General features: G+C 65.3%; 33 protein-coding genes (1 of these 33 running past the window's edge). 23 read left to right on the top strand and 10 right to left on the bottom strand.

Annotated elements, in window-relative coordinates; genetic code table 11:
- Window positions 1–82, top strand: the 3' portion of a protein-coding gene (locus tag QPK31_RS24685) for a hypothetical protein (RefSeq protein WP_290425547.1). Its footprint begins 566 nt before the window's first position; 82 of the gene's 648 nt are visible here — the last part of the coding sequence; its start codon lies off the left edge, out of view; its stop codon occupies window positions 80–82.
- Window positions 83–232: 150 nt separating this feature from the next.
- On the opposite strand, the gene QPK31_RS24680 is transcribed toward QPK31_RS24685, so the two are convergent.
- Window positions 233–589 carry an FKBP-type peptidyl-prolyl cis-trans isomerase gene (locus QPK31_RS24680; protein ID WP_229437851.1) on the bottom strand — a complete coding sequence of 119 codons (357 nt, stop codon included), beginning with the start codon at window positions 587–589 and terminating at the stop codon, window positions 233–235.
- 151 nt (window positions 590–740) lie between these two features.
- Here QPK31_RS24680 and QPK31_RS24675 point away from each other — a divergent pair, with 151 nt between their 5' ends.
- The 4 genes from QPK31_RS24675 to QPK31_RS24660 all read left to right on the top strand — a co-directional run bounded on the left by QPK31_RS24675 (window position 741) and on the right by QPK31_RS24660 (window position 8620).
- Window positions 741–1592: an EI24 domain-containing protein gene (locus tag QPK31_RS24675; RefSeq protein WP_290425546.1), complete on the top strand. Its 852-nt coding sequence runs from the start codon at window positions 741–743 to the stop codon at window positions 1590–1592.
- Between the two features lie 345 nt (window positions 1593–1937).
- The gene (locus QPK31_RS24670) at window positions 1938–5192 is read left to right on the top strand and encodes a transglycosylase domain-containing protein (RefSeq protein WP_290425545.1); all 3255 of its coding nucleotides are present in this window, start codon (window positions 1938–1940) and stop codon (window positions 5190–5192) included.
- Window positions 5189–6601, top strand: a complete 1413-nt coding sequence (locus tag QPK31_RS24665) for a TAXI family TRAP transporter solute-binding subunit (protein WP_290425544.1) — start codon at window positions 5189–5191, stop codon at window positions 6599–6601. Before QPK31_RS24670 ends, QPK31_RS24665 begins: the two co-directional genes overlap by 4 nt.
- Before the next feature lie 57 nt (window positions 6602–6658).
- Window positions 6659–8620 carry a CocE/NonD family hydrolase gene (locus QPK31_RS24660; protein ID WP_290425543.1) on the top strand — a complete coding sequence of 654 codons (1962 nt, stop codon included), beginning with the start codon at window positions 6659–6661 and terminating at the stop codon, window positions 8618–8620.
- A gap of 141 nt (window positions 8621–8761) precedes the next feature.
- On the opposite strand, the gene QPK31_RS24655 is transcribed toward QPK31_RS24660, so the two are convergent.
- On the bottom strand, window positions 8762–9556 hold the full coding sequence (locus tag QPK31_RS24655) for a hypothetical protein (RefSeq protein WP_290425542.1): 795 nt from the start codon (window positions 9554–9556) through the stop codon (window positions 8762–8764).
- Window positions 9553–10011, bottom strand: coding sequence for a rhodanese-like domain-containing protein (locus QPK31_RS24650; protein WP_290425541.1), 459 nt, complete (start codon window positions 10009–10011; stop codon window positions 9553–9555). Before QPK31_RS24650 ends, QPK31_RS24655 begins: the two co-directional genes overlap by 4 nt.
- Window positions 10012–10353: 342 nt before the next feature.
- On the opposite strand from QPK31_RS24650, the gene glnA reads away from it, so the two are divergent.
- The 5 genes from glnA to corA all read left to right on the top strand — a co-directional run bounded on the left by glnA (window position 10354) and on the right by corA (window position 16421).
- Complete coding sequence (gene glnA, locus QPK31_RS24645; RefSeq protein ID WP_290425540.1) at window positions 10354–11769, top strand: type I glutamate--ammonia ligase; 1416 nt, start codon at window positions 10354–10356, stop codon at window positions 11767–11769.
- Window positions 11770–11930: 161 nt separating this feature from the next.
- Window positions 11931–12464, top strand: coding sequence for a DUF4124 domain-containing protein (locus tag QPK31_RS24640; protein ID WP_290425539.1), 534 nt, complete (start codon window positions 11931–11933; stop codon window positions 12462–12464).
- Complete coding sequence (gene glnL, locus QPK31_RS24635; RefSeq protein ID WP_290425538.1) at window positions 12461–13543, top strand: nitrogen regulation protein NR(II); 1083 nt, start codon at window positions 12461–12463, stop codon at window positions 13541–13543. Before QPK31_RS24640 ends, glnL begins: the two co-directional genes overlap by 4 nt.
- Window positions 13544–13604: 61 nt before the next feature.
- On the top strand, window positions 13605–15074 hold the full coding sequence (ntrC, locus tag QPK31_RS24630) for a nitrogen regulation protein NR(I) (RefSeq protein ID WP_290425537.1): 1470 nt from the start codon (window positions 13605–13607) through the stop codon (window positions 15072–15074).
- 378 nt (window positions 15075–15452) lie between these two features.
- The gene (gene corA, locus QPK31_RS24625; RefSeq protein WP_290425536.1) at window positions 15453–16421 is read left to right on the top strand and encodes a magnesium/cobalt transporter CorA; all 969 of its coding nucleotides are present in this window, start codon (window positions 15453–15455) and stop codon (window positions 16419–16421) included.
- A gap of 4 nt (window positions 16422–16425) precedes the next feature.
- Here corA and QPK31_RS24620 read toward each other — a convergent pair whose 3' ends face one another.
- Window positions 16426–17292: a DMT family transporter gene (locus tag QPK31_RS24620; RefSeq protein WP_290425535.1), complete on the bottom strand. Its 867-nt coding sequence runs from the start codon at window positions 17290–17292 to the stop codon at window positions 16426–16428.
- A gap of 5 nt (window positions 17293–17297) precedes the next feature.
- Window positions 17298–18935 (bottom strand): NAD(P)/FAD-dependent oxidoreductase, encoded by a 1638-nt coding sequence (locus tag QPK31_RS24615; RefSeq protein ID WP_290425534.1) that lies wholly within the window; start codon window positions 18933–18935, stop codon window positions 17298–17300.
- 574 nt (window positions 18936–19509) lie between these two features.
- On the opposite strand from QPK31_RS24615, the gene QPK31_RS24610 reads away from it, so the two are divergent.
- Window positions 19510–22389: a TonB-dependent receptor gene (locus QPK31_RS24610; RefSeq protein ID WP_290425533.1), complete on the top strand. Its 2880-nt coding sequence runs from the start codon at window positions 19510–19512 to the stop codon at window positions 22387–22389.
- A gap of 96 nt (window positions 22390–22485) precedes the next feature.
- On the opposite strand, the gene QPK31_RS24605 is transcribed toward QPK31_RS24610, so the two are convergent.
- Window positions 22486–23217 (bottom strand): 16S rRNA (uracil(1498)-N(3))-methyltransferase, encoded by a 732-nt coding sequence (locus QPK31_RS24605; RefSeq protein WP_290425532.1) that lies wholly within the window; start codon window positions 23215–23217, stop codon window positions 22486–22488.
- 129 nt (window positions 23218–23346) lie between these two features.
- On the opposite strand from QPK31_RS24605, the gene tkt reads away from it, so the two are divergent.
- The 4 genes from tkt to QPK31_RS24585 all read left to right on the top strand — a co-directional run bounded on the left by tkt (window position 23347) and on the right by QPK31_RS24585 (window position 32765).
- A complete protein-coding gene (tkt, locus tag QPK31_RS24600; RefSeq protein WP_290425531.1) occupies window positions 23347–25344 on the top strand; it encodes a transketolase in 1998 nt (665 codons plus the stop codon).
- A 90-nt stretch (window positions 25345–25434) separates the two neighbouring features.
- Window positions 25435–26445, top strand: coding sequence for a type I glyceraldehyde-3-phosphate dehydrogenase (gene gap / locus QPK31_RS24595; protein ID WP_290425530.1), 1011 nt, complete (start codon window positions 25435–25437; stop codon window positions 26443–26445).
- A 379-nt stretch (window positions 26446–26824) separates the two neighbouring features.
- Window positions 26825–29740 (top strand): TonB-dependent siderophore receptor, encoded by a 2916-nt coding sequence (locus tag QPK31_RS24590; RefSeq protein WP_290425529.1) that lies wholly within the window; start codon window positions 26825–26827, stop codon window positions 29738–29740.
- Window positions 29741–29960: 220 nt separating this feature from the next.
- Window positions 29961–32765, top strand: coding sequence for a TonB-dependent siderophore receptor (locus QPK31_RS24585; protein ID WP_290425528.1), 2805 nt, complete (start codon window positions 29961–29963; stop codon window positions 32763–32765).
- A 60-nt stretch (window positions 32766–32825) separates the two neighbouring features.
- Here the strand turns inward: QPK31_RS24585 and map are convergent, their stop codons facing one another.
- The gene (gene map, locus QPK31_RS24580) at window positions 32826–33590 is read right to left on the bottom strand and encodes a type I methionyl aminopeptidase (protein WP_290425527.1); all 765 of its coding nucleotides are present in this window, start codon (window positions 33588–33590) and stop codon (window positions 32826–32828) included.
- Window positions 33591–33815: 225 nt separating this feature from the next.
- Here map and QPK31_RS24575 point away from each other — a divergent pair, with 225 nt between their 5' ends.
- The 4 genes from QPK31_RS24575 (at window position 33816) to QPK31_RS24560 (ending at window position 40149) form a co-directional block, all read left to right on the top strand.
- Window positions 33816–34790, top strand: coding sequence for a class I SAM-dependent methyltransferase (locus QPK31_RS24575; RefSeq protein WP_290425526.1), 975 nt, complete (start codon window positions 33816–33818; stop codon window positions 34788–34790).
- A gap of 212 nt (window positions 34791–35002) precedes the next feature.
- On the top strand, window positions 35003–35305 hold the full coding sequence (locus QPK31_RS24570; protein WP_290425525.1) for a hypothetical protein: 303 nt from the start codon (window positions 35003–35005) through the stop codon (window positions 35303–35305).
- Between the two features lie 98 nt (window positions 35306–35403).
- On the top strand, window positions 35404–37959 hold the full coding sequence (locus tag QPK31_RS24565) for a TonB-dependent receptor (RefSeq protein WP_290425524.1): 2556 nt from the start codon (window positions 35404–35406) through the stop codon (window positions 37957–37959).
- Window positions 37960–38106: 147 nt separating this feature from the next.
- Window positions 38107–40149, top strand: coding sequence for a S9 family peptidase (locus QPK31_RS24560; protein ID WP_290425523.1), 2043 nt, complete (start codon window positions 38107–38109; stop codon window positions 40147–40149).
- 44 nt (window positions 40150–40193) lie between these two features.
- Here the strand turns inward: QPK31_RS24560 and glnE are convergent, their stop codons facing one another.
- Window positions 40194–42908 (bottom strand): bifunctional [glutamate--ammonia ligase]-adenylyl-L-tyrosine phosphorylase/[glutamate--ammonia-ligase] adenylyltransferase, encoded by a 2715-nt coding sequence (gene glnE / locus QPK31_RS24555; RefSeq protein ID WP_374045839.1) that lies wholly within the window; start codon window positions 42906–42908, stop codon window positions 40194–40196.
- A gap of 300 nt (window positions 42909–43208) precedes the next feature.
- Here glnE and QPK31_RS24550 point away from each other — a divergent pair, with 300 nt between their 5' ends.
- From QPK31_RS24550 to tldD, 3 genes are all read left to right on the top strand, one after another.
- Complete coding sequence (locus QPK31_RS24550; protein WP_290425521.1) at window positions 43209–47363, top strand: YhdP family protein; 4155 nt, start codon at window positions 43209–43211, stop codon at window positions 47361–47363.
- A 27-nt stretch (window positions 47364–47390) separates the two neighbouring features.
- On the top strand, window positions 47391–48191 hold the full coding sequence (locus QPK31_RS24545) for a carbon-nitrogen hydrolase family protein (RefSeq protein WP_374045838.1): 801 nt from the start codon (window positions 47391–47393) through the stop codon (window positions 48189–48191).
- Between the two features lie 264 nt (window positions 48192–48455).
- Complete coding sequence (gene tldD / locus QPK31_RS24540; protein ID WP_290425519.1) at window positions 48456–49916, top strand: metalloprotease TldD; 1461 nt, start codon at window positions 48456–48458, stop codon at window positions 49914–49916.
- Between the two features lie 196 nt (window positions 49917–50112).
- Here tldD and QPK31_RS24535 read toward each other — a convergent pair whose 3' ends face one another.
- Window positions 50113–52839: a TonB-dependent receptor gene (locus QPK31_RS24535; RefSeq protein ID WP_290425518.1), complete on the bottom strand. Its 2727-nt coding sequence runs from the start codon at window positions 52837–52839 to the stop codon at window positions 50113–50115.
- A gap of 259 nt (window positions 52840–53098) precedes the next feature.
- Entirely contained in the window at window positions 53099–55966 is a 2868-nt protein-coding gene (locus QPK31_RS24530) for a TonB-dependent receptor (RefSeq protein ID WP_290425517.1), read from the bottom strand.
- Window positions 55967–56450: 484 nt separating this feature from the next.
- Here QPK31_RS24530 and aroG point away from each other — a divergent pair, with 484 nt between their 5' ends.
- A complete protein-coding gene (aroG, locus tag QPK31_RS24525) occupies window positions 56451–57512 on the top strand; it encodes a 3-deoxy-7-phosphoheptulonate synthase AroG (protein ID WP_290425516.1) in 1062 nt (353 codons plus the stop codon).
- Window positions 57513–57671 lie beyond the last annotated feature (159 nt).

The following is a 57671-nucleotide window of genomic DNA, read 5'->3' as shown; positions in this document are numbered from 1 at the left end:
GGAAGCGGTGCTCGAAATTGTCGAACCGCAGATGGTGTCGGAAGCATGCATCTTCCGCATTTACGGTAGGGTGGGTTCTTGAACCCACCATCGCCCCGGTTGAATATTCGATCAATTAACCGCAGTAGTGGTGGGCTCGAGAGCCCACCCTACAAAGCTACAAATGCAAGGGCGCGTGTGGCGCCATGCGTAGGGTGGGTCGGTTTGCGTGCGGCTCGAACCCACCAGTGCATTACACAGCCAGCAGCTCGACGTCGAAGATCAGCGTCGCGTTCGGCGGGATCACGCCGCCGGCGCCGCGGGCGCCGTAGCCCAGGCTGGCTGGAATGGTCAGGCGGCGCGCGCCGCCGACCTTCATGCCCTGCACGCCTTCGTCCCAGCCGCGGATCACGTGGCCGGCGCCCAGCGGGAACTGGAACGGGTCGTTGCGGTCCTTGCTCGAATCGAACTTGGCGCCGGTGCTGCCGTCGTCGTTGCGCAGCCAGCCGGTGTAGTGGACGGTGACGTAGGCGCCGGCTTTCGCTTCGGCGCCTTCGCCGACGACGGTGTCTTCGTATTGCAGGCCGGAAGCGGTGGTGGTAGTGGACATGGTTTTCCTTCAGTGTTCAAGTTGAGCGGGGATTGTAGTGCATGACCAGCCGAAGCGCTATCGAGGCCCAAGCGTGCAGCCAGCGGCCTCGCTGCCGGATTCTGTCTACAATACGCATTCCAGAACACGGGAGGCGCACCGCCATGCCAGCATGCTGTCTGAAATCGCAGGGAAACGCCGCGTGAACGGCATCGCCACCGCCTGGGCGCGCGCCCTGCGTGCGCAATTCTCGCGCCGCATGCTGCTGCTGTCGCTGGTACCGCTGCTGCTGTCGCTGCTGGTCTGGGGCGCGGTGCTGTGGTTCGGCCTGCAGCCCTTCCTCGACTGGCTGCAGGGCATCTTTGCCGAATATGGCTGGTTCGGTTCCAGCGGCGGCATGCTGTCCACGCTCGGCCTGGGTACCCTGAAGGTGCTGGTGGTGCCGCTGATGGCCATTATCCTGCTGCTGCCGCTGATGATCGGCAGCGCGCTGCTGTTCATGGGCATCGTCGCGATGCCGGCCATCGAGCGCTACGTGAGCCGGCGCCAGTTCCCGCAACTCGAACAAAAGGAGGGCGGCAGCTTCGCCGGCAGCGTCTGGATGAACCTGACCAGCGTGATCGTGTTCGCCGGCCTGTGGCTGGTGACGGTGCCCCTGTACGCGGTGCCGCCGCTGGCGGTGCTGGTGCAGGCGGCCCTCTGGGGCTGGGTGACCTCGCGCGTGATGAGCTACGACGCGCTCGCGGCCCACGCCAGCCTGGAAGAACGCAAGGCGCTGATGCATGCGCTGCGCTGGCCGCTGCTGGGGATCGGCATGGTCTCGGGCGTGCTCGGCGCCATGCCCGGGATTGCCTGGATGGGCGGTGCGGTGCTGTCGGTGGTGCTGTTCCCCTTCCTGGCGATCGTCTCGGCCTGGCTGTATGTGCTGATCTTCCTGTTCACCGGCTTGTGGTTCCAGTACTACTGCCTGCAGTCGCTGGAAAACCTGCGCGCGGCACAGGGTGCGGCGCGTGCGGCCGTGTAATCGACGAGCCGTATTTTTTCCACAAAAACAAAGTCTTGTAGGAAAGAGATACCAGTGCTTGTAGGCATTAATGCCGTCTCAATAACTCTGCCGTTACTCTGCCGTTGTTTTTTTGCGAAAATAATCTGGGCAGGTCAAAATTGTTGAACAGGGCTACATGGAAGACCTGTTGATGTGGTGGAATGATGGCTGCGGCGTCCCGGATTCGGGTGAGATTCCGACGAAACGGAGGACGCCGGACGCGAACTAACAATGACCCTGTCGACTCGAACAGACCCGCAGCAAGGATGGCGAGCAGGTTGTTGCAGAGTGCAGGGCACAATGATTCAAACCGGTTGAGCCATCATGGAAAGTACACGCCGTTTCAAACGGCCACGTAATGTGTTTCGCGCCGTGCGCATCCTGCGCGGGCGCCCGGATAGCGGCAGCGCCGCGCCTGTCATGGCTGCCGATGCGGCCGAGCAGGATGCGCCGCTGTACGAAAGTTATCCGCACCTGTCGCTGGTGACCGACGCCAAGCAGGACGATATCCCCGACGACCCCAACGAGCCGGAGAGCGAAGGCGAGCCGCCGAAAGGCCGCGGCCATGCCCGGCGCATCCTGCTCGGCCTGGTGCTGGTGGTGGTCGCCGCCGGCGCCGCCTACGCGGTCTACGAAACCCGCACCTCCACGCTGCAGGCGAAGATCTTCGCCGGCATGATGAAGGAAGTCAGCTTCCGCATGGAGAAGGGCGCGAGCGACGCGATCCGCTTCCCGGCCGACAGCCCCTACGACGCACGCCTCGGTTATTCGCACCTGCCGGCTTTCCTGAACAAGCTGCACACGCGCGACTACACCGTCGACGCCCAGGCCCGCATGTCGCCGAAGATGCTGGAACTGGCCGACCACGGCATCTTCGCCACCTACCGCGAAAAGACCCGCGCCGGCCTCGAGATCCTCGATTGCCGCAGCCAGCCGCTGTTCGGCTCGCAGTTCCCCGAGCGCCAGTACGCGCGCTTCGACGATGCGCCGCAGCTGCTGGTGCAAAGCCTGCTGTTCATCGAGAACCGCGAGTTGCTGGACCCGGCCTACCCGAAACGCAACCCGGCCGTCGAATGGGACCGCTTCTCGAAGGCCGTGTTCGACAAGACCCTGCACTCGATCGGCCTGGGCAGCGGCAGCCGTGTCGCCGGCGGCTCCACGCTCGCCACGCAAATCGAAAAATACCGCCATTCGCCGGAAGGCCGCACCGCCTCGCTCGAAGATAAACTCATCCAGATGGCCTCGGCCACGCTGCGCGCCTACCAGGACGGCGAAGACACCACCGGCCACCGGCGCCAGATCGTGCTCGACTACCTGAACACGGTGCCGCTGTCGGCGAAAGTCGGCTACGGCGAAGTGAACGGCATCGGCGACGGCATGTGGGTCTGGTACGGCCGCGATTTCAACAAGGTCACCGCCGCGCTGAAGGGCGGCATGGACAATCCCGATGCGGTGCTGGCCTACAAGGAAGCGCTGTCGCTGATGATCGCGCAGCGCCGCCCGGCCTATTACCTGGGCGCCGGCGAAGCCGACCTCGAGACGCTCACCAACAGCCACCTGCGCGTGCTGGCGCAGGCCGGCGTGATCACGCCGCAGCTGCGCGACGCCGCGCTGAACGTGAAACTGCATCCGGCCCTGGGCTCGGGCGTGGAAGCGCCGCCGGCCAACGCTTTTGTGTCGCGCAAGGCCTCGAACGCGGTGCGCAACCACCTCGGCTACCTGCTGGGCGAGCCGCGCCTGTACAACCTCGATCGCCTCGACCTGTCCGTGGTCTCGACCCTGGACGCCGAGGCCCAGCAAGCCGTCACGGCCGCGCTGCGCCAGCTGACCAGCGCCGAAGCCGCGCAAGCCGCCGGCCTCACCGGCAAGGGCATGCTCGGCAACGGCGACCCGGCGCAAGTGGTGTACAGCTTCACGCTGATGGAACGCGGCGACAACGTGAACTACCTGCGCGTGCAGACCGATAACTACGACCAGCCGCTCGACATCAACGAGCAGGCCAAGCTCGACCTCGGTTCGACCGCCAAGCTGCGCACGCTGGTGACCTACCTCGACATCGTCGACCAGCTGCACCGCCGCTACGAGGCTATGGACCCGAAGGCGCTGCGCGAAACCCGCATCGATCCGAAGGACCGCCTGAGCCAGTGGGCCGTGGATTACTTCCTGGCGCTGCCGGCGAACGCCGACCGCGGCCTGGCGCCGATGCTCGACGCCGCGATGAACCGCACCTATTCGGGCAATCCGGGCGAAGGCTTCTTCACCGGCGGCGGCCTGCATTACTTCGGCAACTTCAGCAAGCTCGATAACAGCAAGATCATGACGGTGCAGCACGCGCTGCAGCAGTCGACCAACCTGGTATTCGTGCGCCTGATGCGCGATGTGGTGCGCTACTACATGTTCCAGCTGCCGGGTTCCTCGGCGGCGCTGCTGGCCGACGCCAACGACCCGCGCCGCGCCGGCTACCTGGCGCGCTTCGCCGACAACGAAGGCAAGACCTTCCTGGCCAAGTTCTGGAACAAGTACAAGGGCAAGACCCCGGACGAAGCCCAGGCGCTGCTGTTCGCCGGCGTGCGTCCATTGGCCTCGAAGCTCTCTGCCGCGCACCGCACCATCGCCCCGAACGCGACCCTGCAGCAGTTCGGCGCCTTCATCAACGACACGCTGCCGAGCAACGAGGTCGACGGGGAGCGCATCGAGAAGCTGTACGACCAGTACGCGCCGCAGAACATGTCGCTGGCCGACCGTGGGTATGTCGCCTCGGTGCACCCGCTGGAACTCTGGCTGGTCGGCTACCTGCGCGACCATCCGAAGGCCGGCTGGAGCGAGGTGGTAGGCGCCAGCACCAAGGAACGCCAGGAAGTCTATTCCTGGCTGTTCAAGACCAGCCGCAAGAACGCCCAGGACAAGCGCATCGCCGGCCTGATCGAGGTCGAGGCCTTCCTGAAGATCCACGCCCAGTGGAAGAAGATGGGCTACCCGTTCGACTCGCTGGTGCCCTCGTATGCGACCACGCTCGGCGCCTCGGCCGACCGTCCGGCCGCGCTGGCCGAGCTGATGGGCATTATCGTGAATGGCGGCGTGCGCAAACCTGTTGAGCGCATCGACTCGCTGCATTTCGCGAAGAACACGCCCTACGAAACGCTGGTCAAGCGCGCCAACAAGGTGGAGCAGGAAGTCGTTCTCGCGCCGGAAGTCGCGCGCGCCGTGGCCGATGCGATCCGCGGCGTGGTGGCCGAAGGCACGGCAAAACGCGCGAAGACCGCCTTTACCACCAGCGACGGCAACATCGTCGCGGTGGGCGGCAAGACCGGCACCGGCGACCAGCGCTTCGACGTGTACGCACGCGGCGGGCGCCTGATCGAATCGCGCTACGTGAACCGTTCGGCCACCTTTGTCTTCAACATCGGCGAGCGCTTCTTCGGCTCCATGACCGCCTACGTGCATGGCCCGCAGTCCGAGAACTACGACTTCACCAGCGCGCTGCCGGTGCAGCTGCTCGTCACGCTGGCGCCGAGCCTGATGCCGATGATCGAACCGCCCCAGGGCAGCGTGGCCGCGCAGAAGCAGTGCGTGCGTTGAAAGGCCGTAGTACCGCAGCGGACAGGGCGCGCCGGGCCAGCCGGCGCGCCGTCTCGACCATCCGCGGCTTTTCCCTGATTTCGCTGCGCGACTTGCTGGTCGCGTCCGGGCCGACGATCGTGCTGGTGGCGCTGGCCTGCTTCATCGCCTGGCTGGTGGTCGATCCGGCGCCGCCGCGTTCCGTGCGCCTGGCCACCGGCCAGGAAAACTCCGCCTACGAAACCTTCGGCAAGCGCTATGCGCAGGAACTGAAGCGCGATGATATCGCGGTGACGGTGCAGCCGTCGCTCGGCTCGAAGGAAAACCTGGAACGGCTGCGGCGCGGCGAAGCCGACATCGCTTTCGTGCAAAGCGGTTCCACCAGCGAGGAAGAAGCGGCCGACCTCGGCCTGGCCTCGCTCGGCAGTCTGTTCACCGAGCCGGTCTGGCTGTTCCTGCGCGAGGACGTCAAGGCGACCAACCTCACCGGCCTGCGCGGGCTGCGCATCAACCTGGGGCCGGAAGGCACCGGCGTGCCGAACCTGTTCCGCCAGATCCTGGCGGTGAACGGCGTCGAGCCGCAGGAGCTGACCATCGGCGCGCTGGAGAACACGCCGGCCACGGTGGAGCTGCTGGCCGGCCGCATCGACGGCCTGGTGTTCAGTTCCGCGCCGGAAGCGCCGCTGATCCAGATGCTGCTGCAAACGCCCGGCATCCGCCTGTTCAACTTCAGCCAGGCCGAGGCCTACACGCGGCGCCTGCCTTTCCTCACCCACGTGACCCTGCCGCGCGGGATCGTCGATTTGGGACGCGACATTCCGGCCCAGGACTACCAGCTGATCGCGCCGACGGCGACGCTGGTGGCGCGGGAGGACCTGCATCCGGCCCTGGTCGATCTGTTCGTGAAGGCGGCGGGCGAGATCCACGGCGGGGCAGGGTGGTTCCAGCAGCAGGGGCAGTTCCCGTCGCCGAAGTACACCGAGATTCCGGTGGCCGACGAAGCGGCGAAGTACTACCGCGACGGTCCGCCGCTGCTGCAGCGCTATATGCGTTTCTGGCTGGCGAACCTGTTCGACCGCCTGTGGGTCGTGGTGGTGGCGCTGGCCGCCCTGGTGATTCCGTTATCAAAAATCGTACCGCCGCTGTACGTGTGGCGGGTGCGCTCGCGCGTCTACCGCTGGTACGGCGAACTGCGCGCGGTCGAGCAGGCGCTGGAAGGGGTGACGACGGGCGTGCCGGAAAGCGGGCGCAAAGACCGCGTCCGTGCAGACCTGGTGCGCCGCCTGGACGACATCGAGACCCGCGTCAACCACATCTCGATTCCACTGGCGTATGCGGACGAGTTGTACCGCTTGCGCAGCCATATCGACTTCGTGCGCGAGCGGGTGCAGACAACGCTGGGCGGCGACACCGGCGCGCTGGCAAAGTAACAAGAAGGCAGCGAATCGGATTACACTGGCGGGCTTCGTTCATCCGCAAAGGTCACCATGCTTCGCCGTCCGCTGTCCGTTCTTTCCATCAGCCTGATGCTGGCCTTCGGCGCCGGCGCCATTCCAGTCCATGCTGCCGACGACGCGGACGCCCCCGCCGTCAAGCGCAGCCTGAAGGACAGCTACACCAAGCACGAATACCGCATCCCGATGCGCGACGGCGTGAAGCTGTTCACGGTCGTCTACGTGCCGAAGGACGGGTCGCAGCGCTACCCCTTCCTGATGCAGCGCACGCCCTACAGCGCCGGCGTGTATGCCCAGGACGCGCTGCGCTACGGCGTCGACTGGATGCCGCAGGCGATCGGCCCGTCGCGCGAATTCGAGGAAGCCGGCTACATCTTCGTGAAGCAGGACGTGCGCGGGCGCTACATGTCGGAAGGGAAGTGGCAGGAAATGACGCCGCACCGCAGTGCAAACGACAGCAAGCGCGCGCCGGGCGAGGGCGTCGAGAGCGAGGACATGCACGACACCGTGGCCTGGCTGCTGAAGCACGTCCCGAACAACAACGGCAAGGTGGGCCTCTACGGCATCAGCTATCCGGGCTTCTACACGGCGGCCAGCATCATCGATTCGCACCCGGCGATCAAGGCCGCCTCGCCGCAGGCGCCGATCGCCGACCTGTACATGGGCGACGACTCCTACCACGGTGGCGCCTTCATGCTGGCCGCGAACTTCGATTTCTACGCCTCCTTCACCGAAGCGCCGAACCCGGCGCCGCCGCCGAAGGCGCGCACCGAATTCGACTACGGCACCACCGACGGCTACGACTTCTTCCTGCAGCGCCTGACGCTGGCCAACATCGCCGCCAGCATGAGCCTTGAACAGCGCACCTACTTCATGCCGAACATCGAGCACGACACTTACGACAGCTTCTGGCAAACGCGCGCGATCACCCCGCACATGAAGAACGTCAAGGCGGCGGTCTTGAGCGTGGGCGGCTGGTTCGATGCCGAAGATCCGCAGGGGCCTTTCTCGATCTATGGCGCCATCAAGCGGCACAATCCGAACGCCAGCAACAGCCTGGTGATCGGCCCCTGGGTCCATGGCGGCTGGGCGCGCGGCGACGGCGCCCGCCTGGGCTACGTCAACTTCGACAGCAAGACGAGCGAGTACTTCCGCAAGAACCTGCAGTTTCCGTTCTTCGAGCAGCACCTGCGCGGCGTGAAGCCGGCGCGTGCGATCGCCGAAGTGACGGCTTTCGAGACCGGCTCCAACGTCTGGCGCCAATACAGCGCCTGGCCGCCGGTGCAGGCGAAACCACGCACGCTGTATTTCGGCGCCAACGGCAAGCTGGACTGGAAACCGCCTGTGGCGACGGGTGCCGGCTACGACGAATACGTGGCCGACCCGAAAAAGCCGGTGCCCTTCATCGGCTACCCGGCCACCGGCGTGCCGCGCGAATACATGGTCTCGGACCAGCGCTTCGCCGCCAAGCGTCCCGACGTGCTGGTCTACCAGAGCGAGGTGCTGGAAGAAGACGTGACGGTTGCCGGGCCGGTGCTGCCGAAGCTGTTCGTCTCGACCACCGGCACCGATGCCGACTGGGTGGTGAAGCTGATCGACGTCTACCCGGCCGACTATCCGCAGCCGGAAGCCGAGGGCAGGGGCAGCGACGTCGTTGCGCCGCCGCTGGCCATGGGCGGCTACCAGCAGCTGGTGCGCGGCAATCCGCTGCGCGCCAAGTTCCGCAACAGCTTTGAGAAGCCGGAGGCGCTGGTGCCGAACAAGGTGGAAGCGCTCAGCTATGAACTCGGCCAGGTGAACCACACCTTCCGCCGCGGCCACCGCATCATGGTGCAGGTGCAGAGTTCGTGGTTCCCGCTGGTCGATTTGAACCCGCAGACGTTTACGCGTATTCCTAATGCGAAGCCGGAAGACTTCGTGAAGGCGACCCAGCGCGTGTACCACCAGCCGGATGCGGCCTCGGGCCTGCAGTTGATGGTGATGCCGGCGAATTGACTGACTGACTGGGCCATAGAGCATGAACCGGTAGGGTGGGCGCCCCGTGCCCACGCGTGAAGCGTGAGCAGTGGAGCGCTAAAGACCAGGCCAGCAATGTTCGAAGTTCACGCGTGGGCACGGGGCGCCCACCCTACGCAATCAACCGCCGCGGGCCGCTTTCGCCAGCTGGCGTCGATGACGAAGCTTTTCCTTCGTCCCGATAGTACGCAAGGACAACGCACTGCGCTCATACCACGGCCTGGCCCCGGGCAGCAGCGCTGCCCGCACCGCACGGCGGATCGTCGTCGCCGGAATCAGGTCCGCCGCCAGCCTCGTGATACGCCGCGCTTCCTCCTGCCGTCCGCAGCCGTCAAGCACGGTCGCGATCCGCTTCACGTCCTTCGCATAGTTGAGGATATCGGACTTGATCCACGGCGCGGCCGTGAAAGCACGCACGCGGCGGTTTGCCACATCCCGGTTCAAACCGGCGCCGGCCCTGCGCACCGACGCTTCCGGGTCGGGCAGGAAACGACCCGCCAGTGCGAAATCGCCGGCATCGATGATCGCGTCCATCGCCCGCCCGCTGCAGGCCTGCGCCAGGTCCGGATCGCGCGCCAGCAGCTCGCGGAACACCGCATAGGTCCGCGCCGCATCGCCGAGACGGGCGTCGATCGCAGCCAGGTCATCGAACGCCTGCCTGTTGCCCGACCCGTCGAGCAGGGCAGCCGCATGCCGGTCGCGCTGCGCCGCAAGCGCGGCACTGGCCGGTGGATACACCCTCGCCAATGCCATCCAGTAGAACAGCCCGTACGAGAGCCGCACGCCGACCAGCGACGGATCCTCGGCCAGCGCATGCTGGTGGAACCAGACGTATTCGTCCAGGGCTTCCTGGTGCCGCCCTTCGCCTGCCATCAGGTAAGCCGCATGCAGCCGATCCAGCGCCCCCGGCTTCATGCGCCCACCCAGGGCAGTCCCGCCTTGCACCAGCCGCCCACCGTCTTGCGGTGGCCTTCCGCATCGCGGTCGCCCTCGAAGCCTTCCAGGATATCGAAGGAATTCGCATAGCCGAGCTCGGTCGCCACGCGCGCGCTGTGGCGCGAGCGCACGCCCGAGCGGCACAGGAACAGCAGCACCTCGTCCTTGCCGGCCACGCTTTCGAGCTGCGCACCGAAGGCGGGATTCGGCTGGCCGCCCGGCCAGGTGGCCCATTCCACGGCGAGGTGCTGGGCCGGCGGCACCGCCACGCGGCCAACCCAGTCGCGCTCGGCGTTGGTGCGCACGTCGACGATCTTGACTGCCGGGTCGGCGCGCAGCAGTTCGAAGGCTTCTTGCGGGGTGACGGCGCCGGCGTAGGGCTGCCCTGCGGCGCGTCCGCGTGCGGCGTGGAGAATGGCTTCGGTCTTGCTCATCGTATTTCCTTGATTAAAGTTGCACGCACTAGCGTAGCGCGCATCTTGCACAATCGTGCCGAAAGAGTGCGCCACGCATCAAAATAGTGCGATGCTATAGTGCTGCACTATTATGGTGCAATGGCCGGGCCGGATTGCACCATGGCGTTTTCCGCTAACGTCGAAGATTTTATGGTTAAACTCACGGCTTTCCAAAGAACGATTGCGCATTTATTCATGACGAGCTGCTGGCATGGTTCCTGCATATGTTTCGCTTGAGTATGTCGCACGTTGGCTGGACTGGTCGCACAGGAACGACCCCGCCGCTTGACGGCACCACCCCTTTTCATTCAGGAGAAACGCATGGCAAAGACCGCCGCAGATGTGATGCAGATGGTGAAGGACAACGAAGTCAAGTTCGTGGATTTCCGCTTTGCGGATACCCGCGGCAAGGAGCAGCACGTCACCGTTCCCGTATCGCACTTCGACCTGGACAAGTTTGAATCCGGCCACGCCTTCGACGGTTCGTCGATCGCCGGCTGGAAGGGTATCGAAGCGTCGGACATGCTCCTGATGCCGGACCCGAACACCGCGAACCTCGACCCGTTCATGGAAGAGACCACCCTGTTCATGCAGTGCGACGTGATCGAACCGTCGGACGGCAAGGGCTACGACCGCGACCCGCGCTCGATCGCCAAGCGCGCCGAAGCCTACCTGAAGTCCTCGGGCGTGGGCGACACCGTCTTCTTCGGACCGGAACCGGAATTCTTCATCTTCGACTCGGTCCGCTGGAAGAGCGACATGTCGGGCAGCTCGGTGCAGATCGCCTCCGAAGAAGCGTCCTGGTCGACCGACAAGGACTTCGAAGGCGGCAACAGCGGCCACCGTCCGACCGTCAAGGGCGGCTACTTCCCGGTCCCGCCGGTCGACAGCTTCCAGGACATGCGCTCGGAAATGTGCCTGATCCTCGAATCGCTGGGCATCCCGGTCGAAGTGCACCACCACGAAGTGGCCGGCGCCGGCCAGAACGAAATCGGCACCAAGTTCTCGACCCTGGTCGAGCGCGCCGACTGGACCCAGAACTTGAAGTACGTGGTCTGGAACGTGGCCCACAGCTACGGCAAGACCGCCACCTTCATGCCGAAGCCGATGAACGGCGACAACGGCTCGGGCATGCACGTGCACCAGTCGATCTGGAAAGACGGCAAGAACCTGTTCGCCGGCGACGGCTATGCCGGCCTGTCGGAAACCGCCCTGTACTACATCGGCGGCATCATCAAGCACGCCAAGGCCCTGAACGCGATCACCAACCCGGGCACCAACTCGTACAAGCGCCTGGTGCCTGGCTACGAAGCCCCGGTCAAGCTGGCCTATTCGGCCCGTAACCGCTCGGCGTCGATCCGCATTCCGCACGTGGCAAACCCGAAAGGCCGCCGCATCGAGGTGCGCTTCCCGGACCCGCTGGCCAACGTCTACCTGTGCTTCGCCGCGCTGCTGATGGCCGGCCTGGACGGTATCCAGAACAAGATCCACCCGGGCGAAGCGGCAACCAAGGACCTGTACCACCTGCCGCCGGAAGAAGACAAGCTGATCCCGACCGTCTGCGCGTCGCTGGAAGAAGCCCTGGAAGCCCTGGACAAGGACCGCGAGTTCCTGACCCGTGGCGGCGTGTTCAGCGACAGCATGATCGACGCTTACCTGGAACTGAAGATGGCCGAAGTGCAGCGCATGCGCATGACCCCGCACCCGGTCGAATTCGACATGTACTACTCGTCGTAATTTGTCTGCAAGCTAGCTGTTGCGCTACGGCATCAAAACCGTAAGCGAATGTAAAGGACGCGGGGCGAGCCGATGGCTTTCCCCGCGTTTTGCATTCCGATGCGGTATATTCGGCTGGACTCTCACCTCGCGCGCCCCGCGTGCCTTCTCTGACGATGCGAATGACAACCAGTGTGACCTGCCGCGGCCTGAAGCTGGCGCTGGCAGCCGGATTGACGATCACGGGCGCGGCCCAGGCCCAGACCCAGGTCTACAAATGCACCGATGCGCAGGGACGGGTCGAATTCACCGACTCGAATAAAAAAGGCTGCAAGGTGCTCGACTTGCCGGGCTATATTCCTGCGCCACCGGCACGTGCCGTGGCGCCTGCGCCTGCACCGGCCGCACGCACTAATAGCCCTGCGGGCAGTGCAGCAGCCGCGGCCCCGAGTCCGTCCGACTTCCCGCGCGTCGACACCAGCCAGCAGCGCGCCCGCGACAACGACCGCCGCGAAATCCTGAACGAGGAACTGCGCGCCGAAGAGCAGAAGCTGGCAGAGCAGCGCCGCGAGTTCAACAACGGCGAACCGCCGCGCAACGGCAACGAGCGCAACTACGCCAAGTACCAGGAACGCGTGGCCCAGATGCGCGAGGACATCGGCCGCACCGAGCGCAACATCGAAGCCCTGCGCCGCGAGATCGGCAACATCCGATGAACGAGCACGAAGCAGCGCCGCAAGCCGCCCGCTTTGCGGGTCTCGAACTGCTGGCATCGAGTGTGCTGCTGGTCGATCCGGACGACCGCGTGCGCTATGCCAACCCGGCGGCCGAGAACATGCTCGACGCCTCGCTGAAATGGCTGTCGCGCCAGACCGTGGCCAGCCTGTTCACCAATGGCGACGAACTGGCCGCCCTGTGCGACCAGACCCGCGCCCATCAATATTCGGACCTGCGGCAGGACCTGGCGCTGGAGCGCCCGGGGCGCGAAACCCTGCACGTGCACAGCATCGCCAGCGCGCTGGAGAACGGCGAAGTGCTGATCGAACTGCGCGAGAACGTGCAGCAACTGAAGCTCGACCGCGAAGAGCGCTTCCTCGACCAGAGCCAGGCCAACAAGGAACTGATTCGCAACCTGGCCCACGAGATCAAGAACCCGCTGGGCGGCATCCGCGGCGCCGCGCAGCTGCTGGAGCTGGAGCTGCCGCCGCTGCACCTGGGCGAACTCAAGGAATACACCCAGGTGATCATCAAGGAAGCCGACCGCCTGCAAACCCTGGTCGACCGCCTGCTGGCGCCGCACCGCAAGCCCCACATCGTGGGCGACGTGAATATCCACGAAGTCTGCGAGCGCGTGCGTTCGCTGGTGCTGGCCGAGTTCCCGAACGGCCTCACGATCCGGCGCGACTACGACGCCTCGATTCCCGAATTCAGGGGCGACAAGGAACAGCTGATCCAGGCGGTGCTGAACATCGTCCACAACGCCGCGCAGGCCCTGGCAAACCGGATTGCGGCGGGCGACGCCGAGATCGTTTTACGCACCCGCGTGGCGCGCCAGGTGACCCTGGCCAAGGTCCGCTACGGCCTGGCATTAGATTTGCATATCATCGACAATGGACCGGGTATCGCACCCGAGATCCGCGACCGGATCTTCTACCCGCTGGTGTCGGGACGGGAGGGCGGCAGCGGCCTCGGGCTGACGCTGGCGCAGACCTTCGTGCAACAGCACCAGGGGATGATCGAGTGCGAAAGCCGGCCAGGACTGACGGATTTCAGGATCCTGCTGCCGCTGCCATAAGCCGCTGCGGCAGGACGCCGCGGTCGCTTATGAATCCACATTGCGGAAAGCCACGAACTACATGAAACCAATCTGGATTGTCGACGACGACGCATCGATCAGGTGGGTGCTGGAAAAAGCCCTGGCGCGCGAAAATCTCGAGACGCGCAGCTTCGCGAATGCCCGCGATGCGATGACCGCTTTCGAAACCGATACGCCGCAGGTGCTGGTGTCGGACATCCGCATGCCCGGCGAATCGGGCATCGACCTGCTGCAGGCCGTCAAGGAACGCCATCCCGGCCTGCCGGTCATCATCATCACCGCCTTTTCCGACCTCGATTCGGCCGTCGCATCCTTCCAGGGCGGCGCCTTCGATTACCTGGCAAAACCCTTCGACATCGACAAGGCCGTGGCCCTGATCCGCCGCGCCCTGGAAGAAAGCCTGCGCGAAGCCAGCGTGGAAGCGCCGCCCGCCGAGACGCCCGAAATTTTAGGCCTGGCGCCGGCCATGCAGGAAGTGTTCCGCGCCATTGGCCGCCTGTCGCAGTCGAACGTCACCGTGCTCATTACCGGCGAATCCGGCACCGGCAAGGAACTGGTCGCCAGTGCCCTGCACAAGCACAGCCCGCGCGCCCAGCAGCCCTTCATTGCGCTGAACACGGCGGCGATCCCGAAGGATTTATTGGAATCCGAGCTTTTCGGCCACGAGCGCGGCGCCTTTACCGGCGCCCAGGCGATGCGGCGCGGGCGCTTCGAGCAGGCCGAGAACGGCACCCTGTTCCTCGACGAGATCGGCGACATGCCCTTCGATTTGCAGACGCGCCTGCTGCGCGTGCTGTCGGACGGCCACTTCTACCGCGTCGGCGGGCACCAGCCGGTGAAGGCGAATGTGCGCGTGATCGCGGCCACCCACCAGAACCTGGAACAGCGCGTGCGTGACGGGCTGTTCCGCGAAGACTTGTTCCACCGCCTGAACGTGATCCGCCTGCGCCTGCCGAGCCTGCGCGAGCGGCGCGAAGATATTCCCTTGCTTGCGCGCCACTTTTTGGTGCAGAGCGCACACCAATTGGGCGTCGAGCCGAAGCGCATGAGCGACAGCGCGATGCGGTTTTTGTCCGGCCTGGAACTGCCGGGCAATGTGCGCCAGCTGGAAAATTTGTGCAACTGGATCACCGTGATGGCGCCGGGGCAGACGGTCGAGATCAAGGACTTGCCGCGCGATTTGACGCAGGGGCAGGGGAATGGCAGTGCGGTGCCGGTGCAGCCGGCATTCGCGGAAGGCGGCGTGCCGGCGCCGGCGGCGCTGGCCGTGCCGCCGTCGCCGGACGGCTGGATCGGATTGCTGGAACTGCAGGCCGCGAGCATGCTCAGCGCAGGGCAGTTCGAGGTGATGGACACGCTCGGCAAGCAGTTCGAGTCGGCGCTGATCAAGACGGCGCTGAAGCACACGCATGGGCGCAAGAACGATGCGGCAATGCGGTTGGGGATTGGGCGCAATACCATCACGCGCAAGATCGTCGAGCTGGGGATAGACGGGGCGCGGGAAGAGTAGACGTCGCGCAGGCTCCAGGCCTGCGGCTTCAATGAGGCCTGCGGCTTTAAATGAGGCCTGCGGCTTTAAATGAGGCCTGCGGCTTTAAATGAGGCCTGCGGCTTTAAATGAGGCCTGCGGCCTGGACCGTACGGTGGGCACGCCGTGCCCACGCGAAAAGCGATACTGTGTTGGCAATGTTTGGATGTTGCGGCATGCTCTTGCACGCTGCGTCTCAATGCATATCCCGCGGCTTCAAACTTGCCGACATGACGCGTCGTTCCGCGTGGGCACGGAGTGCCCACCGTACGGTTGAGCGCCGCGGGCCATTGTGGCGCGTCGATTGGGCAGGCCGGATGGTGTAAGCTCACGCATCGCTGTCCCATCCATTTTCACTTCATGCTGATCAACTGCGTCGCCTACCAGGAAGGCAAGAAACTGTCCGATATCCCGGTCGAGGATATCAGCGAGTACCTGAAACAACCCGAATGCTTCGTCTGGGTCGCCCTGCGCGATCCCGACCCCGCCGAGCTGGCCGTGATGCAGCACGAATTCGGCCTGCACGAGCTGGCCGTGGAAGACGCCTCGCGCGGCCACCAGCGCCCCAAGCTCGAGGAATACGGCGACTCGCTGTTCGCCGTCGTGCGCACCGTCTATCTCGACCACGAGGAACTGTGCTCGGGCGAGGTCGCGATCTTCGTCGGCCCCAACTACGTGCTGTCGGTGCGGCGCGACTCGGCCCAGGGTTTCCTCGGCGTGCGCGCCCGCGCCGAACGCGAACCGCACCTGCTGAAAAAAGGCTCCGGCTTCGTGCTCTATGCGCTGATGGACGCCGTGGTCGACCGCTACTTCCCGATCATCGACAAGCTCGAATCCGACCTCGAATCGATCGAGGACCGCATTTTCGGCGGCAAGGGCGCCCAGCGCGACAACATCGAGCGCCTGTACGATTTGAAGCGCAATACCCTGGTGCTGCGCCACGCCGTGATGCCGCTGCTGGACGCGGTCGGGCGCCTGCACGGCGGCCGCGTGCCGCAGGTGGCTTTCGAAGCCCAGGATTATTTCCGCGACATCCACGACCACCTGCTGCGCATCGCCGGGCGACTGGACACCATCCGCGACACCATCGCCACCGCGATCCAGGTGACGCTGTCGATGGTCGCCATCGACGAGAACGAGATCAACAAGCAGCTGGCCGCCTACGCCGCCATCTTTGCCGTATTCACGGCCTTTGCCGGCATCTGGGGCATGAACTTCGAGTTCATGCCCGAGCTGAAGTGGAAGTACGGCTATCCGGTCGCGATCATGGTGATGATCGGAGTGAGCTACTACATGTATCGCCGCTTCAAGAAAGCAGGCTGGCTGTAGCGATCTAGCTGCGGCCCGCGGTGGCCGCGCTGCCGCCGGTGGCCACCACGATCAGCCCGATCGCCAGCCACTGGACAAGCGTCAGCACCTCGCCCAGCACGAAGAAGCCGGCCAGCGCACCCACGGCCGGCCCGGCGCTGACCAGGATGCCGAACACCCGGCGCGGCAGGCGCGACAGGGCCATCATCTCAAGCGAGTAGGGCAGGATGCTCGACAAGACGGCGACAACCAGGCCGCCGAGCAGGACCGTCGGCGAGAACAGGGCAGGGCCGGCCTGGGCAAAACCGACCGGCACCGTGCAAATCGCCGCCACCAGCATCCCCCACGACACGACATACCCGCCCTTGAGCGTGGACACGCGCTTGCCGAACACGATGTACATGGCCCAGCAGAAGGCAGCGCCGAGCGCGGCGGCCACGCCGACCGGATCGAGCGCCGCGGCATTCGCCGTGGTCGGCGCCAGCAGATACAGCCCGCCGGCCGCGCAGGCCACCCAGGCAAAGTCGCGCAGGTGGCGCGAGGACAGCACCACCACCGCCAGCGGTCCGATCACCTCGATGGCGATTGCGATCCCGATCGGGATGCGCGCAAAGGCGGCGTAGATGAGAAGGTTCATGAAGCCCAGCATCAGGCCGTAGATCGCCACGTTGGCGATGTCGCGCCGCGCCAGCGGGGCGCGCCAGGGCCGCCAGAAGGCCAGCAGCAGGATCGCCGCCAGGCCCACGCGCACGGCGGTCACGCCGGCGCTGCCGACCAGCGGGAACAGCCCCTTGGCATAGGCCGCGCCGAAGTTCACGGAAATGATGGAGCCGGCCACGGCCAGCAGCGGCGCAACGGCGCTGCCGGTCCGTGCTGGCGCGGCGGCTTGCAAGGCGCTCAGTCCTGCAGGGCAGGGACGGGCATGCCCATCGCCAGCGCCACGGCTTCGGCCACGCGGATGCCGTCCACCGCCGCCGACATGATGCCGCCCGCGTAGCCCGCGCCTTCGCCGGCCGGGAACAGGCCGCGCGTGTTCAGGCTTTGCAGGTCGTCGTCGCGGCGCTTGATGCGGATCGGCGAGGAAGTGCGGGTCTCGACCCCGGTCAGCACCGCGTCGTGCTTGTAGTAGCCCTTGATCTGCTTGTCGAAGGCGACAAACGCTTCGCGCAGCGCCGTGATCGCGTACTCCGGCAGCGACGGCGCCAGGTCGGTCAGGTGCACGGCAGGGCGGAACGACGGCGTCACCGATCCGAATTCGGTGGACGGGATGCCCTTGACGAAGTCGCCCATCAGCTGGCCCGGCGCATCGTAGGTGCTGCCGCCGAGGACAAAGGCGCGCGACTCCAGCTCGCGCTGGAAGGCAATGCCCGCCAGCGGGTGACCCGGATAGTCTTCCGGCGTGATGCCGACCACGATGGCGCTGTTGGCATTGCGTTCGGCGCGCGAGTACTGGCTCATGCCGTTGGTGACGACGCGGCCTTCTTCCGACGACGCGGCCACCACGGTGCCGCCCGGGCACATGCAGAAGCTGTAGACCGAACGGCCGTTCGAGGCGTGGTGCACGATCTTGTAGTCTGCGGCGCCGAGGATCTTGTTGCCGGCGTTCGGGCCGAAGCGGCAGACGTCGATCAACGATTGCGGGTGCTCGACGCGGAAGCCGATCGAGAACGGCTTCGCTTCCACGTAGACGCCGCGGTTGTAGAGCATCTCGAAGGTGTCGCGCGCGCTGTGGCCGACCGCCATCACCAGGTGGTTGGTGGCGATCTCTTCGCCCGAAGCGAGCACCACGCCGCGCACCTGGCGCACGCCGTTCTGCTCGCTGATCAGCACGTCGTCGACGCGGGTCTGGAAGCGGATCTCGCCGCCCAGCGACAGGATTTCGGCGCGCATCTGCTCGACCATCTTCACCAGGCGGAAGGTGCCGATGTGCGGCTTGCTGACGTACATGATCTCTTCTGGTGCACCGGATTTCACGAATTCGGTGAGCACCTTGCGGCCGTAATGTTTCGGATCCTTGATCTGGCTATACAGTTTGCCGTCCGAGAAAGTGCCGGCGCCGCCTTCGCCGAACTGCACGTTCGACTCGGTATTCAGCTTGCGCTTGCGCCAGAAGCCGAAGGTGTCGACGGTGCGTTCGCGCACGATTTTCCCGCGCTCGAGCACCAGCGGGTTCAGGCCCATCTGGGCCAGGATCAGGGCCACGAACAGGCCGCAGGGACCGGTGCCGACCACGACCGGACGCGGCGTGCCGGCCGGTGGGCGCGGCGCATCGACGAACTTGTAGCCGGTGTCCGGCGAGGGCACGATGTACTGGTCGCCCTGCAGGCGCTTCAGCACCGCCGCCTCGTTCTTCACCTCGACGTCGATCGCGTAGATCAGCACGATGGCGGCCTTCTTGCGCGCGTCGTAGCTGCGTTTGAAGACGGTGAAGTCGACCAGGTCGGCAGTGGCGATGCCGAGGCGCGCGAGGATGGCGTCGCGCAGGGCGTGGTCGGGGTAGTCGAGGGGAAGCTTGAGTTCGTTAATTCGCAACATAGGTTTCGCGTAGGGCGCCAGCGGGGGCGGTCAAATCAATCCGCTATTTTACTTCAGCCGCGATGCCCGATCGGTCGCCCGCGTGCGATCCCGCGATCATCCTGCCGATTGAGTTATTTCTATACCACAAGGTTTAACCGGAGGTTGCCACATTGCATGCTCTTTTTTGGCGTCAGCCCTGCACTTTCTTGGTGCATTGCATCAATCTAATTCTTTTTGGACATGTGTTGTTTTTACACATTTCCCCTCGCGCGTTCCGTTGACACTCCATCTTTCCACATGGTTTTATGTGTCCACTGAGATAACGTTTCGACGTGGATAAACTATTTATATAGGGTATCCATTCTCATTCATTACGCATAGCAAAACAGTCACACCAAAGCGGTCCGTACCAGTCGCGAAGATTTCTGAACGTAACACCGAAGCATCCTGAAAAAAAAGTATGTCACGCACTGCGTGAACGAAGGGAGCGCGCCCCGGCGCGCCAGGTTCGAAAGAGACAAGCATTGCCGTACACCCGTACGCGTGCCCAATAAAAATCAACCTCGAGAAAAGCCCAGAAGGAGAAGCATTCATGACGTTTAAGTTGAAGTCGATGCCGTACGCAATTTCGGTCCTGGCCGCTACCGGCGCCCTGGCCGGCATGAGCCCCGCCATGGCCCAGGAAGCCCCGGCGCAAGCCCAGCCCATGCAGCGCGTGGTGGTGACCGGCTCGCTGATCAGCCGTGCCGACACCGAAACCCCGACCCCGGTGCAGGTGCTGACCGCGGCCGACATCCAGAAGAGCGGCAAGACCTCGGTCGCCGAACTGCTGGTCGACCTCGCCGCCAACGGCGCAGGCACCCTCGGCACCGGCTTCTCCGGCGCCTTTGCCAACGGCGCCTCCGGCATCTCGCTGCGCGGCCTGACCGTCGGCGCGACCCTGGTGCTGATCGACGGCCACCGCATGGCCCCGTATCCGCTGTCGGACGACTCGCAGCGCTCCTTCGTCGACGTGTCCTCGATCCCATTCGACGCCATCGACAGCATCGAAGTCCTGAAGAGCGGCGCTTCCTCGCTGTACGGCTCCGACGCCATCGCCGGCGTCATCAACATCAAGCTGAAGAAAAACCTTACCGGCACCCGCCTCAGCGCCGAATACGGCGACACCGAGCACGGCGGCGGCAAGACCCGGCGCGGCTCCTTCAGCACCGGTATCGGCGACCTCGACGCCGACGGCTACAACGCCTTCATCACCACCGAATGGCGCATGCAGGACCCGATCATGGTGGCCGACCGCGACACCTACGGCTGGGCCAACCGCGACTGGACCGGGCGCGGCGGCAACAATCTGACCCTGGGCCTGCCTACCAGCCTAAACAACTTCCTGACGGCAGCCAGCACCCCCTACCTGTTCAACACCGCCGGTGCCGGCGGCGCCAGCAATGCGGCCAATTTCCAGTTCCTGGACCCGAGCTGCAACTACACGCTGTACCGCGCCGGCGGCTGTACCGTGCGCGATACCGTCACCTACATCCAGCCGCCGACCAAGAACGTCAACGTCATGATTGGCATGACGAAAAAGCTGACCGAAGACTGGGAAATCGCCTTCAAGGGTTCGATGTTCAAGCGCGACAGCAAGAACAACCGCGGCGTGCCTTACACCTACTCGCCGGAATCGTTCGCCGGTAACACCACCCTGGTCAACGGCGTGCTGACCGGCGGCGTGAACGCCATCCCGAGCACCCTGTTCGCACCGGGCGCCACGGTCGGCCGCGGCGTCACCAACAACCTGGGCGGCGCGGCTTCGCTGTACGGCTACATCCCTGGCGCGGCGCCCGAGCGCACCACCGACAACAGCAGTACGTCCACCCGCTTCTCGGTCGACCTGACCGGCAGCGCCTACGGCTGGGACGTGAACGCCTCCGCCGGCGCCACCCGCGTCAAGACCAAGGCCGAACACAGCGGCTACATCAACCGCGTGGCCCTGTACAACGCCATCAATGCCGGCGTCTGGGACGTTCGCGGCGGCAACGCACAGGAGCTGGTGGACCAGGTGGCGCCGTACTTCCGCAATACGCTGGAATCGACGCTGAACTACGCCGACCTGGTCGGCTCGCGCGAACTGATGCAGCTGGGCGCCGGCCCGCTGGCCGTCGCGGCCGGCGTGCACTGGCACGAGCGCAAGCAGAATGCGCCGCCGTCGAGCCTGACCGCCAACGGCCTGGTGGCCAGCACCTCGGCCTTCACCATCGGCGACGAAACCAATACCGCCGCCTTCGCCGAACTGCGCGCCACCCCGATCAAGGATCTCGAGGTCACCCTGGCCGGCCGTTACGACCACTACGACACCTACGGCAACTCGTTCACGCCCTCGGCCGGCTTCATCTGGCGTCCGACGCAGCAGATCGGCGTGCGCGGCAACTTCGCGCGCGGCTTCCGTGCGCCGAACCCGGCCGAAGTGGGCAATGCCGGTTCCTTCTTCACCTTCAACGCGATCGACGACCCGATCCGTTGCGCGCAGGGCGGCGGCACCGAGACCACGATCCCGGCCGGCACCGTGCCGACCTCGTGCGGCATCAACCCGCCGTACGTGCAGACCACCAGCTCCGATTTGTCGCCGGAAAAATCGAAGTCCTACACCTTCGGCGTGATCATCGAGCCGGTACGCGGGCTGAACATGTCGCTGGACTACTACAACATCAAGATCAACAACCTGATCGTCACGCGCGCCGGCAACGATCCGAGCTTCGTGCCTGACTGGGTGCGCGGTGCCCCGGTGCCGGTCCAGATCGCCACCGGCAACGGCGACGAGACGGTACTCGGCACCCCGGCCGTCGGTCCTATCCTGTACGCGGCCTCGCCCTACATCAACGCGGGCAGCACCAAGACCCACGGCATCGAGGCGGACGTGCGTTACCGCTGGCGCCTGCCTAACGAGCTGGGCGCCATCACGGCGAACCTGAGCGCGGCCCACACCTTCGGCTATGAAACCGAAGTGGCGGGCGTGTCCTACCAGCTGGCCGGCACCCAGGGTCCATCCTCGGTCGGCGGCGCCACCGGCAATCCGAAGAACCGCGCCCAGTTCACCATCGGCTACAACCGCGGTCCGTTCGACGCCACCGCCACGGTGAACTACACCAGCGGCTTCTCGACCATCGACCCGGCCCTGGGCGCGACCGACTGCGCCTCGACCGCGCTCGACGTCGGCGGCCGTACCTACTTCCGCCGCCTGGTGCAGCCTGACTACTACTGCAACGTCTCCTCGTTCACCACCACGAACCTGAACCTGCAGTACAAGCTGAGCGACAACCTGACCCTGCGTGCGGCCATCCTGAACCTGTTCGACAAGGAACCGCCGTATGACGTCGCCACCTACGGCAACGCCAACGCCCAGACCTCGTACAACGCGTCGCTGCACCAGGCTGGTGCCATCGGCCGCTTCTACAGCCTGGGCCTGAACTACACCTTCTGATAAGGGAGGGCGGCGGCAGCGATGCCGCCGCAAACAACAAAGCCCCGGAGCAGATGCCTGCTCCGGGGCTTTTTACTAGCTATATAGAGGGATGCCTTACATGCCGCCCCAGATTCCCGTCAGCATCGCCAGCGCCGCCAGCGCCGCCGTCTCGGTGCGCAGCACGCGCGGTCCCATGCTCAGGGGCAGGGCGCCGGCCGCGATGACCGCATCTTCTTCCTCAGGCGAAAAGCCGCCCTCCGGGCCGACCAGCAGGGTCAAGGGCTGCGGCCCCTGCGCGTGCGCCCAGCCAGCCAGCGACTGGGTGCCGCGCGGGCTGAGCAAAATACGCGGTTGCGGTGTCTGCGGCGCGGTGTCGATCCAGCGCCGGAATTCGGCCAGCGGCAGCAAGTGCGCCAGCCGGTTGCGTCCGCTCTGCTCGGAGGCCGATTCGATCACGCCCTGCCAGTGGGCCTGGCGTTTCTCAAGCCGTTCGCCCGACAGCCGCACCACGCTGCGCTGGGCCGCCAGCGGCTGCACCGCGGCTACGCCGAGCTCGACCGCCTTTTCCACGATCCAGTCCATTTTCGCGCCCTCGGGCAAGCCCTGTGCCAGGGTCACGGGGTAGGGCAGTTCGACGTCGATGTCGTCGAAGGCGTCCACGCTTGCGCTCGCCCGCTTCTTGCCTACCTCCAGCAGCGTGGCCCGGTACTGGCCGCCGCGGCCGTCGAACAGGGTCAGCGCGGCGCCCGGTTGCAGGCGCACCACATGCAGGTGGTGGGCGACGGATTCGGGCAGGTCGACGGTGCTGCCGGCGGCGAGCGGCTGGGGGCAATAGAAGCGGGGCATGCGGTTCCTGTTAAAACGATATGAGCGGCAAAACCTGCATTTTAATTCGGCAGAGGTGGGCTCTGGTAAAATAACGGGCTACGGCCCGCCGCAGGCCCTCCGCTTCCCAATCCAGACTCACGTCATTCCATGAAATCTACGCAAACCACCACCCTGATGGCCAACGCGATCCGCGCGCTGGCGATGGACGCTGTTCAAAAAGCGAATTCCGGCCACCCTGGCATGCCGATGGGCATGGCGGAAATCGGCGTTGCGCTGTGGGACAAGCACTACCGCCACAACCCGGCCAATCCGGGCTGGTTCAACCGCGACCGCTTCCTGCTGTCGAACGGCCACGGTTCGATGCTGCATTACGCGATGCTGCACCTGGCCGGCTACGACCTGAGCATGGACGACCTGCGCGACTTCCGCCAGCTGCACTCGAAGACCGCCGGCCACCCGGAAGTCGGCATCACGCCGGGCGTGGAAACCACCACCGGCCCGCTGGGCCAGGGCATCGCCAACTCGGTCGGCATGGCGCTGGCCGAATGGCTGCTGGGCTATGAATTCAACCGTCCGGGCTACGACGTGGTCGACCACTACACCTACGCCTTCCTGGGCGACGGCTGCCTGATGGAAGGCATCTCGCACGAAGTGGCCTCGCTGGCCGGCACCCTGCGCCTGAACAAGCTGATCTGGCTGTACGACGACAACGGCATCTCGATCGACGGCCGCGTCGAAGGCTGGTTCACCGACGACACCCGCAAGCGCTTCGAAGCCTACGGCTGGAACGTGATCGGCCAGATCGATGGCCACAGCGTCGCCGCCGTGTCGGAAGCGATCGCGCAAGCCAAGGAATCGGACCGTCCAACCCTGATCTGCTGCAAGACCATCATCGGCAAGGGCGCCCCGAACCTGGAAGGCGGCGATAAAGTCCACGGCGCCCCGCTGGGCGACAAGGAAATCGCGGCCGTGCGCCAGCACCTGCTGTGGGACCCGATCCCGTTCGACATTCCTGGCGAAATCTACGAAGCCTGGGACGCCAAGGAACGCGGCGCCGCCTTCGAAGCCGAGTGGAACGCCAAGTTCGCCGAATACCGCGCCGCCCACCCGCAACTGGCCGCCGAGTTCGAGCGCCGCATGAAGGGTGAGCTGCCAGCCAACTTCAACGACGTGCTGGACGCGGCGATTGCCGCCTGCATCGAGAAGAAGGAAACCATCGCCACCCGCAAGGCCTCGCAGAACGCGATCCAGGCCCTGGCCCCGATCCTGCCGGAATTCCTGGGCGGCTCGGCCGACCTGACCGGCTCGAACCTGACCAACTGGAAGGAATCGGTTGCCGTGCGCTCGGGCATCCCGGGCAACCACATCAACTACGGCGTGCGCGAGTTCGGCATGGCCGCGATCCAGAACGGCGTGGCCCTGCACGGCGGCTTCATTCCGTTCGGCGCGACCTTCCTGACCTTCTCGGACTACAGCCGCAACGCCCTGCGCATGGCCGCGCTGATGAAGATCCGCTCGCTGTTCGTGTTCACCCACGATTCGATCGGCCTGGGCGAAGACGGCCCGACCCACCAGTCGATCGAGCACGTCTCGTCGCTGCGCCTGATCCCGAACCTGGACAACTGGCGTCCATGCGACACGGTCGAATCGCAGGTCGCCTGGGGCGCCGCCGTCGCGCGCAAGGATGGCCCGTCGACCCTGATCTTCTCGCGCCAGAACCTGCCGTTCATGGAGCGCGACAGCGCCACCGTGGCGAACATCGCCAAGGGCGGTTACGTACTGCGCGACGCCGCCGACGCCAAAGTGATCCTGATCGCCACCGGTTCCGAAGTCGAACTGGCGATGAAGGCCGCCGATGCGCTGGCAGGCGAGGGTGTTGCCGCACGCGTGGTCTCGATGCCGTCGACCGACGTGTTCGAGCGCCAGGGCGCGGACTACAAGGCGTCGGTGCTGACCCGTGGCGTGCCGCGCGTTGCCATCGAAGCCGGCGTGACCGATTTCTGGTACAAGTACGTCGGCCTGGAAGGCGCGGTCGTCGGTATCGACACCTTCGGCGAATCGGCGCCGGCGCCGGTGCTGTTCAAGCACTTCGGCTTCACCGTCGAGAACGTCGTGGCCAAGGCCAAGGGCGTGATCGGCGCATAAGTTTCAGTAGGGGGCTGCCGCAGGGCGGCCCTTTTTGCACGTTCAGCATGTGCCATATGAAAAAAGTTTTTTTCTAATCAGGAGCAAAGCATGACGATCAAAGTTGCAATCAATGGTTATGGCCGTATCGGCCGCAACATCCTGCGTGCCTTCTACGAAGGCGGCAAGAAACAAGACATCCAGATCGTGGCGATCAACGACCTCGGCAACGCCGAATCGAACGCCCACCTGACCCGCTACGACACCGCCCACGGCAAGTTCCCGGGCACCGTGACGGTCGAAGGCGACAACATGATCGTGAACGGCGATCCGATCCGCGTGTTCGCACAGCGTAACCCGGCCGAAATCCCATGGGGCGAGCTGGGCGTGGACGTGGTGCTGGAATGCACCGGCTTCTTCACCACCAAGGAAAAGGCGTCGGCCCACCTGAAGGGCGGCGCCAAGAAAGTCATCATCTCGGCGCCGGGCGGCAAGGACGTCGACGCGACCATCGTCTACGGCGTGAACCAGGACGTGCTGAAGGCATCGGATACCGTGATCTCGAACGCATCCTGCACCACCAACTGCCTGGCCCCGCTGGTCAAGCCGCTGCACGACGCCATCGGCCTGGAAACCGGCCTGATGACCACCGTGCACGCCTACACCAACGACCAGGTGCTGACCGACGTCATGCACGAAGACCTGCGCCGCGCCCGTTCGGCCACCCAGTCGATGATCCCGACCAAGACCGGCGCGGCCGCCGCGGTCGGCCTGGTGCTGCCTGAGCTGAACGGCAAGCTGGACGGCTTCGCGATCCGCGTGCCGACCATCAACGTGTCGATCGTCGACCTGACCTTCATCGCCAAGCGCGACACCACCGTCGATGAAGTCAACCAGATCATGAAGGCGGCGTCGGAAGGCGCGCTGAGCGGCGTGCTGACCTACCAGACCGAACCGCTGGTCTCGGTCGACTTCAACCACAACCCGGCCTCGTCGAACTTCGATTCGACCCTGACCAAGGTCTCGGGCCGCCTGGTGAAAGTTTCGTCGTGGTACGACAACGAGTGGGGCTTCTCGAACCGCATGCTCGACACCACCGTGGCGCTGATGAACGCCAAGTAATTTTTTGACGTGGCCGTTTGCCGCCGCGAGGCTGGCAACGGTTGGTGTCGCGATCGACCCCTGTTCCGGGCAACCGGAGCAGGGGTTTTTTCATGTTCGAAGCATTTGTTGGGGATATGAAAATGTTAATGCGTTGACGTTACATTTGGTGAGAATGAAGAGTTAAATTCGTACAAAATCATATGCTTATGTGAAATATTTATGCCTGTATTTACATAAAAAAGAAATTTCATGACGCAAATATGCATAAAAACAACATTTTTACACATGTAAGTAATGAAACTGTGTTTGACATATTCCTTTGATGTAAATCATCTGCGACACTGGATTCACTCTTGTAAAAGAGCAATCAGAACTAAACAAGAATGAACGGAGAGAAATGAACAATCAACTGATGTTGAAACGCAGTGTCGTTGCGGTTGCCGTGGCCCTGGCCGCGACCAGCGCAGTCCATGCACAGCAAGGTCCGGCCAGCGAGCCGACCGCCGAAGGCGGCGTACAGAAGGTCTACGTCACCGGCTCGAACATCAAGCGCGCCGTCGACACCGAAACCTCGTCGCCGGTGCAGGTCATCAATGCCGCCGAAATCCAGGCGATCGGCGCCAGCACCGTCAAGGAAGTGCTGGACACCCTGACCGCGAACACCGGCGCCCTGTCGGACCTCGGCGGCGGCAACTCGTTCGCCAGCGGCGCCTCGGGCATCTCGCTCCGTAACCTCGGCAAGGGCTCGACCCTGACCCTGCTGAACGGCCGCCGCGTCTCGAACTACGGCCTGGCCGACGGTGGCCAGGAAACCTTCGTCAACATCGATGCACTGCCTTCGGAAATCATCGAACGCGTCGAGATCCTGCTCGACGGCGCATCGGCCGTCTACGGCTCGGACGCCGTTGCCGGCGTCGTCAACATCATCACCAAGCGCGAATGGCAGGGCACGACCGTGCGCGCCGGCGCGCGCCAGTCGCTGAAGAACCACAACCTGGACCGTGACCGCACCGCGTCGATCACCACCGGTTTCGGCGACCTGGACAAGGACGGCTACAACGTCTTCGGCCACCTGGAAGCCTACCACCGCCTGCCGTACACCGACCGCGACATCGAGAACACCGTCGGCGACTGGTACCGCGAGTTCGTCAACCCGAGCTTCGGCGTGACCTCGACCTACTCGTATCCGGGCAACTTCGAAATCCCGTATCCGCGCAACTATTCCGACCCGGCCCTGGCCGGCCGCACCGTCACCCAGGCACGTCCTGGCTGCGAGACCCTGGTCAACGGCCTGTGCCGTTATGACCAGTACGGCCGTCTCGGCATCCACGCCGAAGCCAAGCGCTTCAACTTCTACGGCGGTGGCCGCCTGAAGCTGTCGGGCGAGCGCAGCCTGTACTCGGAAGTGACCCTGGCCCAGACCAAGACCACTTACTACAATCCGCCGCCGATCATGCAGTACACCGGCACCCCGTCGACCTGGTACAGCTCGCGCGAAGGCGTGCTGAAGTCCTTCACCGAACCGCGCCTGCCGGTCGGCCACCCGGACAATCCGTATCCGTTCCCGATCTCGATCCGCTACCGTTACGCCGACGACGAGAACATGTTCAAGAGCACCGCCAAGGCCAACCAGTACCGCGTGCTGGTCGGCATGGAAGGCACCGACTACGGCTGGGACTGGAACACCGCCGTCGGCGCCATGGGCTCGAAGGTCGACAACGACATCCGCAGCGCCAAGCATGCCGCGAACTACACCGCTGCCATCCTGAGCGGCGAATACCGCTTCGGCGGCCAGAACAGCCCTGAACTGCTGAACCGCATGTTCCCGAACATCCTGTTCGGCGGCGAATCGAAGCAGTTCTTCGTCGATGCCAAGGCATCGCGTGAGCTGATGGCCCTGCCTGGCGGTCCGCTGAGCCTGGCAATCGGCGCCGACTTCCGCCACGACAAGTTCGAATCCTTCACCAGCGAAAACGTCGCCAACGCCGAGATCGTCGGCTACGGCTCGATCGCCGTGACCGGTTCGCGCAACGTGACCGCCGCCTTCGCCGAACTGAATGCGCCGATCACCAAGCAGCTCGAGCTGAACGGCGCGGTGCGCGTCGACAAGGTGGGCGACGTCGACGCCTCGCTGGTGCCGAAGCTGAGCGCACGCTACGAAGTCAACAAGAGCTTCATGCTACGCGGTACCGTCGCACGCGGCTTCCGCGCGCCAAACGTGGCGGAAACCGGCCGCGTCGCCCTGTCGGCCTTCAACAATGGCCTGATCGATCCGAAGCGTTGCGCCACCGCGACCGCGATTTATGACATCCTGAAGAACGGCAACGACCTGGACAAGGCGGACAGCACCCGTGCCCGCGACCTCGGCTGCAGCGTGAGCCTGGCATCGTCGGTGCAGGGCAATCCTGACCTGGAGCCGGAAAAGTCGAAGAGCATCAACCTCGGTTTCGTGGTCGAGCCGTTCAAGAACCTCAGCCTGACGATGGATTACTACCGCATCGAGCGCCGTAACGAGATCGGTACCCGCGACGTCGACGAGATCCTGGCCAGCGAAGACCAAACCCCGGGCCTGGTGCAGCGCCGCGCCATCACCGACGACGACCGGCGCCTGGCAGCCCGCGCAAATGAACTGTCCGGCGGCAACATCGCTTGGACGGCCGGCGCTCCGGCAGCCGTGTTCCAGCGTTACGAGAACCTGCACAAGACCAAGGTCGAAGGTATCGACCTCGAGCTGAACCACCGTGCCAACCTCGGCTCGGCCGGCAAGCTGGCCACCAACGTGAAGGCCAACTACCAGCTCGACTACCGCGGCTGGGACAGCATCACCAACAGCTACACCGAGAACCTGGTTGGTAACTACTACAACTACCGTTACAACGTCCGTGTCGCCAGCAACTGGCTGAAGGGCGACTGGAACGTCGGTGGTGCGGTGACCTATGTGCCGGAAACCAACCTGCGCGACACCAAGTACACCGAGATCTACACCGACGAAGGCTGCGCCGACCAGGGTATCCCGGCCGACTACTGCCGCCTGAAGAAGGATGTGCTGGTCAACCTGAACCTGGCCTACAGCGGCATCCGCAACACCACGATCAGCGCTTACCTGGACAACGTGTTCGACCGCGAAGAGCGCGTCGACATGCGTGCCGGTAACCCGGCGCCACGTGGCCGTACCCTGCGCGTGCAANGCAACACCACGATCAGCGCTTACCTGGACAACGTGTTCGACCGCGAAGAGCGCGTCGACATGCGTGCCGGTAACCCGGCGCCACGTGGCCGTACCCTGCGCGTGCAACTGGAGTACAACTTCTAAGTTCCGCAGCGTTCGTAGAACGAAAAGCCGTCCAGCTAGCGCTGGGCGGTTTTTTTTTGCTACTGTCCTAAAAACAATGTTGCAAGGAAACTACATTCCTCAAAGATATTTACAGGTATTTACATAAACTGTTTTCTTTAGCTCAAGTTCCTGCGAGACTGGATTTGCGTATGTACAAGATGCATACGATAAAAAACTATCCAAAAGAGAGGGACGGAACTTGAACAAGAAACTGGTATTGAAGCAAAGCGTCATCGCCGTGGCACTGACCATCGCAGGCAGCCCTTACGCCCTGGCCCAGACCAACACCGCGGCGCCCGCCAAGGAACCCGAAGTGCAGCGCGTGCTGGTCACCGGCTCGAACATCAAGCGCATCGATGGCGAGACCGCTTCGCCGGTCACGGTGCTGCGCCGCGAAGACATCAAGGCCACCGGCGCCAACACCGTGCGCCAGGTGCTCGACACCCTGACCGCCTTCGATACCGGCACCCTGCGTGACGACGGCAGCGCGTCGAGCTTCGCGCGCGGCGCCTCGGGCGCCTCGATGCGCGGCCTGGGCAAGGGCGCGACCCTGGTCCTGATCAACGGCCGCCGCGTTTCCAACTACGCCTTCGCCGACGGCGGCAAGGATGTCTTCGTCAACGTCGACGCGATTCCGGCCGACGTCATCGAACGCGTCGAAGTGCTGAAAGACGGCGCCTCCGCGATCTATGGTTCGGATGCGATGTCGGGCGTGATCAACATCATCACCCGCACCACCTTCCAGGGCGTGCGCCTCAGCGCCAACGCCGAGCGCAATACCAGCCACCACTACGGCGGCCAGGACACCGCCGCCATCCTCGGCGGCTTCGGCGACCTCGAGAACGATGGCTACAACTTCTTCGCCAACCTCGAAGGCTACAAGCGCCACCGCGTGATGCAGGACGAAGTGGTGAAGTACTACGCCGCCTGGCACAAGAAATACGTGACCCCGTCGTACGGCGACCCGGTCCTGACTTCCTTCCCGGGCAACCTGAACGAGCCGCGCTCGGCCACCAACCCGACCGCGATCCGCCAGGCGGTCGCCACCTGCCCGCAGGCGCAGCGCAACGCTACCGGCCTGTGCACCAGCGACCTGACCGGCATCACCCAGTGGTCGGACCCGGCCGAACGCCTGAACTTCTTCAGCCAGGCGCGCTTCAAGGTCACGAACGACATCCGCGGCTTCGCCGAGGCGTCCTACTCGCGCACCAAGACCACCTATCGTTCGCTGCCGTACGCAAACACGGCCGGTTCGCCGTCGAGCTGGTTCGACGGCAATACCAAGAAATCGCAATCGGTGCCCAAGCCCAAGCTGGCGGTCGGCAATCCGGCCAACCCCTTCAATGTCCCGGTCGGCATCGACTACCGCTTCATGGATGACCTCGACATGTGGGAAAGCCCGTCGGAAGCGAACCAGTACCGCCTGATGGCCGGCCTGAGCGGCACCCTGGCCAACGGCTGGGAATGGGAATCCGCGATCGGCCGCGTCGGCGCAGACGCCGAGTCGCGCGACCACGGCGCCCACCGCACCGCGATGCCGAACGCCGTTACCAGCGGCGAATACAAGATCGGCGGCCCGAACAGCCCTGAATTGCTGGCGCGCATGTTCCCGGTTATCGGCACCGACGCCGATTTGTCCCAGGACTTCATCGACGCCAAGCTGAACGGCGAACTGATGACCCTGGGCGGCGGCCCGCTGTCCTTCGCCCTGGGCGGCGAAGTGCGCCGCGAAAGCATGTACATCCGCTCGACCGACAACGTCGTGAACGCCGAGATCATCAGCCGCGGTTCGCTGTGGATCGACGGCAAGCGCACCATGAGCGCGCTGTTCGCCGAGCTGAACGCACCGCTGACCAGGCAGCTGGAACTGAACGGCGCCGTGCGCATGGACAAGAGCGAAGGCTTCGACGCCCACTTCTCGCCGAAGCTCGGCATCCGCTACACGGTGGTGCCGCAACTGCTGCTGCGCGGTACCTTTGCCGGCGGCTTCCGTACCCCGAACATTCCGGAAACCCTGGGCAAGGTTGGCCTGACCGGCTTCTTCAACAGCACCCTCGATCCGAAGCGCTGCGACAACGCGATCGCCTTGCGTAACGTCCTGAATACCGGCAATGCGACCGACAAGACCGACGCCACGACCGCCTACAACTCGGGCTGCCTGACCTCGATCCCGGCAATGATTTCGTCGAGCCCGGACCTGAAGCCGGAAACCTCGCGCAGCGCCACCCTGGGCTTCGTGTTCGAACCGACCAAGAACCTGAACGTCAGCCTCGACTACTTCAAGATCGAGCGCCGCGACGAGATCAACTACCGCGACATCAACTACGTGCTGGCACGCGAGAACAGCCCGGAATACGCGGCCCTGATCGTGCGTAACGAAGTCAGCGACACCGACCGCCGCCTGACCGCCCGTGCCAACGAGCTCAAGCCTGGTTCGAACCTGGCCTTCGGCGTCGGCACGGTGCAGTCGCTGCTGCTGAACTACGAGAACTTCGGCAAGACCGAGACCTCGGGCGTCGACCTCGACTTCTCGGGCCGTGTCGGCCTGGGCGGCTGGGGCACCCTGAACCTCAGCCTGATGAACACCATCGCCCTGAGCTACCGCGCCTGGGACGTGGACGCCAATGCCTACCGCCCGAACACGGTCGGCCTGCGTGGCGTGCCGCGCCTGACCTCGGTGTTCAGCACGGTATGGCGGGTCGGTGATTTCTCGACCTCGGTGCGCGTGAACCGTACCTCGAAGACCGCACTGAACTTCGACGAGACCGACGAAGCCACCTGGAGCGAAGCAGCCTGCCTGACGCGCATCAAGCCGGAAGGCCTGCCGTGCTACCGCAAGGCCGACGTCCGTACCGACCTGAACTTCGCCTACACCGGCATCAAGGACCTGCGCCTGTCGGTGAACGTGCGTAACGCCTTCCTGAACTCGGCGCCGGTCGACCTGCGCGGCGGCTACGTGATCCGTCCGCGTTCGGTCAAGCTGTCGGCGGAATACCTGTTCTGATCGGCTTTTCCGAGGCATAAAAAAACCGGCGCACGCGCCGGTTTTTTTGTTCCTACTCTCTTATTTCGTCGGCCAGGGCGTCAGGATCTCGAAGCCGTGCGCGGTGACGGCGATCATGTGCTCCCACTGCGCCGACAGCGAACCGTCGGCCGTGACCACGGTCCAGCCGTCGTTGAGCTGGTCCACTTCTTCGCCGCCGATGTTGATCATCGGCTCGACCGTGAAGGTCATGCCTTCCTTCAGCAGCAGGCCGGTGTTCGCGCGGCCGTAGTGCAGCACCTGCGGGTCTTCGTGGTAGACGCGGCCGATGCCGTGGCCGCAGTAGTCGCGCACCACCGAGTAGCCGGCGCCTTCGGCCAGCTTCTGGATGGCGTGGCCGACGTCGCCCAGGCGCGAACCCGGACGCACGGTGCGGATGCCCGCCATCATGCACTCGAAGGTGGTGTCGACCAGGCGCTTGGCTTCGGCGCTCGGGGTGCCGGCGTAGTACATGCGGCTGGTGTCGCCGTGCCAGCCATCCTTGATCACGGTGACGTCGATGTTGACGATGTCGCCGTCCTTCAGGATCTCTTCCTCGCTCGGGATGCCGTGGCAGACCACGCCGTTGACCGAGGTGCACAGGGTCTTCGGGAAGCCGTGGTAGCCGACGTTCGCCGGCGTGGCCTTTTGCACCTTGCGGATGTATTCGTTGCAGCGGCGGTCGAGTTCTTCGGTGGAGACGCCGGGGACGACGTATTCCTTGATCATCTCCAGCACCTCGGCGGCCATGCGGCCTGCCACGCGCATCTTCGCGATGTCCTTGTCGTTCTTGAGTTTGATTGCCATTGTCGATAGTGGGTGAGGGCGGCCGTGCCGCGCGAATCCGCCATGATACCTGTTGCGCCGCCCGAATGCGCGTTGCCGCGCCCGCCGGCGTGCATTGCCGGCAATACGACACATGTATGCACATTTGTTGTTGACCTGTAATGACGTGCAGGCGATACTTTGAAGCAGTTTTTGTTGTCGGTCATGCAGTCATCGTTTCGGTTCGGCTTTTAGTAAAGGCGGTACATGGAAATCCAGGTTGACGTACGCAAGGCCGTGTGGAGCCGTTATTGGTCCCACGGGATTGCGCATTCTTGCGGCGGTAGTTACGGGAATCGCTACGAAGGTTCCCTGGCCCGGTTCTGGCGTACGGTGGCGGGCGACTTGCCCGCCGGGGCACGTGTCCTCGACATCGCGACCGGCAACGGCGCCGTTCCCCAACTCCTGCTCGAGGGCGCCGACAGCCCGATTGCCTGCGACGCCATCGACCTGGCCCAGCCCGACCCGCCATGGCTGGCCGAGCTCCCGGAACACAAGCGGCGCCAGCTGCGCTTCCATGGCCAGCAGGTCGCCGAAGCGCTGCCTTTCCCCGACACCCATTTCGACCTCGTTACCAGCCAATACGGGCTGGAATACACCGATCTGCAGCGCAGCCTGCCCGAAATCCGGCGCGTGCTGCGTCCGGGCGGCAAAGTACGCTTGATTACCCACCACACCGATGCGCGTCCGGTACGCCTGGCGCGGACCGAGCTCGGCCACCTGGACTGGATGATGGCGCCCGGCGGCCTGCTTGAACTCGGCCAGGCAATGATTGCACCGATGGCACGCGCCGCCACCGAGGCGGGACGCGCCGCCCTGATGGCCGACGCCGGCGCCAACGCCTTGCGTGCACATTTCAACGTGCTGCAGGGCGAAGCCACCCAGCTGGCGGCCGGCAGCGATTGCCCGGACGTGCTGGGCGATGCCCGCGTCGAGCTGGGCGGCATCCTGAACCTGGCGCTGGCGCATGGCGCCGCCGTGGCACACGAAGCCTTTGGCCGCATGCGCCGGGATCTGGACGATTCGCGGGTGCGTTTGCAGGAACTGGTCGATTACGCACTGGACGACGCGGGTGCGCAAGCACTGGCCGGCGCTCTTGCCCGCGGTGGTAAACAACAGGTCGAAGCGCTATTCGACGATGCCGTGTTGATGGGTTGGCGCATTGCCGCCAACCCTGTCTGAATCCGCGATTTCGGCGTTTTTCGCCCGGGTTTTCAAGATGCACCGACATGGTGCATTTGTCGCTGAATTGTATCTTCCTGAAAATGTCAAGTGCACTGCTATCGGGCGCAGTGCGCGTGACGCGCTGCACCATCCAGGCTCCCCGGCCAGTCATCCCGTCATGATTTTGCCCCTTTGCGGTGCACGCTATGCATGGCAATTTCCCATAACTGATGCTGGACTCCGCCAAACTTTGTGCGGAGCACAATGCCATTTTCGCCGCTTTTGCTGCGTTGCGGAAAAATCTGCGTACATATGTCCCATACCAGTTGGTATTTTTTGTCAAGCATTTTCTTGCTGATTTTTTACTATTTCTATCGTCAAAAACGCAACAGTCAAGGGGCATTTTTTCTTGCGATATGTCAACGCATCATGCAATACTGCCCCGTCGTTTTGTTAGCTTTTTCCAACTTTTCAGGGTAAAGCGCATCGTCTCGCACAGCCTGCGCGCTGGCGAAAACGTGCGGTTGCCGTGACGAGGAGCTGCTGCAGGACGCGAGTCAACTGGAGTTGCCCTGCCGCGTATTGCGCGGCCGGTTTTCCGGGCGAAAGACCCTACCCCACAAGGAGATCTATGTTTAAGAAGTCCAAAGTCAGCACCGCCGTCGCTATCGCGTTCGGTGGCAGCGTCGGCCTGATCGCCATGCCAGCATTCGCGCAAGAGACTGCGCCTGTTGCGCAGAAAATTGAACGCGTTGAAGTGACCGGTACCCGTATCAAGCGTGCCGACGCTGAAGGCGCGCTGCCAGTTACCGTGATCAAACGTGAAGAGCTGGAAGCTTCCGGTTCGACCACCGTCGCTGAATTCATGCGCACCTCGACCTTCTCGTCGACCGGTAACTTCCGTCCTCAGTCGGGTAGCTCCGCCCAGTCGTACGCCGGTATCGACCTGCGTGGCCTGGGTTCGGCACGTACGCTGGTCCTGCTGGACGGCCGCCGCCTGCCGAAGGCACCTAACGTCGGCGACTCCGTCGACCTGAACACCGTGCCGATGGCAGCGGTCGAGCGCATCGAGATCCTGACCGACGGCGCGTCGGCAGTCTACGGCTCGGACGCAATCGGCGGCGTGGTCAACATCATCACCCGCAAGGACTTCGAAGGCATCGCCGCCTCGGTCGGCTACACCGACCCGAAAGTCAAGGGCGGCGCCCGTAAGGAAGCGTCGGTCCTGGTCGGCGTGCAGGGTGAAAAAGGCCGTATCGTCATGGGCGCGTCGAAGACCGGCCGTGGCATGGTCTACACCCGCGACCGGCCTTGGGGCCAGGACCTGGGCGTGAGCTCGTACGGTAACAACTACCGTCTGCCGAGCGGCGCCTATACCGCGATCGGTAACCTGCGCGGCAATCCGTCGATCGGTTGCACGGACGAAAACTTCTACCTGACCGCGGGTGGCCAGTGCTCGTACAACTTCAACGCCGTTGCAGCTGACGAAGCACAGATCGACAGCCAGGCCTTCTTCGCCCGCGGCGAAACCCAGATCAACGACGACTGGAAAGCCTACGTCAACGCGTCGACCACCAACACCAGCAGCTTCGGCCGCTACGCACCGACCCCGGCCCAGCTGACGCTGAATCCGAACACCCCGAACAACCCGACCAGCTCGGCAGTCGTCGTGCGTCACCGTACCGCTGCCGCCGGCAACCGCGACACCACCACCGATGCATGGCTGTCGAACGTCGCTGCTGGCTTCCAGGGCAAGATCGCCAAGAACATCGACCTGGACGTGGGCGCCGCCTACACCCGTTCGGTGTACAAGGAACTGGGCCGCAACTACATCGTCCGTCCGATCCTGGAACAGTACGCCAACGAAACCCGTCCTGGCCAGCCTGTCTACGACCTGTACAACCCAAGCGCCAACTCGGAAGAAGTGCTGAGCGCGATCAAGGCTACCACCAGCCGCGATGGCCTGTTCAAGCAGACCGACCTGTATGCAGTCGGCACCTTCTACGACCTGTTCCAACTGCCTGGCGGCGGCGTCTCGCTGCTGGCTTCGGTGGAAACCCGCGAAGAACAGTACGCCGACATCTACGACTCGCTGTCGGAAGCCGGCGTGATCGAAGGTTCGGCCGGTAACTCCGCAGCCGGCAAGCGCCGCGTCAGCGGCGCCGCCCTGGAAATGGTGTTCCCGATCACCAAGACCCTGGAAGCCAGCGCTGCAGGCCGCTTCGACAAGTACAGCGACTACGGCAACGACTTCTCGCCGAAAGTCTCGCTGCGTTGGCAGCCGCTGAAGACCCTGACCCTGCGTACCTCGTACGGCGAAGGCTTCCGCGCACCGAGCCTGCCGCAGCTGCACCAGAAGGAATCGTTCTCGGCTGAATCGGTCTTCGACCCGGCAACCTGCCTGGCACTCGGCGGCCGTACCGGCGGTGGCATCCCTGCATCGCAGGATTGCAACCGTGCAGCAACTGTCCAGATCGATACCTACACCCTGGCCAACTCGGCACTGGAATCGGAACAGTCGAAGCAGTTCTCGGCAGGCGCAGTCTGGGACGTGACCCCGGCAATCAGCCTGAAGGCCGACTACGCACGCATCAAGATCGACAACCGTATCACCCAGATCGGCGCGCAAGACCTGATCGACCGTTCGAACGGCACCGATCCGCGTCCGATTCCGGCCGGCCTGGGCGTCATCCGCAGCGCCAACGGTGCGATCGAGCGCGTGCAGATGGGTTACGCCAACGAAGGTACGCTGGAAGGCCACTATCTCGACGTGAGCGCAACCGGGCGCTGGCGTAGTGCAGCGTGGGGCAACTTCGACCACGAACTGCGTTACTCCAACACCCTGAAGTACGACGACAACGGTGACGAGTTCCGCGGCACCCTGGGCCTGCCGCACTACCGCGCCACCCTGTCGAACAACTGGAAGCGCGGCGCCTTCGGCGTGTCGTACAACATCAACGTGACCGGCCGTAACTACGACGATCCGGACACCGCAGCCGGCACCTACACCACCCACGACATCCAGGGTACCTGGACCGCACCGTGGGGCGGCAAGCTGATCGTCGGCGTGGTGAACGCCTTCGACAAGATGCCTTCGCTGGTTCCGTACGACGGTCGTAACTTCAACTTCTACCTGTACGACGCGTACGGCCGCCAGGCATACGTCCGTCTGGAACAGAAGTTCTGATTCGGCAGCTTCTTAACTGAAGCACATGGCTGAACGATAGAGGAGGGGGTCCTGGACCCCCTCCTTTTTTTTGATGTAAAGCAACATACATATATAGAAGCTGCTTAAGCTCTTCGCTATTTCCGTCCATAAAGGTGTCCGAAACATATGAAGATCACTCCTCCCCTGGCCAGTAAACTGGCCGTGCTGCTGGTCGCGGCCGGCCTTGGACTGAACGCCGCGGCAGCCGGCGTGCCCGCGCCGGCTGCCGCGGCCAAGCCGCTTCCCACTTCCGCCTTCTTCAAGAAGCCGGTGCTCGGTTCGCCGACCCTGTCGCCCTCGGGCAAGAAGATCGCCATGCTGGTGCCGACTGACTCCGGCCGCATGGGCCTGGCGGTGGCCGATATCGCCACGCCGGACAAATTCAAGGGCATCGCCCAGTTCCCCGATGCCGACCTGCGCAGCGTCAGCTGGGTCAACGACGAGCGCCTGGTCTTCGACGTCACCGACCGCCAGGCTGCGGCCGGCGAGCAGCTGGGCAGCGGCCTGTATGCGGTGAATGCCGACGGCAGCGACTTCGTCTGGCTGATCGAACGTACCGGCAATTACCGTGCAAACGGTGCGTCGATGCGCCGTCCACTTCCTTCTCGCTACCAGTACAGAGGCCCGATCCACGATGGCGGCGAAGAGGTCATGGTCGAACGCTGGATTCCGCCGAACGGTCAGGGATTGCCGGAATCGAGCATGCTGATGCGCCTGAATACGCGCACCATGGCCACCCGTAGTCTGTTCACCGACGCGGTGCCGAACGGCGTGCAGGGCTGGGTGCTCGACCGCAACCGCCAGCCGCGCGTGGCCCTCACCACCGACGGCAAGAAGCACGGCGCCGTTTACTGGCGCGAGCCGGGCGTGTCGGGCTGGACCGAGCTTTACCACTTCGACACGGTCGACGCCGAACACGCCATCGTCCCGATCGCCGTGGACCGCGACGGCCAGCTGTACGTGCGTGCGCCGAACAGCGACAGCAAGGATGGCACCACCGCCTTGTACCGCTACGACGTCAAGACCCGCAAGATCGAGGACAAGCCTTTGCTGAGCCTGCCGGGCTTCGATTTCAGCGGGGGCATGATCTTCGATACCGATACCAAGGCGCTGCTGGGCGTGAGCTACATGCAGGAAGCGGAAGGCGTAAGCTGGTTCGATCCGACCATGCGCGCCACCCAGGAAGCGGTCGACAAGCTGCTGCCTTCGACCAATAATGAGATTTCGTGCAGCCGTTGCCTGGACGCACGCCACGTGGTCGTGACCGCCTCCTCGGACATCCAGGCGCCGGTGTATTTCCTGTTCGAACGCGCCACCGGCAAGCTGAGCCTGTTGGGTGCCTCGCGCCCCTGGCTGGATTCGGCGGCCATGGCCGGCACCCAGGACTTCCAGCGCATCAAGACGCGCGATGGCATGTCGATGCCGGTGTATGTGACCAAGCCGCGCGGCAAGGGCCCGTTCCCGACCGTCGTGCTGGTGCACGGCGGTCCGTACGTGCGCGGCGTCGAATGGGGTTTCAACCCGACCAACCAGTTCCTCGCCTCGCGCGGCTACGTCGTGGTCGAGCCGGAATTCCGCGGCAGCACCGGCTATGGCAGCAAGCTGTTCAAGGCCGGATGGAAGCAGTGGGGCCTGGCGATGCAGGACGACATCACCGACGCCACGAAATGGGCCATCGACCAGGGCCTGGCCGATCCGGACCGCGTTGCCATCGTCGGCGCCAGCTACGGCGGCTATGCCACCATGATGGGGTTGGTAAAGGAGCCGAAACTGTACAAGGCCGGCATCAATTTTGTGGGCGTCACCGACATCGAACTGATGTATACGATCGGCTGGAGCGACTTCATGGATGGCGACAATCCATGGATGCGCTATGGCATGCCGGTCATGATCGGCGATCCGGACAAGGATGCGGCCCAGCTGACCGCCACCTCGCCGCTGAAGCAGGCCGCGCGCATCAAGCAGCCGGTGCTGATGGCCTATGGCGAGGAGGATTACCGCGTGCCGCTGCCGCACGGTACCAAGATGCGCGATGCCCTGATCGCGGCGGGCAACAAGAACGTCGAGTGGATCCAGTACGAAGGCGAAGGCCACGGCTGGAACCTGGAGAAGAACAACGTCGACTTCTGGAACCGGGTCGAACGCTTCCTCGACAAGAACTTGAAGTAATTTTTTTCAGGTAATACGGAAAACGCCCCGCAAGGGGCGTTTTTTTATGGCGCTGTGCCGAACAGCGCTTCCCACAGCCGCGTCACCTCAACTGCCTGCGCCGCTACTTGCGCATGCTCGACGCGCGCCTCCTGCCCCTGCAGGCGGCGCTGGTGCTGCAGCCTGCGCATCAGGCGGTAGGCCGCGCCGACCGCGGCGGCGCGCTCCGTATCGATCAGCCCGAGCTCGCCGGCAATGCGCAGCAGCGTGATATTGCCGAGATTTGCCGTCAGTTGCGGGTAGTTCGCCGCATGGCGCAGCACCAGGTACTGGACCATGAACTCAATGTCGATCATCCCGCCCGCATCCTGCTTCAGGTCGAACAGCGGCGTGCGGTTCGGGCTGGCGTCGTGCATGCGGCGCCGCATCTTGAGCACCTCGTCCTTCAGCTCGGCCTCGCGGCCGGTGCGGTCCTGGCGCAGCACCTCGTCCCGGATCGCCTCGAAGCGCGCGCCGATGGCCGCGTCGCCGGCGCAGAAGCGCGCCCGCGTCAGGGCCTGGTGTTCCCAGACCCAGGCCGACTGGCGCTGGTAGCGCTCGAAGGCCGCCACCGAGCTGACCAGCATGCCGCTGGCGCCGTCCGGACGCAGGGCGGTGTCGATGTCGAACAGGATGCCGGCCGGCGTGTGCGCCGTCATCCAGGTAATGAAGCGCTGCGCCAGCTTGGCGTAGTTCGAGGGCGCCATGTCGTCCTCGTCGTCGAACAGGAAGATGACGTCGAGGTCCGACACATAGCCCAGCTCCTTGCCGCCCAGCTTGCCGTAGGCGATCACGGCAAAGCGCGGCTCCTCGCGGTGGGGCGTGGCCACCGTCTTCCAGGCCCAGCGCACCGTGGCCGCCACCATCACGTCGGCCAGCGCCGATAAATGGTCGGCCAGGCGCTCGACCGAGAGTTCCCCGGCCAGGTCCAGGGCCAGCAGGCGGAACTGCTGGGCGTGGTGGGTTTCGCGCAGGATGTCGAGCTGGCGTTCGGTGTCGCCTTCGGCTTCCGCCAGCCTGGCGTCGAGGCTGGCAGCCAGCTGCTCGGGCGAATCGATGCCGCCGCGGTCGTCCAGCAGTTCATCCAGCAGGATCGGGTGCAGGGTCAGGAAGGTGGCGGCCCAGCCGCTCGCATGCATCATGCGGATCACGCGTTCCAGGGTGTGCGGGTATTCGGTCAGCAGCGACAAATAGGCCGAGCGGCGCGCCACCGCTTCCAGGAAGTCGAGCAGGCGCCCGAGGGTGGCGCCATGGCTGCCGACGCCGGCTTCCCTGACGGTGGCCGCCACCTGGGGCAGGGCCAGGTTGACCAGGGCCAGCAGGCGCGCGCGGCTGGCGTCGGGCAGGCTTTGCATGCGCGGGGCCTGCCAGGTCGCCACCAGGCGCTGCGCCGCGCCGCCCGGGTCGGCGTAGCCGAGGCCAGTCAGGTGCGCTTCGATGGCGGCCACCTGCTCGGGATCGGCGGCAATCGCTTCCAGCTCGGCGCGTTCCTCGGTGGCCGGGGCGCTCTTGTCGGCGAACATGTCGTCGAACTCGGCGGCGACAAAGGCGCGCTGCTCCTCCAGGCGCGCCAGCAGCGTCGGCACGTCGGGCAGGTTCATCATGCGCGCCACGGTCTCGCGGTCGGCGTCGATCGGGGGCAGGGTGTGGGTCTGGGCATCGTCCAGGTATTGCAGGCGGTGTTCCAGGTTGCGCAGGAAGGTGTAGGCGTCGAGCAGGCGCTCGACCGTGCCGGCCGGCATCAGTTCGCGTTCGGCCAGCAGGCGCAGGGTCTGGCGCGTGGAGCGTTCGCGCAGGGCCGGGTCGCGTCCGCCGCGGATCAGTTGGAACACCTGGGCCAGGAATTCGATCTCGCGGATGCCGCCGCGCCCGAGCTTGACGTTGTTGCTGCGGTCCGGGTGCAGGCGTTCCTGGCGTTTCACCTCGGCGCGGATCTGGGCATGCATGTTGCGGATGGCGTCGATCACGCCGAAGTCGAGGTAGCGCCGGAACACGAAGGGCCGCACGATCGCGTCCAGCGCGGCGATGTCTTCCTCGTTGCCGGTGACGGCGCGCGCCTTGACCCAGGCATAGCGTTCCCATTCGCGGCCCTGCACGATCAGGTATTCCTCGACCATGTTCAGGCTGGCCGCGAGCGGCCCGGACTTGCCGTTCGGGCGCAGCGCCATGTCGACCCGGAAGGTGAAGCCGTCCTCGATGACTTCCGACAGGGCGCCGATCAGCTTGCGGCCCAGGCGCACGAAGAATTCGTGGTTCGACAGGGACCGCTGGCCCGGCCCGGCCAGGGTGTCGCCATCTTCCGGGTAGACGAAAATCAGGTCGATGTCCGACGACACATTCAGTTCGCCGCCGCCCTGTTTTCCCATGGCCAGCACCATCATGTCCTGGGGGCGCCCGGATTCGGCGCCGATCGGCGTGCCGTGGACCGCGACCAGTTCCGCCATCAAATCCTGCACGTGGGTGCGGATCGCGAAGTCGGCCAGGCCGGTCATGGCGGTGACGACTTCGTCCAGGTCGGCCAGGCCATCCAGGTCGCGCCGGATCAAGCCGGCAAGCAAGAGGTTGCGCAGGCGGCGCATGGCGCGCGGCAAGGGAATCCCGGCGGCCAGCTCGCTGTCCAATAACGCGCCGAAATCCGGCCGGGCCAGCGATAATTGGGCCAGCCGGGCCACGCGCGCGGGACGGTCGGGCGCGGCGTCGACCCAGCGTTGGTACCAGCGCGAAGCGCAGGCTTTGGTCATGGATGTCATTCGGCAGTCCTGCACATGAGTAAAAGCGTTCCGGGAGGCGTGCTTGCGGTAGAATTGCCCGCCGTGCTGCCAGGGTCTCGGGCGTGCGAAAAAATCGCCATGGCCGCGTCGCATCGTCTTGCCGTACTCACGTACTGTCTTCGACGCTGCGTCGGATGGCCGCAACCCTTGCCCTGACGATTTTTTCGTACGCCCTGTGGTAAGGCAGCACGATGGTAAGGTAGACGCCGCGATCGTAGCAAGCGCTCTGATATTGAAGAACCAACGGACGGCGAGCCTTTGAGCACATTGATGCACAACCCGGAACCGCAGGTGCCCCAGGCGCCTCAGGAGCACACGCCGCTGGCCGAGCGCTGGCGGCGGCTGCGTGCCGCCTACCGGTATGCCAACCTGGCGTCGCATCATGTGCTCGGTTTCACGGTCAAGCTGGTGCTGGCGGTGTACTTCGGCCTCGGGCTGCTGTTCCTGGCGCTGCGCTACGCGATCCTGCCCAATATAGATATGTACAAGGGCGACATCGAGCGCCTGGCCAGCCGCGCACTCGGCAACCAGGTGGCGATCGCCCGCATCTATGCGTCCTGGAGCGGCCTGCATCCCTCGCTGTTCCTGGGCGACGTCACCCTCAAGGACAAGGCCGGGCGCCAGGTGCTGGCCCTGCCGTCGGTCTCGGCCACGTTTTCCTGGTGGAGCGTGTTTGCCGCCGAGCCGCGCTTCGAAACCCTGGAGCTGATCCGGCCCCAGCTGGACGTGCGGCGCGCCGGCGACGGCGTGTTCTACGTGGCCGGGGTGCGCATCGACCCGAAGGACGACAAGGGCGGCACGGGCGGCGACTGGGTCTTCCGCCAGCGCGAGATCGTGATCCGCGAAGGACAGGTCGTCTGGACCGACGGCGTGCGCGGCGCGCCGCCGCTGGCCCTGCGCGACGTCTCGCTGGTGCTGCACAACCGCTGGCGCACGCACCGCGTCGCCCTGAAAGCCACGCCGCCGGGCGTGCTGTCGCAGCCGCTCGACGTGCGCGCGCGCTTCACCCACCCGCGCTTCGGCGGGCGTGCCTCCGACATCGCACGCTGGAAGGGCGAACTGTATGCCGACCTGCGCGAAGCCGACCTGGCGGCCTGGAAACAGTACATCGATTATCCCTTCCAGCTATCCCAGGGCAAGGGCTCGCTGCGCGCCTGGATCAGCCTCGACCGCGCGCGCCTGGCCGGCTTCACCGCCGACCTGGCCCTGGCCGGCGTGGCCGCGCGCATGGGGCCGGAGCTGCCGCCCCTGAACCTGGCGCGCGTGTCGGGCCGCCTGTCGGCGCACGAGGAACTGCTGCCGGACGCGCAAGAAGGCAAGCCGACCTTCGGCGCCAACGGCCATACGGTGGCCATCGAACATTTCACGGTCGCCCTGGCCGACGGCCGCGTGCTGCCGCCGAGTACCGTCAGCGAAACCTACACCCCGGCGCGCGCCGGCAAGCCGCAGCGCGTGGCGGTGGAGGCAACCCAGGTCGACCTGGCGGCCCTGGCCCAGCTGGCGGCGCAGTTGCCGCTGTCTCCGTTGCAGCGCCAGCTGCTGGCCGACTTCGCGCCGCGCGGCCAGCTGACCGATTTTTCCGCGTCCTGGGACGGCGCCTATCCGCGCCTGGCCGGCTACCGCGTCAAGGGGCAGGTGGCCGGCCTCGGTTTGCAGCCCCAGGCGGCGCGCGCGGCCAGCGCCACGGCGCCGGCCCGGCCGGCCTTGCCGGGCATCGATAACCTGAGCGGCAGCATCGACGCCACCCAGGATGGCGGCAGCGTCAGCGTCGACTCCAGCAACCTGGCGCTGCGCATGCCGGCCTGGTTCCCGGAACCGGCCATGCCGCTCGACAGCCTGGCCCTGCAGGCGCGCTGGCGCTACGAGCCGCAGGAGCAGCTGCTGGTCGAGGTCGACAAGCTGTCCTTCGCCCAAGGCAGCCTGCGCGGCAACCTGTCCGGGCGCCACCAGTTGCCGCTGGGGCCAGGCCATGGCCCCGGCGTAGCCGACATCAGCGGCAGCCTGGATGGCTTCCGCATCGCCGAGGTCGGCCGCTTCCTGCCGAACGCCACGCCGGAACACCTGCGCGAGTGGCTGGCCACCGCCTTGCAGGGCGGCATGCTGGAAGACGTGCGCCTGCGCCTGCGCGGCGACTTGGCGCAGTTCCCTTTCCGCGCCGCGAACGCGGCCGAACGCGCGCGCGGCGAATTCCGCGTGGCCGGGCGCCTGGCCGGCGCCGTGCTCGAATACGCGCCCGGCCACCGCACGCCGGACAACAAGCCGGCCTGGCCGTTGGCGGAGGCCATCAACGGCAGCATCGTGTTCGACCGCGACCGCATGGAAATCCGCGGCGATACCCTGCGCAGCTTCGGCCTCGACCTGCGCAACGTGCGCGCCGTGCTGCCGAATCTCGGCGCCCACGATTCCGTCCTCGACATCGACGGCAGCGCCAGCGGATCGCTGCAGGGCTTCCTCGGCTACGTGGCGGCCAGCCCGGTGCTGGGCTGGATCGGCCATTTCACCGAAGACACGCGCGGCAGCGGCAACGCCGGCCTCAGCCTGAAACTCCAGATGCCGCTGGCCGATCTGCACCAGACGAAGGTGCAGGGCGCCCTGCAGCTGCAGAACAACGACGTCAACCTGATCCCCGATCTGCCGCCGCTGCAGGCGGCGCTCGGCAAGGTCGAGTTCAACGAACACGGTTTCAACCTGAACGGCGTGGGCGCCAGCTTCCTCGGCGGGCCGCTGGCGCTGTCCGGCGGCACCCAGAAGGACGGCGCGATCGCGATCCGCCTGTCGGGCACCCTGTCGGCCGACGGCATGCGCCGCAGCGCCCCGGCGCCGGCGGTGGCGCGCCTGGCCACGCGCCTGTCGGGCAGCACCCGCTACAGCGGCAGCATCGGCGTGCGCGAGCATCGCCTGAACGTGACGCTCGACTCCAGCCTGGAGGGCCTGGGCCTGCAATTCCCGGCGCCGCTGAACAAGGCCGCGGAGACCGAACTGCCGCTGCGCTTCGTGCTCGACGGCGAACCGACGGTGGAAGGCGTGGGCCGCGACGCGCTGCGCCTGACCCTCGGCAATGCCGTGTCCGCCCGCTACCAGCGCAGCCACCAGCCGCGCGGGCCGTGGACGGTGGAACGTGGCGGCATCGGCGTCAACCTGCCGGCGCCCGAGCCCGACGAGGGCATGATGATCAACGTCGACATGAAGTCGGTGAACGTCGATGCCTGGCTGGCGGCGGCGCGCGCGATTGCCGGCGACGACGAAGGCGAGGGCAGCGGCGGCAAGGCCGGACCGAATTTCTCCCAGTACGTGGTGCCGACCACCATCGCCGCGCGTGCCACCGAGCTCTTCGTGGCCGACCGCCGCATGGCCGACGTGGTGGTCGGCGCCACCCACCGCGGCAATGTCTGGCAAGCGAACCTGCAGTCGCGCCAGGCCTCGGGCCACGTCAGCTGGAGCGAGCAGCCGGGGCAGGGCGTGGGCAAGGTCACGGCGCGCCTGGCTTTCCTCGACATTCCCGAATCCTCGGCGGCCGAGGTCAAGGACTTGCTGGAATCGAATAGCGGCGCGGCCAGTATCCCGGCGCTCGACATCGTGGCCGAGCGCTTCGAACTCTTCAACAAGCAGTTCGGGCGCCTCGACCTGCAGGCAAGCAATGTCCCTGCGCTAGCCGGCAAGGAATGGCGCATCGACCGCCTGAGCCTGGCCAACCCCGACGGCCAGTTGCGCGCCACCGGACGCTGGCTGACCAAGGACGGCAAGAGCAATACCGGCATGAACTTCACGCTCGACATCATCGATGCCGGGCGCCTGCTGGACCGCCTGGGCTTCCCGGAAACCCTGCGTCGCGGCAAGGGCAAAATCTCGGGCGACCTGTCCTGGAGCGGGCTGCCGTATGCGCTGGACATCCCCTCGCTGTCGGGCCAGATCGAGATGAACGTGGGCGGCGGCCAGTTCCTGAAGCAGGACCCGGGTGCGGCCAAGCTGCTCGGCGTGCTCAGCCTGCAAGCCCTGCCGCGCCTGCTGAAGCTCGACTTCCACGACGTGTTCTCGGAAGGCCTGGCCTTCGACGGCATCACGGCCAACGCCATGATCTCGAAAGGCGTGGTGCGCACCGACAACCTCAAGATGCACGGCGTCGCCGCCACCGTGCTGATGGACGGCACGGCCGACATCGCCAACGAATCGACCAATCTGCGTGTGGTGGTGATCCCGGAATTCAATCTCGGCACCGGACCGCTGGTGTACGGCCTGGCAGTGAACCCGGTGATCGGCCTCGGCTCCTATCTGGCGCAACTTTTCCTGCGCGCGCCGGTGATGAAGGCCCTGACTTACCAGATGCAGGTGACAGGACCGTGGAAATCGCCGACGATTACCAAGATCGACAATCCGCCGGACCGTCCGCCGGGACGCCCGCAGCCCCCGACAGCGAAAAAAGAGTGACCCGAGAGGAGTGACATGAGGAGCAACTTGAAACCCGGTGTAGCCGCAGTCCAGATGGTGTCCACACCCGACGTGGCGCAGAATCTCGCCACCGCCCGCCGCCTGGTCGGCGAAGCCGCCGCCGGCGGCGCGTCCCTCGTGACCCTGCCCGAGTACTGGCCGATCATGGGCATGAGCGATGCGGACAAGGTCGCGCACGCCGAGCAGGCGGGTGTCGGTCCGATCCAGGAATGCATGGCGGCCATGGCGCGCGAGCACGGCATCTGGCTGATCGGCGGCACGCTGCCGCTGGTGTCGCCGGACGCCGGCAAGGTCATGAACACGACCCTGGTGTACGGGCCGCAGGGCGATGAACTCAGCCGTTACGACAAGATCCACCTGTTTGGCTTTACTAGGGGCAGCGAATCCTACGACGAGGCCCGCACCATCGTGCCGGGCCAGGCCGTGGGCAGCTTCGAGGCGCCGTTCGGGCGCGTCGGCCTCTCGGTCTGCTACGACCTGCGCTTCCCCGAGCTCTACCGCGCGATGGGCGAGTGCGCGCTGATCGTGGTACCGGCGGCATTTACCCACACCACCGGCAGCGCCCACTGGGAAGTGCTGCTGCGCGCCCGCGCCATCGAGAACCAGTGCTATGTGCTGGCCTCGGCCCAGGGCGGCGTGCACCGGAACGGCCGCCGCACTTTCGGCCACAGCATGCTGGTCGATCCCTGGGGCGAGGTCAAGGCGGTGCTGCGCGAAGGCGAAGGCGTGGTGGCGGGCGATCTCGATCCGGCCTTCCTGTCGGGCGTGCGCGAGAGCCTGCCGGCACTGCGCCACCGCAAGCTGTAATCGATTGATGACGTGCTGCGGCGCGGGCCGCGGCGCTGCCGGCTGCACAGGCGACTTGTGCGGAAACTCAAGCGGCAACTCAAGCGGCAACTCAAGCGGCAACTCAAGCGGCAACTCAAGCGGCAACTCAAGCGGCAATTCAAGCGGCGGTTCATGGGGCGCTTCCTGCGGCGGCGCCCGTGTCGCTTCCGGTGCCCCTGCACGCCGATGCAAACCCGGCGGATATGGCACAATGCCCCAATCCACACGAGAAACCGACGCAAAATGATCCCATTCGAACCGAATCTTTCCTCCCTGGCCGTGGCACGCGATGTGCTGCTGACGCCTTTCGGCCTCGACGAAGCCAAGCTGCTGCGCACGCTGGGAACGATGTTCACCCACAAGGTCGACTATGCCGACCTCTACTTCCAGTTCACCAAGAGCGAGGGCTGGAGCCTGGAAGAGGGCATCGTCAAGACCGGCAGCTTCTCGATCGATCAAGGTGTGGGCGTACGCGCCATCTCCGGCGAGAAGACCGCCTTTTCCTATTCCGACGAGATTTCCGAAGCCGCCCTGATGGACGCGGCGGCCGCCACGCGCACCATCGCGCGCGCCGGCGCCGGCCGCGTGAAGGTGGCCTCGATTGCCCAGCCGACCGGCGGCCGCTCGCTGTATCTGCCGAACGATCCGCTGGCCTCGCTCGACGCCACCGCCAAGGTGAAACTGCTCGAGCGCGTGGAAAAGATGGCGCGCGCGAAAGACCCGCGCGTGGTGCAGGTGATGGCGGGCCTGGCCGGCGAATACGACGTGGTGCTGGTGGTGCGCAGCGACGGCGTGCTGGCGGCCGACATCCGCCCGCTGGTACGCGTCTCGGTCACCGTGATCGCCGAGCAGAACGGCCGCCGCGAAACCGGTTCCTCGGGCGGCGGCGGACGCTTCGACTATGGCTACTTCGACGACGAGGTCCTGGAACGCTATGCCGACGAGGCGGTGAAGTCGGCGCTGGTCAACCTGGAAGCGCGTCCGGCCCCGGCCGGCCCGATGACCATCGTGCTCGGACCGGGCTGGCCCGGCGTGCTGCTGCACGAAGCCGTCGGCCACGGCCTGGAAGGCGACTTCAACCGCAAGGGTTCGTCCTCGTATGCCGGCATGATCGGCCAGCGCGTGGCGGCCAAGGGCGTGACCGTGGTCGACGACGGCACCCTGAAGGACCGCCGCGGCTCGCTTAACATGGACGACGAGGGCAATCCAACCCAGTGCACCACGCTGATCGAGGATGGCATCCTGAAGGGCTATATCCAGGACACCATGAACGCGCGCCTGATGAAGATGCCGATCACCGGCAACGCACGCCGCGAATCCTTTGCCCACCTGCCGATGCCGCGCATGACCAACACCTACATGCTGGGTGGCGACAAGGACCCGGGCGAGATCCTGGCCTCGGTGAAGAACGGCCTGTTCGCGGTGAACTTCGGCGGCGGCCAGGTCGACATCACCAACGGCAAGTTCGTGTTCTCGGCCAGCGAAGCCTACATGATCGAGGACGGCAAGATCACCTACCCGGTGAAGGGCGCGACCCTGATCGGCAACGGCCCGGACGTGATGAACCGCATTTCCATGATCGGCAACGACATGCGCCTGGATTCGGGCGTGGGCGTGTGCGGCAAGGAAGGCCAGAGCGTACCGGTGGGCGTGGGCCAGCCGACCCTGCGTATCGATGGCGTGACGGTGGGCGGGACGGCTTGATCGTTTGCTTAACTCTTTGCTGAAAATGCCCGGTTAGCCCGGGCATTTTTTATGGACGAAACAGTGAATGCGTAGGGTGGGCGCCCCGTGCCCACGCGTGAACTGTGATCATGGTTGGCCTGGTCTTGGCTAACACCGCTCAAGCGTCACGCGTGGGCACGGGGCGCCCACCCTACGACCTCATGCGTTGACGCCATTAAAATTTGTACGTCAGGCGCATATAAGGGGTAATTCCTAACGGGTCGGTGTAGCGCGGGTCGTAGCCCAGCTGGAAGTTCGTCACCTGGTTGGTGAACGGCGGCGTCTCGTCGAACAGGTTTTTCACGCCGGCCGTCAGCTCGAATTTCGGGTTGCCGGTATACGTCGCCGACACCGACCAGGTCGAATAATGCCCCACCTTGTTGTAGAACTCGGGCGCCACCGCGGTGTTCTGGTCCTCGTAGTGCGACATGTAGCGGTTCGACAAATTGAAGGTGTAGTCGCCGCGGATCAGGGTGAACAGCAGGTTGTGGCGCCAGCGGAAAACCGGGGTGGCGTCGGCGTAGCGGCCGGCGTTCTGGGTGAAGGGGCCGCCGCGTTCGTTCTGGTACTCGTACTTGTTGACGTAGGTGCCGTCGACGCTGACGCTCAGGTTGCCGATCGGGCTGCGTGGCATGCGGTACAGCAGCGATACGTCCAGGCCGCGCGTCTGCACTTCGCCCAGGTTGTCGGTGATGTCGAGTACGTAGTCGAGGCGGTTGCCGGCCGCGTTGTAGACGAACAGGTTCTGGTAGCGCGGGAAGTTGCTGAAGATGGTCTGCTCGGCCAGGGCGCTGATCTGGTCCTTCAGCTTGATGTGCCAGTAGTCGAGCGACACGGTCAGCGCACGCACCGGCTCGAACACGACGCCGGCACTGTAGGTGCGCGAGCGTTCCGGGCTGAGGTCGGGGTTGCCGCCCTGGCGGATGTTCTGTTGCTGCCCGCAGACGACGTTCGGATTCGCGCCGGCCACCGGCACCCCGCCCGGGCACAGCACCGGGTCGTCGTAGGTGTCGGAGCTGTTGGTGGTCGATTGCGGCCCGAACAGGTCGAACAGGGTCGGCGCGCGGAAGCCCTTGTTGAACGAGCCGCGCACCAGCACCTGGGGCGTCGGCTGCCAGCGCAGCGGCACCTTGGGGTTGAAGCTGCCGCCGACGTCGCTGTAGTGGTCGTAGCGGCCGGCGAAGTTCAGTTCCAGGTCCTGGATGACCGGCACGTTGAGTTCGGTGAACACGGCGTAGATGCTGCGCTGGCCCGACTGGTTCTGGGCGTCGGCATAGCCCGAGCTGGAGGCTTGCCCGGCGAGGTCGCGGTTGACGAAGTACTTGGCGCGGTCGCGCCGGAACTCGGCGCCGAGGGCGAAGCCGAGCGGGCCGCCGGGCAGGGTCGTCAGTTCGCGGCTGACGCGGCCGTCGACCGCGCTGCTGTTGATGCGGGCGTGCACGTATTCGCCCAGCAGCAGCGAATTGGCCAGGAAATCGGCCCCGGCCGGGCTTTGCGGGCCGAAGGGGTTCAGGATGCCGGCGCCGACGCCGTCGATGATGCGCTGGTCGATCAGGTAGCCGCCGCGGAAGGTGCTTTTCGCGCGCCCGACCGAATGCGAGATCGCCGTGTTGTAGTCCCAGCCGGCGATGGTGCCTTCGAGGCTGGCCTGCAGGCGCGCGGTGGTGCTGCTGTCGTAGTTCTCGCGCGGGCCGCTTTCCACCGGGCGCCAGCTGATATCGAGGTTTTCGCCGCTCAGGCCGGGGAAGGCCGGCACCGCGCCGTTGCCGGGATACCAGGGGCTGGCGGCGGTCATGACGATGCCGATGTTCGACATCGGCGGCGGCGCCACGCGCGACTCGTTGGTGCTGCGGCCCCAGACGAATTCCAGGCTGCCCAGGTGGTCGGGCGTGAACTGGCGGTTGATCTTGCCCATGGCGCTGTACTGGCGCGTCTTCGGGATGTTGTCGTTGTACTGGGTGTAGTCGAAGTCGCAGACCGGGGCGTCGGCCGCCGGCAGCGAGTCGGGCGGGCGGCAGCCGGCGGCGTAGCCGGGGTTGCCGGTCACGCCGAGGTCGGAAAAGAAGTTGGCCGGGAAGGGCGTGCCGCTGACTTCGTTCAGGCCGCGATCCGGCCGCACGCCGGTGCGCGAGAAGGCGCGGTCGGTGCCGCGCAGGGCGCTCTGCTGGTGGTAGTCGAGCACGCCGAACATGCTGATGCCGTCGCGCGCCAGGTTGCCCCAGCCGCCAGACAGATTGATGCGCTGCTCGTTGCCGCCGCCGTTGCGCCAGGGCTCGTAGCCTTCGAAGGTGATGGCGCCGCCCTCGACCGAGCGCTTGGTGATGAAGTTGATCACGCCGCCGATGGCGTCGGTGCCGTAGATGGCCGAGGCGCCGTCGCGCAGCACCTCGACCCGCTCCAGCGCCGCCACCGGGATGATGTTCAGGTCGACCGTGTCGGCGAAATAGGGGTGGTTGGCCAGGCGCCGGCCGTTCAGCAGCACCAGGGTCTTGTCGCCGCCCAGGCCGCGCAGGTCGGCCACGGCGCGCCCGCCGGTACCCGAGCCGACCGAGGACGAGCCGACCGTCGAGGTCTGGTTCATCGGGATCGTGTTCAGCACTTCCTGCACCGTGGTCAAGCCCTGCTTGGCGAAGTCGGCCGCGCGGATGGTGGTGATCGGCAGCGAGCTTTCGGCGGCGATGCGCCGGATCGAGGAACCGGTGACTTCGACGCGCTGGATCGGCTGCGCCGGCGACTGCTCGGGCGACTGCGGGGGCGTCTGCGCTTCCTGCGGCGGGGAGGCGGGAGGCTGCTGCGCTTCCTGCGCGCCGGCGGGCAGGCCGGCCAGCAAGCTCAGGCCGGCGGCGCCGAAGATGCGTCGCAGCGAGCGGGACAATACGGTTTCGTGCATGGATGCGTACATGAGTCGGCTCCCGGAATGTCGTTGTCTGCCCGCTGCGCATCTATCTTGAAAACAATTGTTTAGCTGAATAAACAAATGTGGCGTCGGGGTCGTAGGAACCGAGTCTTGCACCGCCTTCCCTGCGGCGGGTGATCTCGATCAAACGGCACGGGAAGCCGTGGCATGCGCGCGACAGCTTGCGGCATCGGCGCATGCACGAAGAAATAGCGAAAGGCCAGCCGCTGCGCCCCGTAGCGGCTGGCTTGAACCTTCCTTCGACTCAGAACGTGTAGCGCGCCCCGAGCGAGAAGGTGCGTCCCACCGCGCCCAGGTAGTCGAGCGGGTTGTAGGCCTGGGCGCCATAGGTGAGCGGATCGAGCGGCGCCACCTTGTCGAACAGGTTTTCCACGGTGCCGAACACTTCCCATTGCGGCTGCGGCTTCCAGCGCACCACCAGGTCGAAGGTGGTGAAGGAGGCCAGTTCGCAATTGCGCGGTGCGTCGTCGCCATTCGCGAAGTGGCTGGCGCAGCCGTCCGGGTCGCCCTTGAACAGCACATTGTCGATCGGCCCGCGGTAGTTGGCGTTCAGCGACACGCGCCAGTCCGCACGGTCCCAGGTCGCGCGCAGGTTGGCGCGGTAGTCCGGGGTGCCGACGCAGTTGGTGACGTCGCAGTTGCCGTGGGTGCCGGCGAAGTCGCGCGAGCTGCCGTCCTGTTCGGTGCGCACCCATTCGTCGAGATAGGTCAGCTTGCCGTCGAGCAGCAGGTTGCCCCAGTCGCCGGGCAGGCGCAGGGTGTGGCGGGCGTCGAGGTCGATGCCGCGCACCTTGGTTTGCGCCGAGTTCACGTAATTAGCCAGCACCGCCGTGATGGCGCCGGGGTCGCCCGGGATGCCGGTGGCCGTGCTTGGGTCGCGCGCCACGTTACCGGCGGCAATCGCGGCATCGGTCAGCTCCTGGTTGATCTCGTTCTTGCGCTTGATCTTCCAGAAGTCGACCGAGATGCTGGTGCGCGGCAGCGGGTCCCAGATCACGCCGATGTTGTAGCTGCGCGAGCGTTCCGGCGACAGGTCGGGATTCGGCGAGGTGATCACCGCGATGTTGGCCGGGTCGCAGGCCGCCTCCACGCCCAGGGCGCAGCGCAGCGGGTCCTCGGCGGTGGCGAACGCGGCCAGGCCGCCGACGCCGTTCTCGGCCGCGCTCGGCGCGCGGAAGCCTTTGGCAAAGGTGCCGCGCAAGGCCAGCTGGCGCGACGGCGTCCACTTGACGCCGACCTTCGGCGTCCAGGAACGGCCGACGTCGGTAAAATCGTCGAAGCGCAGCGCGCCCGTGACCTCGACCCCCGGCAAGACCGGCGCCAGTGCCTCGCCGTACAGCGCGAAGACGTTGCGCGCGCCGCGGTAGGCCGAATAACCCAGGCCGATCACGTTGCCGCGCTCGGTGCCGGTGCTCGGGCCGAGCTCGGTTTCCTCGCGCCGCCACTCGGCGCCGACCGCCACCCCGATCGGCCCGCCGGCCAGCTGTCCGACCTCGGTCGTGGCCTTGAAGTCGCCCTGGATGATCTTGGTCTCGGCGCTGTTGCGGATCATCGGCGACAGGGCCGCGTACACGCCCGGGTCGTTCAGGCCGGCATTCTCGCCGATGCGCCAGAAGGTGCCGGGCGGCAGCGCGGCATAGGCCGGGCTGGTGGCCAGGGCCGAGGCGACGTTGATGGCGTCGTCCGGGTTCAGCAGGGCAAAGGTGACGTCGCGCTGGAGCTGGCCATGGCGCTCGTTGGTGACGGTGCTGCGCGAGAACAGCAGGGAAGTGTCGTAGTCCCAGCCGGCGAATTCTCCTTTCACGCCAGCCAGCAGGCGCGAGAAGAAGGAATCGATGTTCGACACCCGCGGCCCGACGTCGCCTGCCAGGTAGCGCAGGCGCGCGGCCGTGCCGAAGTAGGGGTTGTCGGGGTGGCTGGCGCCGAGCAGCGAGGCGGCATTGCTGACCGGCCCGCCCGGATAGCCGACCGAGGCGCTGACGGTGGACGGCGTGGTCGAGGACGAGGACTTGCTGCTGTACAAATTGACCTCGCCATAGCCCTCGATGCCAGGCGTCAGGCGGTAGGTGCCGCGGCCGAACAGGCTGTAGTTTTCCTGCTCGGGCTGGATCTGGTTGTAGACCAGGGTCGAGTCGATCAGGCAGCCGCCGCCGGGGTCGCCCTGCGGGTGGTTCGTGAAGTTGCTGCAGGCCGCACCCGGGAAGAAACGGGTGAAGCCGGTGGCCGGGTCGAGGTTGCCGCGGTTGTAGTAGTCGAGCGTCGTCGGGTTGCGCACGTTGCCATTGATGGCGTTGCCGGCCGCGTTGTTGGTGGTGATGGCGCCGGTGCCGCCGAGGTTCTGCAAGGCCGAATAGCCCCAGCGGCGCAGGTCGATGCGGCCGATATGGTCGCGGCCGGCGCGCTCGCGCAGGAAGATGTCGTTGCTGCGCTTGAACTCGAAGTTCAGCAGCATGTTGTAGCGGTCCTTGTCGGGGTCGCCGAAGCCGTGGGTGATGGCGAAGTTCTGCTCTTCGCCGTCCCATTCCTCGCTGATGCCGAGCGAGCCGCGCACCGTGGTGCCGGTGAAGTTGCGGCGCAGGATGATGTTGACCACGCCGGCGATCGCATCGGAGCCGTAGATGGCCGAGGCGCCGTCCTTCAGGATCTCGATGCGGTCGACGGCGTCGGTGGGGATCACGTTCAGGTCGCTGAAGACCTTCTGGCCGTCGTCGGCCAGGCCGTAGGGCGCCATGCGCCGGCCGTTGAGCAGCACCAGGGTCGATGCCGTGCCCAGGCCGCGCAGCGAGATGCCGGAAGCGCCGGCCGCGAAACCGTTGCCGAAGCTGGTCGGCACCGAACCCTGGTTGTCGACCGCCAGGGTCTGCAGCAGTTCCGAGACGCTGCTCTTGCCGGAGCGTTCGATGTCGGCGCGGTTCACGGTGATCACCGACGAGGCGGTTTCGGCTTCGGCGCGGCGGATGTTACTGCCGGTGATCTCGACGCGCGCGATCGGCCGTTGCGCCGCTTCCTGTGCTTGCGCCTGGACGACGGGCAGCGCCAGCAGGACCAGGCCGGCCGCGCCGCCGCCGGCAAAGATGCGGCGCACGGAACGGGATATCAGGGTTTCAGTCATGTCAGGACTCCAGAGTCGTGTGGACATTCCCGTTCATGGGGCCGGCATTTGTTTGCCGTCAGATCACTAACACACAGCAATTGATCTGACGCGAGGACAAACGCGACCGGACCGGGGCTTGTCCCGACTTTTGCATTCCCGGCAATGACATGTCTGATATCTCTCAAACGTCATCCTCGCGTTGGCGCGGCTGTCCGTTTGTCGCAACCACTTGCCACTTGTTCGCCAATTCGGCCATGTTTACGCTACGGACAAAAGGCTTGCCAATATTCACGCATTGGCGTTATAGTCGATTCGACCTCTTTCGGATCCCGTCCAATGCGCAACGCTGTTTTCTTTACCCGCTGGTTTTATTTTGGCTTTCCAGCCTTCAGGCGGTGGAGTAGCGGCGGGTACACGCAACAGTAAGAGACCCAGGACCGAACACCAGAAACCGCCAGCGATGGCGGTTTTTTTATTTCCAGACCAGAAAACGGAGTACAGCATGCCTCGCACCGACGACCTACGCATCCGCGAAATGAAGGAACTGACGCCGCCCTCGCACCTCATCCGCGAGTTTCCGGTCACGCCGGCGGCCGAGCAGACCGCGGCCGATGCGCGCGTGGCGCTGCACCGCATCCTGCACGGCCAGGACGACCGCCTGATGGTGGTGATCGGCCCCTGCTCGATCCACGACCCGAAGGCCGCGCTTGAATATGCGCGCGGCCTGCTCGAACAGCGCCGCCGCTTCAAGGGCGACCTCGAGATCGTGATGCGCGTGTATTTCGAAAAGCCGCGCACCACGGTGGGCTGGAAGGGCATGATCAACGACCCCTACATGGATAACAGCTTCCGCATCAACGACGGCCTGCGCATGGCGCGCGAGCTGCTGCGCGACGTCAACGAGATGGGCCTGCCGGCCGGCACCGAGTTCCTCGACGTGATCAGCCCGCAATACATCGCCGACCTGATCAGCTGGGGTGCAATCGGGGCGCGCACCACCGAATCGCAGGTGCACCGCGAACTGGCCTCCGGCCTGTCTTGCCCGGTAGGCTTCAAGAACGGGACCGACGGCAACATCAAGATCGCGACCGAAGCGATCAAGGCCGCGTCGCAGCCGCACCACTTCCTGTCGGTAACCAAGGGCGGGCACTCGGCCATCGTCTCGACCGCCGGCAACGAGGATTGCCACATCATCCTGCGCGGCGGCAAGACGCCGAACTACGATGCCGCCAGCGTGGACGAGGCCTGCAAGCAAATTGCCGCGCTCGGCCTGGCGTCGCGCCTGATGATCGACGCCTCGCATGCGAACAGCTCGAAGAAGCCGGAGAACCAGGTGCCGGTGTGCGCCGATATCGCCGGCCAGATCGCGGCGGGGGATGAGCGGATTGTCGGCGTGATGATCGAATCGCACCTGGTGGCGGGGCGCCAGGACCTGGTGCCGGGCAAGGAGCTGACCTATGGGCAGTCGGTGACGGACGGCTGCATCGACTGGGAGACCAGCGTCAAGGTGCTGGAAGGGCTGGCGGCGGCGGTACGCCAGCGGCGCCTGCGCGAAGACCTTTGATGGGTGTAGGGTGGGTACTCGTACCCACCGGCACAACGCCGGCGCATCGCATTGGATTGCATAGGTGCAGTTCTGTAGGGTGGGCACCTGTGAAGTGACCCCATTTCGTTGGACAGTGAGTTACGCTGCCAAGTGCTGAGTCCTGAATTGTACAGGGCT

The sequence above is a fragment of the Massilia sp. YIM B02769 genome (assembly GCF_030411995.1).
Taxonomy (GTDB): domain Bacteria; phylum Pseudomonadota; class Gammaproteobacteria; order Burkholderiales; family Burkholderiaceae_D; genus Telluria.
This window is presented reverse-complemented; position numbering and strand designations above follow the sequence as displayed.

Bases quoted from the DNA above. Each gene is read 5' to 3' on its own strand.
- QPK31_RS24575 (WP_290425526.1), top strand. From the start codon at position 33,816: ATGGAAATCCAGGTTGACGTACGCAAGGCCGTGTGGAGCCGTTATTGG.
- QPK31_RS24660 (WP_290425543.1), top strand. From the start codon at position 6,659: ATGCTTCGCCGTCCGCTGTCCGTTCTTTCCATCAGCCTGATGCTGGCC.
- QPK31_RS24680 (WP_229437851.1), bottom strand. From the start codon at position 589: ATGTCCACTACCACCACCGCTTCCGGCCTGCAATACGAAGACACCGTC.
- glnA (WP_290425540.1), top strand. From the start codon at position 10,354: ATGGCAAAGACCGCCGCAGATGTGATGCAGATGGTGAAGGACAACGAA.
- QPK31_RS24610 (WP_290425533.1), top strand. From the start codon at position 19,510: ATGACGTTTAAGTTGAAGTCGATGCCGTACGCAATTTCGGTCCTGGCC.
- QPK31_RS24560 (WP_290425523.1), top strand. From the start codon at position 38,107: ATGAAGATCACTCCTCCCCTGGCCAGTAAACTGGCCGTGCTGCTGGTC.
- corA (WP_290425536.1), top strand. From the start codon at position 15,453: ATGCTGATCAACTGCGTCGCCTACCAGGAAGGCAAGAAACTGTCCGAT.
- ntrC (WP_290425537.1), top strand. From the start codon at position 13,605: ATGAAACCAATCTGGATTGTCGACGACGACGCATCGATCAGGTGGGTG.
- QPK31_RS24670 (WP_290425545.1), top strand. From the start codon at position 1,938: ATGGAAAGTACACGCCGTTTCAAACGGCCACGTAATGTGTTTCGCGCC.
- QPK31_RS24605 (WP_290425532.1), bottom strand. From the start codon at position 23,217: ATGCCCCGCTTCTATTGCCCCCAGCCGCTCGCCGCCGGCAGCACCGTC.
- aroG (WP_290425516.1), top strand. From the start codon at position 56,451: ATGCCTCGCACCGACGACCTACGCATCCGCGAAATGAAGGAACTGACG.
- QPK31_RS24615 (WP_290425534.1), bottom strand. From the start codon at position 18,935: ATGTTGCGAATTAACGAACTCAAGCTTCCCCTCGACTACCCCGACCAC.
- QPK31_RS24530 (WP_290425517.1), bottom strand. From the start codon at position 55,966: ATGACTGAAACCCTGATATCCCGTTCCGTGCGCCGCATCTTTGCCGGC.
- QPK31_RS24655 (WP_290425542.1), bottom strand. From the start codon at position 9,556: ATGAAGCCGGGGGCGCTGGATCGGCTGCATGCGGCTTACCTGATGGCA.
- QPK31_RS24550 (WP_290425521.1), top strand. From the start codon at position 43,209: ATGCACAACCCGGAACCGCAGGTGCCCCAGGCGCCTCAGGAGCACACG.
- QPK31_RS24535 (WP_290425518.1), bottom strand. From the start codon at position 52,839: ATGTACGCATCCATGCACGAAACCGTATTGTCCCGCTCGCTGCGACGC.
- QPK31_RS24650 (WP_290425541.1), bottom strand. From the start codon at position 10,011: ATGAGCAAGACCGAAGCCATTCTCCACGCCGCACGCGGACGCGCCGCA.
- QPK31_RS24570 (WP_290425525.1), top strand. From the start codon at position 35,003: ATGCTGGACTCCGCCAAACTTTGTGCGGAGCACAATGCCATTTTCGCC.
- QPK31_RS24675 (WP_290425546.1), top strand. From the start codon at position 741: ATGCTGTCTGAAATCGCAGGGAAACGCCGCGTGAACGGCATCGCCACC.
- QPK31_RS24565 (WP_290425524.1), top strand. From the start codon at position 35,404: ATGTTTAAGAAGTCCAAAGTCAGCACCGCCGTCGCTATCGCGTTCGGT.
- map (WP_290425527.1), bottom strand. From the start codon at position 33,590: ATGGCAATCAAACTCAAGAACGACAAGGACATCGCGAAGATGCGCGTG.
- gap (WP_290425530.1), top strand. From the start codon at position 25,435: ATGACGATCAAAGTTGCAATCAATGGTTATGGCCGTATCGGCCGCAAC.
- tkt (WP_290425531.1), top strand. From the start codon at position 23,347: ATGAAATCTACGCAAACCACCACCCTGATGGCCAACGCGATCCGCGCG.
- tldD (WP_290425519.1), top strand. From the start codon at position 48,456: ATGATCCCATTCGAACCGAATCTTTCCTCCCTGGCCGTGGCACGCGAT.
- QPK31_RS24640 (WP_290425539.1), top strand. From the start codon at position 11,931: ATGACAACCAGTGTGACCTGCCGCGGCCTGAAGCTGGCGCTGGCAGCC.
- glnE (WP_374045839.1), bottom strand. From the start codon at position 42,908: ATGACCAAAGCCTGCGCTTCGCGCTGGTACCAACGCTGGGTCGACGCC.
- glnL (WP_290425538.1), top strand. From the start codon at position 12,461: ATGAACGAGCACGAAGCAGCGCCGCAAGCCGCCCGCTTTGCGGGTCTC.